This is a genomic window from Shimwellia blattae DSM 4481 = NBRC 105725 (genome assembly GCF_000262305.1).
Classification (GTDB): Bacteria; Pseudomonadota; Gammaproteobacteria; order Enterobacterales; family Enterobacteriaceae; genus Shimwellia; species Shimwellia blattae.
Window position 1 is genome coordinate 1095761 of the sequence record NC_017910.1, and the last position, 57169, is coordinate 1152929.

Consider the following 57169-nt stretch of genomic DNA (forward strand, 5'->3'; position numbering starts at 1 on the left):
CGCCATCCCCGCCTGGGGGCTGGCCATCGCCAGTAAAATAGAGCCCAGCGCACCCACCCAGGTCAGGGGGGCGTTGCGCTGCTGGTCTTCCATGGCCCGGGCCAGATGGCGCTGGGTCACGTGGGAGATTTCGTGCGCCAGCACCGATGCCAGCTGGCTTTCATTGTCTGTGTAGCGAAACAGCGCCGAGTGCAGCACCACATTGCCGCCAAAAAAGGCGAAGGCGTTAATATCGTTATTGTTAATCAGATAAAAATGGAACGGGGTACGCACCGAGTTCGCGTGGGACACCAGGCGGCTGCCGAGATTATTGACATACTGCACCAGCAAGGGATCGTTGATAAGCGGTGCGCTGCCGCGTAACTGGCGGACATAAAAATCCCCCATCTGCAGCTCCTGACCAATAGACAGGGTATTGCCCGCAGAGGTGCCGATATCCGGCAGTTGATCCATGCTGGTATCCGCACGGGCGGGGAGCGCCTGGCCGGTAAATACTCCGGCAACCAGCGCGGCGATTAATGTTGTTTTTAGTTGCCTGAGCATAACTTTTGTCCTGTAAAGTCAGTTCCCGTTTTTGACCGGCCAGACAGTAAATTGTTCATTTGTTCCGATTGACTGGGAGTGTAGCCGCTCCCGGGCGGGAATGAAATGCCATTCATACGCCGATTCAGCCGCCCGGCGCGGCGGTAAAAATCTGATACTTTATTGTGACAATTCGCTACACTGCGTGGCTGATTATTATCACCTGTGGTGATCAAGGACACGATCGATGCTTGATTTGATATTGCAGTGGTACCGCCGCCGTTTCAGCGATCCGGAAGCGATAGCGTTGCTGGTTATCTTGTGTGCGGGTTTTCTGATTTTATTCTTCTTTTCCGGCATTCTGGCCCCGCTGCTGGTGGCCCTTGTTCTGGCCTATCTGCTGGAGTGGCCCACGGTACGCCTGGAGCGGCTGGGCTGTTCCCGGCGCCTGGCAACCTCCCTGGTGCTGGTGGTCTTTGTGGGCATTTTGCTGCTCCAGGTGCTGGTGGTGGCGCCGATTGCCTGGCAGCAGGGCATTTATCTGATTCGCGATATGCCCGGCATGCTGACAAAATTATCCGATTTTGCCTCCACCCTGCCTGAGCGCTACCCGGCGCTGGTGGATGCCGGGATCATTGATGCCATTGCTGAAAATATGCGCACCCGGCTGGCGGCCATGGGCGACTCGGTGGTGAAGCTGTCCCTGGCGTCGCTGGTCGGGCTGCTGACACTCTCTATTTATCTGGTGCTTGTGCCGCTGATGGTGTTCTTTCTGGTGAAAGACAAAACCCAGATGCTCAACGCGGTGCGCCGGGTGCTGCCGCGTAATCACGGTCTGGCCGGGCAAGTGTGGCAGGAGATGAACCAGCAGATCAGTAACTATATCCGCGGCAAAGTGGTGGAAATGGTGGTGGTCGGGGTGAGCACCTGGATTGCCTTTATCTTGTTTGGTCTCAACTATTCGCTGTTGCTGGCGGTGCTGGTGGGCTTCTCGGTGCTGATCCCGTATATCGGGGCGGTGGCGGTGACTATCCCGGTGGTGTGTGTGGCGCTGTTCCAGTTCGGGCTGACCACCGAGTTCTGGAGCCTGTTTGCGGTCTATCTGGTTATTCAGGCGCTGGACGGTAACCTGCTGGTGCCGGTGCTGTTTTCCGAAGCGGTAAACCTGCACCCGCTGGTGATTATATTGTCGGTGGTGATTTTCGGCGGGCTGTGGGGGTTCTGGGGGGTATTTTTCGCCATTCCGCTGGCCACGCTTATCAAGGCCGTATGGCATGTACTGCCGGACAACCCGGTGCGGGATACGCCAGATACGCAATAAAGCCGGTGCTCGCCGGCTCTATTGCGGGCGGGCTCAGGCGTGCTCGGCTAACCAGTTCAGCACGATGTCGTGATGGTTGGTGGTTTTAAAGTCATCAAAAACCTTTTCAACCACGCCGTTGCCATCCAGCAGGAAACTGATGCGGTGAATGCCGTCGTAGGTTTTGCCCATAAATGATTTCTCACCCCAGACACCAAACTGCTCGCACACTTTGTGATCCTCATCGGACAACAGGGTGAAGTTGAGCAGCTCTTTTTCGGCAAAGCGCGACAGTTTTTCGGGTTTATCGGTACTGATCCCCAGCACTTCAACACCGGCTTTTTTGAGTGCGTCCATGTTATCACGCAGGCCACAGGCCTGAACGGTACAACCAGGGGTCATAGCTTTAGGGTAGAAATAAACCAGAACGCGCTGCCCCTGGAAGTCGGTTAAATTCACTTGTTCGCCATCCTGGTCGGGCAAGCTAAATTTCGGTGCGCTGTCACCGGCTTTCAGTGGATTCATTACAACTCTCCGTCTTTGTTTTATTCATCTGACTGTCTGTTTACGACGATAAGTTAACGACGCTAATAGTGCCCTGTGCATTGAGCTCTGTACAGAGGGCATTAAAGGCTTGTTCGAGATTTAACGTGTCGTGTGATACCGGGCTGTGGGCCGTGATCTGAATATACAGCCGTGGCGTGGCGCTGCCGTTATCGTTTTGAGTGCGCGAAACCAGTTCCGCAATATTCATCTGCCAGGTGTCGAAAAGATCGGTGAAGCGCTCAATCAGGTGGGGGGAGTCGTCTACCTCAACCTGAACCCAGACCGTGCCGGGCATGGGCGGGCGCTCCTGGGCGGTGGTGCGCTTCATCACTATCAGTAAATCCAGCTCGGCGCCTTTCAGGGGCAGGGTGGATTCAATCAGCGTAATGGCGTTCCAGCTGCCGGAAAGTAACATAATAAAAGTGAACTCTTCCCCCAGCATGGCCAGGCGGCTGTCTTCGATATTGCAGCCGCAACTGCTGACATGGCGGGTGATGGTATTGACGATCCCCGGGCGGTCCGCCCCCAGGGCGGTAATAACCAAATAGTGTTGTGATGAGGCAGTCAAACGTGCGATTCCTGTGACGCGAAGAGATAATTATAAGGAAAGCATAAAAAAAACCGCCATACAACCGCCGGAGTCCCCCACGCCGCTTGCTTTTAAGGCTATACCAAAAGTACCATTACGAGACTTGTTTGCGTAGAGGATCGCCAATGTTCACGGGAAGTATTGTCGCGCTTGTTACACCGATGGATGACCAGGGCAACGTTTGCCGGTCTGGCCTGAAAAAACTGATCGATTATCATATCGCCGCCGGGACTTCGGCGATTGTTTCTGTAGGGACAACCGGGGAGTCTGCTACCCTGAGCCACGACGAGCACGTTGATGTTGTAAAACTCACCGTAGAGCTGGCGGACGGGCGGATTCCGGTCATTGCCGGGGCGGGCTCTAATGCCACTGCCGAGGCTGTAGCGCTGACGAAGAGTTTCGCTGATGTGGGTGTGGTGGGCTGCCTGACGGTGACCCCATACTATAACCGCCCGACCCAGGAAGGGCTGTTCCAGCATTTCAGCACCATTGCCGCGAACACCGATTTGCCGCAAATACTGTATAATGTGCCGTCCCGTACCGGTTGCGATATGCTGCCGGAGACGGTTGGCCGTTTGTCTAAAGTTAAAAATATTATCGCGATTAAAGAAGCCACCGGGAACTTATCCCGCGTTCAGCAGATCAAAGCGCTGACCGGGAATGATTTTATCCTGCTCAGTGGCGACGATGCCAGCGCGCTGGATTTTATGCGCCTGGGTGGTCACGGGGTCATCTCCGTGACGGCGAACGTTGCCGCAGCCGATATGGCGACCATGTGCCGTCTGGCGCAGGAAGGCAAATTTGACGAGGCGCAGGCCATCAACCTGCGTTTGATGCCGCTGCATCATGACTTATTTATTGAACCCAACCCCATCCCGGTAAAATGGGCGTGCAGAGAGTTGGGACTTGTGGCGACCGATACCATGCGTCTGCCGCTGACCCCGCTGAGCGAGCAGTACAGCCCGGTGGTCGTCAACGCGCTCAGGCATGCCGGTTTGCTGTAAAGTTTAGGGAGATTTGATGGCTTACTCAGTACAGAAGTCGACGGTTGCAACCGTGGTGGGCCTTGCGCTCACCATGATGCTGACAGCGTGCAGCAGTGATTCGCGCTATAAACGCCAGGTCAGCGGTGACGAGTCCTACCTCGAAGCGGCGCCGTTAGCTGAATTGCATGCCCCGGCAGGCATGATCCTGCCTGTCACCTCCGGGGATTACGCTATCCCGGTTACCAACGGCAGTGGTCTTACCGGCAAGCAACTGGACATCCGGCCCCCGGCTCAGGCACTGGCGCTGGTGACTGGCGCACGTACTCAGTTTACCGGTGATACTGCCACGCTGATGGTGGAAAACGGGCGTAGCGGCGGACTGTGGCCACAGGTTGTCAACGTGGTGCAGGGGCAGAATTACACCATCACCAAACGTGATGATGCCGCCCAGACCCTGTCAACCGACTGGGTACAGTGGAACCGCGCCGATGAAGACCAGCAGTATCGCGGTCGCTATCAAATTACCGTGCGCCCTCAGGGGTATCAGCAGGCGGTTGTTGTGAAGCTGGTTAACCTTGAACAGGACGGTAAACCGGTGGCTGATCCTTCTGCACTGCAGCGCTACAGCGCCCAGATGCTGAATGTCATCTCTGCGGGTCTTGATAAAACCCAGACCGCACGCCAGAACGCGCTGGATAACCGCAACGTTAACCAGATAAGCGTTCAGAGCGGTGCTGATGATACCGGTCTGCCGCTGCTGGTTGCCCGGGCGCCGTTCAGCGTTGTCTGGAGCCGGTTGCCTGCCACACTGCAAAAAGTGGGCATGAAGGTGACCGACAGCACCCGTTCAACCGGGAATATGACCGTGGAATATAAACCGGGCAGTGCGGACTGGAGCGAGTTAGGGGTCAGTGAGCCTGATCTTGCCTCCGGCGAATATAAAGTTCAGGTCGGCGATCTGGATAACCGCAGCAGCATTCAGTTTATTGATCCGAAAGGTCATACGCTTAGCCAGTCCCGCAATGATGCGCTGGTCGCAGTATTGCAGGCGGCGTTTAACAAATAATAAAAAGGCCGGTGCGATCCGGCCTTTTTTCATCGTGGCTACGCAAACGTGTGCGTGGCCCGATGAGCAGGGATCCATATGTTAAATCCTCATACCACGCGAGTGGTCATTTATCCGGAGTAAGAAAGATGCAAAAGCAAGCTGAGTTGTATCGTGGCAAAGCGAAAACCGTCTACAGCACCGAAAATCCCGACTTGTTAGTGCTCGAATTTCGCAACGATACTTCAGCAGGAGACGGGGCCCGCATTGAACAGTTCGACCGCAAAGGCATGGTGAATAATAAATTTAACCATTTTATTATGACCCGGCTGGAAGAGGCAGGCATTCCGACCCAGATGGAAGCGCTGCTGTCGGATACCGAATCCCTGGTCAAAAAGCTGGAGATGGTGCCGGTTGAATGCGTTATCCGTAACCGGGCGGCCGGTTCCCTGGTTAAACGTCTGGGCATCGAAGAAGGGATCGAGCTCAACCCGCCTCTGTTCGATATGTTCCTGAAGAACGACGCCATGCACGATCCGATGGTCAACGAATCCTACTGTGAAACGTTCGGCTGGGTGAGCAAGGAAAACCTGGCGCGCATGAAGGAGCTGACCTTCAAAGCCAACGACGTGCTGAAAAAACTGTTCGATGACGCCGGTCTTATCCTGGTGGACTTCAAACTGGAGTTCGGCCTGTTTAACGGCCAGGTAGTGCTGGGGGACGAGTTCTCACCAGACGGCAGCCGTCTGTGGGATAAAAAAACCATGGATAAAATGGATAAAGACCGCTTCCGCCAGAGCCTGGGCGGCCTGATTGAGGCCTATGAAGAGGTTGCTCACCGTCTGGGCGTGAAGCTGGACTGATCACGCAATCGTTTTCTTGTTCAGGCGGGGATACCGGTGCGGTATCCCCGTTTTTTATCCGCTTTTTATCTGCTTTCTTATGGTAATTCTTGCGAGAATCACCCAGGATCAATAGGTCGCGGTCCTGGTTTTTCCGGTTTGATGTTTTACCGACACCAGAGGCCGTTATTCTTTGGGATGGTTATCTGGAGTATGCAGTATGGATTTGAAAGACAGGCGTGAAAGCCAAAATGTTGAAGACAGACGTAACGACACTCAGGGGCCTTCGCTGGGTGGCGGCGGTGGTTTTCGCATTCCCCGCGGCAAGGGTGGCCTGATTCTGCTGGTGGTCGTGGTGGTGGCCGGTTACTACGGGGTGGATCTCAGCCCGCTGCTGACGGGCGATATGTCCGGCTCCGGGCAGCAGTCGGTACAGCGCCAGACCATCAGCCCGGATGATGAGAAAGCCGCTAAGTTTACCTCGGTTATCCTTGGCACCACGGAAGATACCTGGGGCGAAATCTTTACCAATATGGGCAAAACCTACCAGCAGCCGAAACTGGTTATGTATCGCGGCGCAACCCGCACCGGCTGCGGTACTGGCCAGTCTGTGATGGGGCCGTTCTACTGCCCGGCAGACAGCACAGTCTATATTGACCTCTCGTTCTACGACGATATGAAAAACAAACTGGGCGCCGGTGGTGACTTTGCCCAGGGGTATGTGGTCGCCCATGAAGTGGGCCACCACGTGCAGCACCTGCTGGGCATTGAACCGAAAGTTCGCCAGCTCCAGCAGAACGCCTCCGAAAAAGAGGTGAACCAGCTCTCTGTGCGCCTGGAACTGCAGGCAGACTGCTTTGCCGGGATCTGGGGGCAGAAAATGCAGCAGCAGAATGTGCTGGAAGAGGGCGACCTGAAAGAAGCCCTGAACGCGGCCCAGTCCATCGGGGATGACCGTCTGCAACAGCAAAGCCAGGGCCGCGTGGTGCCGGACAGCTTCACCCACGGCACCTCAGAGCAGCGTTACACCTGGTTTAAACGCGGCTTTGATACCGGCGATATCAAGCAGTGCGACACCTTTGGAGGCCAGCTGTAATTTGTGACTATCATGGATGATCGGACCATTGTGTCCACCCTGTGCGCCATGGCGCAAAACATGGCGCACAGCGGGTATCGCCGCTTACTGGTCATCAGCGGCGATGCTGAGTGGAGCCTCGCCCGTGCCGGGCAACTGTCCACAGCCCTTGGCACGGAGTGCTTATGGGTCGGGCCACAGCCCCTGGTGGGCACCGGTTGCCCGCCACGCCAGCTGCGCAACCTGCTCGGGCGCGAGTTCCACCACGGCGTCTTTGACGCCCGCAGCAGCGTTGATGCCGAAGCCCTGGCGGCCATGAGCGGCACGCTCACCGCCGGAAGCTGGCTTATCTTACTGGTGCCACCGTTATCCCGGTGGCCACTCACCCCCGATACGGATTCACCGCGCTGGAGCGATACGCCGGCGCCCATCGCCACCCCCCGTTTTATTCACCATCTGATACGCACGCTGCAAAGCGACAGTGAGGTGGTCTTCTGGTCCCGTGAGGAGGGGCTGCGCTGCCATGAAGCCCCCCCGCGCCCGCGCTGGCAGGCCGCTGCGGGCGCACCGGAGGCCGGGCAGCGCGCCATTCTTGAACAACTGTGCCATATGCCCCCGGGTGTGGCGGTGCTTACCGCTGAGCGCGGGCGGGGCAAATCGGCCCTGGCCGGGATGCTGCTCCGGCGCGGGCCTGGCCCGGTGCTTGTCAGCGCCCCGGCCCGGGTATCAACCGATGTACTGGCCCGCCACGGGGGCGAAAAATTTCAGTTTATCGCCCCGGATGCGCTACTGGCGGCCCTGGAGGCGGGCAGTGCGCCGCCTGCGGACTGGCTTATTATTGATGAGGCGGCCGCCATTCCCGGCCCCTTGCTGGCCCGGCTGGCCCGCGCCTTTCCCCGCACCCTGCTGACCACAACCGTCCAGGGGTATGAAGGCACCGGCAGGGGCTTTTTACTGAAATTCTGCGCAGCACTTCCCGGGGCGAGCTATTTCACCCTCACCACGCCAATGCGCTGGTGTGCCGGTGATCCGCTGGAGCGGGTCATCAGCCAGATGCTGCTGTTTAACGATCTCAGCGGGGAGACACAGGTCGCCGATCCGGTTGTTATCGCCCCTGTATCGCGCCAGTGCTGGCAGGAAGAGAGCCGCGAACCGGCTGAGCTGTACGGGCTGTTGAGCAGTGCGCACTACCGCACCTCGCCGCTCGATTTACGCCGGATGATGGATGCCCCGGGGCAGTCTTTTATGGTGGCCCGGGGGGGCGGGAAAATGTGCGCGGCCCTCTGGCTGGTCAGGGAAGGGGGGCTGTCTGCGCCCCTGAGCCAGGCCGTCTGGGCCGGTTACCGCCGCCCCCGGGGTAACCTGGTAGCCCAGTCGCTGGCGGCCCACGGGGGCAGCCCGCTGGCGGCCACCCTGCACGGGTTGCGGGTCTCGCGTATTGCGGTGATCCCCTCCCGCCAGGGGCAGGGCACCGGCCAGCGGCTGATTGCCGCCGCGCGCCAGGCGGCAGGCGAGCAGCTGGATTACCTGTCGGTCAGTTTTGGTTATACCCCGCAGCTCTGGCGCTTCTGGGCCCGTTGCGGCTTTGTGCTGGTGCGGGTGGGCTCCCGCCGGGAGGCGAGTAGCGGCTGCTACAACGCCATGGCGCTGCTGCCGCTCTCGCCCCGGGGCCAGGCCATGGTGGAGCACGAACACCGGCGCCTGTGTGAAGACTGGCACTGGATGCAGCCGTGGATTGACGAGGTTATTCCCCTGCCGGTGGCGGCACGCACTATGCTTACAGAAGAAGACTGGCAGGAGCTGGCCGGGTTTGCCTTCGCCCACCGGCCAGTGGAGGCCTGCACCGGCGCCCTGAGCCGCCTGCTGGCGTACCGGTCTGACGGTCTGGCAGCTCTGCGCTGTCGCCTGGTGGCGCAGATTTCCGATGCGCAGATCTGCCGGCAGTTTCAGTTATCCGGGCGAAAAGCCCTGCTGGCCCACTGGCGTAGCGAAGTGGCCACTGCGCTGGCGGCCTGCCTCCCTGACGGGGCACAGAGCCTGAAACGCCAGATATTGCAATTGCAATTTTTGCAATAAGACGTTCAGTGGCTGTGGCTGGTCATCTGCGCCACCGGGCATAGAATGGTGACATCAGTGACGAGCCCTGCCCGCTAAGGGGCGGGCCAAAAGGAGAGCACCATGAGAGACGACCATTTTGTTGTTCAGAGCCCCGCCGCCCCGGCACGGCAGTTGATCCTGCTGTTTCACGGTGTCGGGGATAATCCGGTTGCCATGGGGGAAATTGGTCGCTGGTTTGCTCCGCTGTTTCCTGAAGCCCTGGTGGTGAGTGTGGGCGGGCCCAGTCCCAGCGGCCCGGGTGCCGGGCGGGAGTGGTTTTCCGTGCGCGATATTACGGAAGAAAACCGCCAGCAACGGGTCGATGCGATAATGCCTGAGTTTATCCGGCAGATACAGGCCTGGCAGCAACACAGTGGGGTGGGCCCGGCGGCCACGGCACTGGTGGGGTTTTCCCAGGGGGCCATTATGGCGCTGGAAAGCCTGAAAGCCGCACCGGGGCTGGTTTCCCGGGTGGTTGCGTTTAACGGGCGCTTTGCATCACTGCCTGCGGCTGTACACGCGGCGACCACGGTGCATCTGATCCACGGTGAGGATGACCCGGTTATCCCGCTGGTATACGCGGTAAATGCTCAGGAAGCCCTGGCCGCAGTGGGCGGGGATGTGACACTGGATATTGTCGACGATCTGGGCCACGCCATTGATCAGCGCAGTATGCAGTTTGCCCTGGATCACTTACGTTATACGGTGCCGAAGCACTACTTTGATGAGGCACTGGGAGGCGGGGCCAAACCGGGCGATGATATTATCTCGCTGATGTAACCGGAAATAACACGGGCCGCACAACAGGCGGCCCGCATTGCTCTGGCCGGGTTATTTCTTTTTCGGCCAGTCGTCTTCATCGTCCCATTTATCGTTAAAGTCACGATGGGGCGGCAGATCGGGTTTGTTATCCAGATACTTCTTCGGATCGATCCGCTTCAAATCTTTGATCACGTTAATAAACATTCCCAGCAGGACGATCAGAATGATCACCCACCAGTATTTTGACAGCCAGTCCATGGGCGGCTCCTGTGTATATCAGGTCAGGCGACGAGTTGTTCCATTATACGCTGGTACATACGTGCCAGTAGCTGAAGATCCGCCGCGTTCACGCATTCATTGATTTTATGAATGGTCGCATTTACCGGCCCCAGCTCCACCACCTGTGCCCCCATGCGGGCAATAAAGCGCCCGTCTGAAGTGCCGCCGGTGGTCAGCAGCTGCGGCTTAATTTCATTATAGTGCTCAACCGCGTTAACCACGGCATCGACCAGTTTCCCCCGGGATGTCAGGAACGGCTGGCCGGAGAGGGACCACTCCAGGGTATAGCGCAGCTGGTGTTTGTCCAGCAATGCGGCAACGCGCTGTTTGAGGATCTCGTCGGTCACTTCGGTACTGAAGCGGAAGTTAAACTGAACAAACAGCTCCCCCGGGATCACGTTGTTACTGCCGGTCCCGGCCTGAATATTGGCGATCTGCATACTGGTGGGCGGGAAAAATTCGTTGCCTTCGTCCCAGACAATATTAACCAGCTCATCAAGCATCGGGGCTGCCCGGTGTACCGGGTTATCCGCCAGGTGCGGGTAGGCCACATGCCCCTGAACCCCGTGAATCGTCAGGTTGCAGGTCAGTGAGCCCCGGCGGCCATTTTTCACCACATCACCGACGATTTCGGTGCTGGAGGGCTCGCCCACCAGGCAGTAGTCCAGGCGCTCCTGGCGCGCCATCAGCGCTTCCACCACTTTGACGGTGCCGTTATGGGCGCAGGCTTCTTCGTCGGAGGTTATCAGAAATGCCAGGCGGCCCCGGTGATCCGGGAACTGGGCCACAAAACGCTCGGCGGCAACCACCATGGCCGCCAGTGAGCCTTTCATGTCTGCCGCGCCGCGGCCAAACAGCATCCCGTCGCGGATGGTCGGCTCAAAAGGCGGGTTCAGCCAGCGGGATTCATCCCCCGGGGGGACCACATCCGTATGACCGGCAAAGGCGAGGGTCTCGCCGGTGCCGCGCCAGGCCCAGAAGTTTCGGGTATCGGCAATGTTAATCTCTTCGATGGTAAAACCGATGGCGCGCAGGCGTTCTGTCAGCAGTGCCTGACACCCGGCGTCATCCGGGCTGAGAGAGGGGAGACGAATAAGCTGCTGAGTCAGCTCAATAACCGGGCATGACATAACACTACACCTCACTGAAAAATTGCTGATAACGGGACGCATCAAATCCCAGCAGCATAGGCTTACCGGGCGAGCAGAGCAACGGGCGTTTAATGATAGCGGGCATCTCCAGCATCAGTGCGATGGCGCTTGCGTCATCGGTAATGGCGGCTTTGCGCTCAGCATCCAGCGTGCGCCAGGTGGTGCCCCGGGTGTTCAGCAGCGCATCCCGGCCCAGTTCGGCGACAAACGTTTCCAGCAGGGCGCTATCCAGCCCGTCTGTGCGGTAGTCATGAAAGCGATAATCTATCTGGTGCTCTTCCAGCCAGCGGCGGGCCTTTTTGATAGTGTCGCAATTTTTAATGCCATAAAGGAGGGTCATTGTCAGGCAGTCCTCAGGGTTGCGAATGTTGATGTGTGCATTTTTAGCGAATTTTTGTTCACCAGCAGGTGGCGGCCACCACTATACCTGATGTTCCCGGCAGAGGTTAAATGTGGCCGGGTACTCTGTTTACGGCATATTTCCCCGGCAGCGGAACGCTCCCCCCCGCCAGGGGTGAAATAGCAGGAAAGCACCGGTTTATAGCTATTTTCTCCATAGCATAAATGTTGTTTAAATATATTTGAATTGTTATTTGAAAATTGATTGCCTGATTACCACGTGAAAAAGATAACTTACTGACAGTTAGTGCTATTTGTGTGTCATGCGGGAAGGATATGTCGCAAAATGTTGCGCGTGATCACACTTTGCTTACATTGCGGCAGGCATAGTGAATTCATGAATTGATAGCCGATTTAAAGAAAACCGATTTCACTAATAGGATAAAGATTATTCAATCCCTGGTGTGGTTATCGTACAATCTCTGTCAATGAAAGAGAGGTAATTATGATTGAACACGAATTGGGAAACTGGAAAGACTTTATTGAAGGCATGCTGCGTAAATAATCTGGTCATGGTTTCTCGTAAGTAATGTGCTGTTCCCTCTCAAGGATGATTAGTGGCAATAGCCCGAACAAAAAAGGCGACCTCCGGGGCCGCCTTTTTGTTTGTCTGCGATTTACGGCTCAGTCGTCGGTTTTCTCCGCCAGGGGAAAGCGGCGGCGTATCAGCACAAAAAACAGCGGCACGAAGAAGACCGCCAGCACCGTGGCTGAGATCATGCCGCCTATCACCCCGGTGCCTACCGCATGCTGGCTGCCGGAGCCCGCACCGTTACTGGTGGCCATTGGCAGTACCCCGAAGATAAACGCCAGCGAGGTCATCAGAATCGGGCGCAGACGCTGGTGGCAGGCATGAAGGATAGCTTCGGTTAGCTCCGCTCCTCTGGCGTTCATATCATTGGCAAACTCCACGATCAGTATGGCGTTTTTGGCGGCCAGGCCGATAACCGTCAGCAGCCCCACCTGGAAGTAGACATCGTTTTCCAGCCCCCGGGCCCAGGTGGCAACCAGTGCCCCCAGCACCCCAAGGGGAACGACCAGCATCACCGAGAACGGCACAGACCAGCTCTCATACAGGGCCGCCAGGCACAAAAAGACCACCAGCAGGGAGATGGCGTACAGGGCCGGGGCCTGAGCACCGGACAGCCGCTCCTGGTAAGACATGGCCGTCCACTCCAGGCCAAAGCCGCCGGGCAACTGGTGGACAATGTTTTCCATAATGGTCATGGCAGTACCGGTACTGACCCCGGGGGCCGCCTCCCCGACAATCTCCAGCGCCGCATAGCCGTTGTAGCGCTCCAGGCGCGGCGAGCCGGTCACCCAGCGTGAGCTGGCGAACGCGGAGAAGGGCACCATACCGCCGCTGTTATTGCGGACATACCATTTATTAATATCTTCCGGCAGCATCCGGAATTTGGCCGCCGCCTGCACGTAGACCTTCTTCACCCTGCCGCGGTCAATAAAATCATTCACATAGTTGGCCCCCCAGGCGGTTTGCAGGGTGTTGTTGATATCATCAACCTGCACACCCAGCGCCTGCGCTTTGCGCTGGTCTACGTCTATCTGCAACTGGGGGCTGTCATCCAGGCCGTTGTGGCGCACCCGGGTCAGGGAGTGATCGGCGGCGGCCAGCGCCAGCAGGGTATCCCTGGCTTTCATCAGCGCGCTGTGCCCGGCACCGGCGTGATCCTGTAATTCCATATCAAAACCGGCAGAGCTGCCAAGGCCACTGATGGCGGGCGGGTTAGAGGCAATCACCCGGGCCTCTTTTACCTTGCTGAAAGCGCGGGTCGCCCGCTCGATAATGGCAAATGAGCTGGCGGTTTCCGGGTCCCGCTCGCTCCAGTCTTTCAGGCGCACAAACATCCGCGCCACGTTCTGCCCGTTACCGCCCGGGCCTGAGCCCACGGTCGAGAAGACCGACGCCACATTCTGTTTTTCCTGCGTCAGGTAATAGTGCTCAATCTTCTCTACCACTTTTAAGGTCTGCTGTTGGGTGGAGCCGCTGGGCAACTGGACCGAGGTGGAAAACATGCCCCTGTCCTCCTGGGGCAGGAACGAGGTGGGCAGGCGCATAAAGATAATGACCATCCCCGCAAGCAGCAGCAGGTAGACCAGCATTGTGCGCATACTGCGGCGCAGGATCACCGCCACGCCGCGCTCATAGCGGGTGGTCCAGTGATCAAACTGGCGGTTAAACCAGCCAAAGAAGCCCTTTTTCTGGTGGGATTCACCGGCCGCCAGCGGTTTGAGCAGGGTGGCACAAAGGGCCGGGGTCAGGATCATCGCCACCAGCACCGACAGGGCCATCGAGGCGACAATCGTTACCGAAAACTGCCGGTAAATCGCCCCGGTCGTGCCGCCGAAAAAGGCCATCGGGATAAACACCGCCGAGAGCACCATGGCAATCCCTACCAGCGCCCCCTGGATCTGGGACATGGATTTACGGGTGGCCTGGCGGGGGGAGAGCCCCTCGCTGGACATGATGCGTTCAACGTTTTCCACCACCACGATGGCGTCATCCACCAGCAGGCCGATGGCCAGCACCATGGCGAACATGGTCAGCGTGTTAATACTGTACCCGCACAGATACAGCACGGTGAAGGTGCCAAGCAGCACCACCGGCACGGCGATAGTCGGAATAAGGGTGGCGCGAAATTTCTGCAGGAACAGATACATCACCAGGAAGACCAGCAGGATGGCCTCGAACAGGGTTTTCACCACATCTTCAATGGAGGCCTTCACAAAGGAGGTGGTCTCATAAGCGACCCGGTACTCCAGCCCGCGGGGGAAATAGCGGGACAGCTCATCCAGCCGCTGCAGCACCAGTTCTGAGGTCTCCATTTCGTTAGCGCCAGAGGCCAGCTTCACCCCAAGGCCCGAAGCCTGCATACCGTTAAAGCGGCTGAGGTAGTCGTATTTCTCCGCCCCCAGCTCCACTTTCGCCACATCCCCCAGCAGCACCTGGGAGCCGTCCTGGTTAATTTTTAGCGAGATATTGCGAAACTGCTCCGGGGTTTCCAGCATCGCCTGGGCGTTGATGGTGGCGTTGAGCGCCTGCTTATCAATGGCCGGGGTGCCCCCCAGCTGGCCCACGGCAATCTGGCTGTTCTGGGACTCAATCGCCTCGACCACATCCTGGGTGGTGAGCTGGAAACTGGTCAGCTTGATGGGATCAAGCCAGATGCGCATCGAATAGGGGGAGCCGTAGGCGTCAATATCGCCCACACCGTTAATCCGGCTTAAGGGGTCCTGCAGGTTACTGGCCACATAGTCGGCAATATCCTGCTTATCCATACTGCCGTCCGTGGAGATAAACGCCAGGGTCAGAATATTGGTGTCCCCGGTTTTACGTACCGTCACCCCCTGGTTCTGTACCGACTGGGGCAGTTTTTTCATTGCTGTCTGGAGCTGGTTTTGCACCTGCTGCACGGCTTCATCAGGATCTGTACCGGCGGTAAATGTCAGCGTGACGGTGGCCTGGCCGGTATTACTGCTCTGGGAGGACATATACATCAGATTGTCCAGGCCGGTCATATTTTGTTCTATGACCTGGGTCACCGTGTTCTCAAGGGTCTGGGCTGACGCACCGGTGTACGTTGCGGAGATCCTGACATTAGGCGGTGCCAGATCAGGGTACTGTTCAACTGGCAGGGAGAGAATCGACATGATCCCCGCCAGGCACAAAATAATGGCTATTACCCAGGCAAATATCGGGCGGTTAATGAAAAAATTAGCCATTCAATCGCAGCCTCATAAACATTTTTTTAAAACCGGTTCGCAAGCAGGCCATCACTTTAGTCCGCCTGGTTTAGATAAACGTGAAGAAATAAAGGAGATAGTGTAAATCATGTCGTAGAACAAACTAATCGGAACAACGGATAAACCACCCCCCACGACACTCCCCGGGGCCGGTGAACAAAATAGCAACACTCATCCTGCGCTGATCCCGGTGATTTGCCACCAGATTACTACGTGAAATGTGCCTCTTGTGCGGTCAAGCCCCACAACGGTGGGTTTTATTGATATATCTCAGGTAAAGCGCATATTCCAGGGTGTCTGGTGCAGATGCACATTGCCAGCCTGCAATGCTGTCAGGTAATAAAATAGTCTTGATAAAAACCATAATATGACCCTTGCCAGGCAATAAAGTAATGAATCAGTTTGTAATCGCTAATGCACAGCAATGTCTTGGCTGCCATGCGTGCGAAATCGCGTGCGTGATGGCCCATAACGACGGGCAACATGTTCTGACCAGTGACGCTTACCACCCCCGTATCCGGGTGGTGAAATCCGCTACGCTGCGTAACGCCGTCACCTGCCGCCACTGTGAAGATGCCCCGTGCCTGAAAAGCTGCCCTAACGGCGCTATCAGCAAACAGAATAACAGTATCCAGGTGCAGCAGTCCCGCTGCATTGGGTGTAAAAGCTGTGAAGTGGCCTGCCCGTTTGGCGCCATGCAGATTGTCAACGAAGCGCTGGATGACATCCGGGTGAAATCTACCGCCCTGAAATGCGATCTCTGCCGCGGGCGCGACGGTGGCCCGGCCTGTGTGGAAAACTGCCCCAGCGGTGCCCTGCGCCTGATGGCACCTGACTCCCTGCGTGAGCTTTCCGCCAGCCGCCGCCTGCGTGCGGCACAGCAGGAGGCGCTGCCCTGGAATACCAGCGCGCAGGACTACCGGGCGCGCCAGCCGGTCAGTGGTGATCTCAGCAAAGTGCGGCAGATGGCGGCAACCGCCCAGCGCGAGGAGCCGCAGAAGATCCCCCTGGCGCGACGAAAAACCGGTTTTGACGAGTTATACATCACCTTTACGCCGGAGCAGGCGCACAGCCAGAGCGAGCGCTGCCTGAAATGCGGCGAGCACAGTATTTGCGAATGGAAATGCCCGCTGCATAACCATATCCCCCAGTGGGTGGAGCTGGTGAAAGCCGGTAAAGTGCTGGAGGCGGTCGAGCTCTCCCACCAGACCAACTGCCTGCCGGAAGTGACCGGGCGGGTCTGCCCACAGGACCGTTTATGTGAAGGCAACTGCACCCTGCGCGACAGCGCCGGGGCGGTGAATGTGGGCAATATTGAGCGCTTTATTACCGAGCAGGCGCTGGCCAGCGGCTGGCGGCCGGATTTATCCGCGGTAGTCCCATCCGGGCGCCGGGTGGCAATTATTGGTGCCGGGCCTGCAGGGCTGGCCTGCGCCGATGTGCTGGCCCGCAACGGGGTTGAGGCCACCGTTTATGATCGCCACCCGGAAATCGGCGGGCTGCTGACCTTCGGGATCCCGGCCTTTAAGCTGGATAAATCCGTGCTGGCCCGGCGGCGGGAGATCTTCAGCGCCATGGGGATTTCGTTCCGGCTGAACTGTGAAATTGGCCGCGATATTACCCTCGAACAGCTCCAGAGCGAGTATGACGCGGTCTTCGTTGGGGTGGGCACATACCGCTCCATGAAAGCCGGGCTGCCTGGCGAAGAGGCACCGGGGGTTTATGACGCGCTGCCGTTCCTGATTGCCAACACCAAGCAGGTCATGCATCTGCCCCAGATCCCTGAGCAGCCCTACATTAATCTGGCGGGTAAAAAAGTGGTGGTTCTGGGGGGCGGGGATACGGCAATGGACTGTGTGCGCACCTCGATTCGCCAGGGGGCAGAGCAGGTGACCTGCGCCTACCGCCGTGATGAAGCCAACATGCCCGGCTCCCGCAAAGAGGTCAAAAACGCCCGTGAAGAAGGGGTGGAATTTGAGTTTAACGTGCAGCCGCTGGAGATTGTGCTTAACCAGCAGGGGGCGGTCAGCGGAATTCGCCTTCTGCGTACCCGCATGGGGGCACCGGATGCCCAGGGGCGCCAGCGCCCGGAACCGGTCCCGGGATCAGAATTTGTGATGCCTGCGGATGCGGTTATTGTCGCGTTTGGTTTCCATCCCCACGCGCTGCCCTGGCTGGAAGAACAAGGGGTGAAGCTGGATGACAAAGGCCGGATTGTGGCCAGCGTGAACAGCGCCATCCGCTACCAGACCAGTAACCCGAAAATCTTCGCCGGGGGGGATGCGGTACGCGGGGCCGATCTGGTGGTGACCGCCATGGCCGAAGGGCGCCATGCGGCGGAAGGGATCATCCGCTGGCTGGGGGTGCCACCCCAGACGGCTCAGGCCTGAAGACAGACCGGCGGGGCTGCCCGCCGGTCGGTTTCCTGCGCGACAGCCCCGGCAGAACATCGTAATATAGCGAGGTTTTCTTTTCTTCAGCGCGGAATGAACATGGCCGTTAATATTACGATAATCAAAGATAAATTCCTCTCTGATAACTATTTTATCCTGCGAAATATCACCTACGATCTGACCCGCCGCAACGGGGAGGTTGTGCGCCAGCGCCGGGAGGTTTACGACCGGGGCAATGGTGCAGCCATCCTGTTATATAACCGCGCCCGTAACAGCGTGGTGCTGACCCGGCAATTCCGGATAGCCACCTGGCAAAACGGCAACCCGGACGGCATGCTGATCGAAGCCTGCGCCGGGCTGCTGGATGACGACGCCCCGGAAGTGTGTGTCCGCCGCGAAGCCATGGAAGAGACCGGCTACCAGGTTGATGACGTACAGCGTGTCTACGGGCTGTTTATGTCCCCCGGTGGGGTGACTGAAAGAGTCCACCTGTTTACCGGCGAATATCAGACCTCCGGCCAGGTCGGGCAGGGGGGCGGTATTGATGATGAAGATATCGATGTGCTGGAGCTGCCCTTTCCCCGGGCCCTGGCGATGATCCGCAGCGGTGAAATTTGTGACGCCAAAACGGTGATTCTGTTACAGCATATGGCGCTGGAAGGGATCCTCTCGCCCCGCTAATAGTCGCATCCGGGCAAGATAGCTATCCGATAAATCTGATTGAGTCCCCCGGGTTCTGGCGTGATATTAGCCAGCGGGCTGTCTGTTTTTGACTCAGGAAATCGCCGGGAATGGGGCATCGGATTCTACGTACTGTATTGTGGCTGCTGCTGGCAGGGGCCGGTTGCGCCGTGGCCGATCCGGTGCAGCACTCTTTTAGTGACTGGCAGGTGACCTGCAATAACCAGAACTTCTGCCAGGCGCGCAATATCAATGCCTATAACGGACTGGTCATGACGCTGGGGCGCGGCCCGGGGGCCAGAAATGACCTGGAGGTGCGCATTGATCTCGGGCGTATTGACCGGCCCATCACCAGCCCGGATGTGCTCTCAAGCGATCTGCGCCTGGACGATGCGCCCCTGGCGCTGTCCGGGAAATGGCAGTCCACTCCCCACCATCTTTACAGCGACGATACCGCAACCGTAAATACGCTACTGGCAACGCTCCAGACTGCCGGTAGTTTATCGCTTTCCGGCGGCGGGCAGGCTATCTCTCTGGCAGGGCTCGGGCGCGCGCTGAGTTTTATTGATAATCAGCAGCGGCGCACGGGCAGTGAAAGCGCCTGGGTTCAGAAGGGGGATAAACCCCCCGGGGCAGTGCCCCCGGCACCGGCGCTCAGGCAGGTCTCCCCGCCTGAACAGGTCGCCAGCCCTTTAAGCGCCAGAGAGCGCCAGGGGCTGGTGAGTTACGGCACCTGGCGCATGAACCACAGCGACTGCTCGCTGGATCCCCGGCGGCGGCAACTGTATATCGCCCCCCTGAGCGGGAGCAAAGCGCTGATGATGATCGACTGCGAGGCAGGCGCCTACAATGTGGTAAAGCGGCTGTGGATAGTGACCCGGCAGCCGCCGTATACCCCGCGCCCGCTGCACCTGGTGCTGCCCTTTTCCCCGCCGGACCAGTCCCGGGAGCTGGAACTGATGAATGCCCGCTATGATGAAGGGCGCAGCGAGCTGACCACCCTGGCAAAATGGCGCGGGATCGGGGATTGCGGTATCGCCACCCGCTGGCGTTTTGACGGCCAGCGTTTCCGGCTGGTGCGTTATGCCCAGGAGAGCCACTGCGACGGCTGGCACAGTGCCGACAGCTGGCCGACACTGTGGGTGACCCAGTAAGCACAGCGCCTCAGGCGAGCAATTTCCGGGCGTGGTTGACAATATTTTCCGTGGTAAAGCCAAAAAACGGGAACAGTTTTGCGGCCGGGGCGGATTCACCAAACGTGGTCATACCGATAACCGCCCCTTTACGACCGGTGTATTTGTACCAGTAGTCGGCTATCCCCGCTTCTACCGCGATAACCCGCTCCACCTCCGGCGGGAGCACCTGATCCTTCCAGGCCTGATCCTGCCTGTCAAAGGTGTCCGTGGAGGGCATCGACACCACCTGAACCGCAACCCCCTCGCGACTGAGCTGCTCTGCGGCCTGCATGGTGATTTCCACCTCGGAGCCGGTGGCAATCAGCAGCAGGTCAGGGCGGGTAGCACAGGGGCGCAAAATATAGCCCCCGCGGGAGATGGCCTCCAGCTGCTCCGGGGTGCGCGGCATCTGGGTCAGATTCTGGCGCGACAGGATCAGCGCCGTAGGGCCATCCTGGCGCTCCAGCGCCCGGGACCAGGCCACGGCAGTTTCCACCTGATCACAGGGCCGCCAGGTACTGAACCCGGGGGTCAGGCGCAGGCTGGCCAGCTGCTCTACGGCCTGGTGGGTGGGGCCATCTTCACCCAGCCCGATGGAGTCATGGGTATAGACCATTATCTGGCGGGCTTTCATCAGCGCCGCCATGCGCGCTGCGTTACGGGCATATTCCACAAACATCAGGAAGGTTGCGCTGTAGGGAATAAATCCGCCGTGCAGGGCAATACCGTTGGCGATAGCGGTCATGCCGAACTCCCGCACCCCGTAGTGAATATAGTTGCCGTCCTGGTGGGTGAGCAGCTCCCGGGAGCCAGACCAGATAGTCAGGTTACTGGGGGCCAGATCGGCAGAGCCACCCAGCAGCTCCGGCAGGTGGGGGCCAAAGGCATTCAGCGTATTTTGTGAGGCCTTACGGGAGGCGATACTGGCCGGTGTGGCCTGCAACTGGGCTATGTAGCGCTGGCTGAGCTGCGGCCACTCTGGCGGGAGCTGGCCTGCCATGCGCCGCCCAAAGTCAGCGGCCAGATCCGGGTGAGCCTGCTGCCAGCTGGCGTACAGGGCGTTCCACTGGCGCTCGGCCTGGGCACCGCGCTCCCGGGCATCCCAGGCGTGGTAAATCTCCTCCGGAATGGTGAACGGCGGGAACTCCCAGCCCAGCTGTTTACGGGCCAGGGCCACTTCCTCTTCCCCCAGGGGCGCGCCGTGCGCCTCTTCTTTACCGGCTTTGTTAGGGGAGCCGAAGCCAATCACGGTGCGGCAGATAAGCAGGCTGGGTTTATCGGTCACGGCTTTGGCCTGGTTTATCGCTTTCTTGATGGCGAGCGGATCATGGCCGTCAATGTCGCGGATCACATGCCAGTGGTACGCCTCGAAGCGCAGGGCCGTGTCATCGGTAAACCAGCCGTCAGTGTGGCCGTCAATGGAGATGCCGTTACTGTCATAAAAGCCTATCAGCTTACCCAGCCCCAGCGTTCCGGCCAGCGAACAGGCCTCGTGGGAGATGCCCTCCATCAGGCAGCCATCCCCCATAAAGACCCAGGTATGGTGATCGACAATATCGTAGCCGGGGCGGTTAAACTGGGCTGCGAGGGTGCGCTCAGCAATGGCCATGCCCACGGCGTTAGCCAGCCCCTGGCCCAGGGGGCCGGTGGTGGTCTCCACCCCCGGGGTGAGCCCGTATTCCGGGTGGCCCGGGGTGCGGGAGTGGAGCTGGCGAAACTGTCTGAGCTCCTCCATGGGCAGCTCATAGCCGCTCAGGTGTAGCAGGCTGTAGAGCAGCATAGAGGCGTGGCCGTTCGACAGCACAAACCGGTCCCGGTTGTACCAGTGGGGGTTTGCCGGGTTATGCCGGTGAAAGTCGTTCCACAGCACTTCGGCGATATCGGCCATCCCCATGGGGGCGCCCGGGTGGCCGCTGTTGGCTTTTTGTACTGCATCCATACTCAGGGCGCGAATGGCATTCGCGATGCGTTGACGAGATGACATGTTGCACTCCGTGGTAAACGCCGTTAGTGTCGAAAAGGGTTCTCCTGCCCGGGGAGTGGTGCCTGGTCACAGAGAAAACTGTAAGCGTTGATATCATCACGCCGATGACTTCCGGCGTGAACCCTCACGGGTTGTTGATGAATTACAACAGGTTAAAGTGTGCGTTTTTTCATTGCGGGCCGGGAAAATCGCCCTCCTGCCAAAAAAGCATAGCAGAGAGGCATAGCAATGCGCGCCGGGATAGGTAACATAGTGTTTATAAATAACTAACAATATTGCGTGGAATGTTAAAGCGAACTCTGCCGCTTTGGGTATCACGCGTTGCTCCTCTATACCCTTATGTGAAGGAAAGTAAAATGGACGACCAGTTAAAACAGAGCGCCCTCGATTTTCATGAATTCCCGGTCCCGGGGAAAATCCAGGTATCCCCCACCAAACCACTGGCTACCCAGCGCGATCTGGCGCTGGCCTATTCCCCCGGGGTTGCGGCACCTTGTCTGGAGATTGCCGCAGATCCGCTGGCGGCCTATAAATACACGGCGCGCGGCAACCTGGTGGCCGTGGTCTCTAACGGTACGGCGGTACTGGGGCTCGGGAATATCGGCGCTCTGGCGGGCAAACCGGTAATGGAAGGGAAAGGGGTGCTGTTTAAGAAGTTCGCCGGTATTGACGTGTTTGATATCGAAGTGGACGAACTGAACCCGGACAAACTGATTGATGTCGTTGCGGCCCTGGAGCCCACCTTCGGCGGCATTAACCTTGAAGATATCAAAGCGCCGGAGTGCTTCTATATTGAGCAGAAACTGCGCGAGCGCATGAAGATCCCGGTATTCCACGACGATCAGCACGGTACGGCAATTATCTGTACTGCCGCGGTACTCAATGGTCTGCGGGTCGTGCAAAAGAACATCAGCGATGTGCGCCTGGTGGTTTCCGGCGCCGGGGCATCGGCCATTGCCTGTATGAACCTGCTGGTGGCGCTGGGGATGCAAAAACACAATATCGTGGTGTGTGACTCTAAAGGGGTCATCTACAAAGGCCGCGAAGAGAATATGGCCGAAACCAAAGCCGCCTACGCGGTGGATGACGACGGCAAACGCACCCTTGATGACGTTATCGGCGGGGCGGATATCTTCCTGGGTTGCTCCGGCCCACGGGTGCTGAGCCAGGAGATGGTGAAAAAAATGGGCAAGTCGCCGCTTATCCTGGCGCTGGCGAACCCGGAGCCGGAAATCCTGCCTCCGCTGGCCAAAGAGGTGCGCCCGGACGCTATCATCTGTACCGGCCGTTCAGACTTCCCCAACCAGGTGAACAACGTACTGTGCTTCCCGTTTATCTTCCGTGGCGCGCTGGATGTAGGGGCCACCACCATTAATGAAGAGATGAAACTGGCGGCGGTACACGCGATTGCCGAGCTGGCCCTGGCAGAGCAGAGCGAGGTTGTGGCCTCTGCTTATGATGAGCAGGAGCTGACATTCGGCCCGGAATATCTGATCCCGAAACCGTTCGATCCCCGGCTGATTGTCAAGATTGCCCCGGCCGTTGCCCGGGCGGCGATGGAGTCCGGCGTGGCCACGCGCCCGATTGAGGACTTCGATGCCTATACGGAAAAACTGACCGAGTTTGTCTACAAAACCAACCTGTTTATGAAGCCGGTATTCTCCCAGGCGCGGAAAGATCCCAAGCGGGTGATCCTCGCCGAAGGGGAAGAAAACCGCGTGCTGCACGCCACCCAGGAGCTGGTCACTCTGGGCATGGCGCGGCCTATCCTGGTCGGGCGTCCGGGGGTCATTGAAATGCGCATCAGGAAACTGGGGCTGCAGATCGAAGCCGGTAAAGATTTCGATATCGTGAATAACGAATCGGATCCGCGCTTTAAAACCTACTGGACCGAATACTACAACATGATGAAGCGTCGTGGGGTAAGCCAGGAGCAGGCCCAGCGTGCGGTGATCAGTAACCCGACGGTGATTGGCGCCATTATGCTGCACCGTGGCGAGGCCGACGCCATGATTTGCGGAACCGTGGGGGATTACCACGAGCATTTCTCCGTGGTGGAGAAGATCTTCGGCTACCGGGACGGGGTTAAAACAGCCGGGGCGATTAACGCGCTGTTACTGCCCAGCGGTAACACCTTTATTGCCGATACCTACGTAAACGACGATCCGACACCGGAACAGCTTACCGAAATCACCCTGATGGCGGCAGAAACCGTACGCCGGTTTGGTATTGAGCCGAAAGTGGCGCTGCTGTCCCACTCTAACTATGGCTCTTCCGACTCCCCGGCGGCGCGTAAAATGCGCGACACCCTTGAGCAGATCCGCGCCCGCGCGCCGGAGCTGAATATCGACGGGGAGATGCACGGGGACGCCGCGCTGGTGGAAAGTATCCGCAACGAGCGGATGCCGGACAGCCCGCTGAAAGGGGCGGCGAATATCCTGATCATGCCCAATATGGAAGCCGCGCGGATAAGCTACAACCTGCTGCGGGTGTCCAGCTCTGAAGGGGTGACCGTGGGGCCGGTACTGATGGGGATCGCCAAACCGGTTCATATTCTGACGCCGATAGCCTCAGTACGCCGGATTGTGAATATGGTGGCGCTGGCGGTGGTTGAAGCGCAGACCGCACCGCTGTAAGGCCGCATCCCGCCGGGCCTCCGGCGGGGTGTGTCATACCCAGTCGCGAATTTTAATAAAGTCGCTCAGGGCGGCCTCCGGGCTGCCCGCTTCGGGCTGATAGTCATACTCCCAGCGTGCCAGTGGCGGCATGGACATCAGTATCGACTCTGTACGCCCGCCGCTCTGTAACCCGAACAGGGTGCCCCGATCCCACACCAGGTTGAACTCCACATAACGCCCCCGGCGATAGAGCTGGAACTGGCGCTCCCGCTCCCCCCAGGGCATATCCTTACGCCGCGCCACAATCGGCAGGTAGGCATCCAGATACCCGTTGCCGACAGCCCGGGTAAAGTCAAAACAGTGGCGGAAATCCGGCGCGTTAAGATCGTCAAAAAACAGGCCGCCAATGCCGCGCGCCTCCTGGCGGTGCTTCAGCCAGAAGTAGTCGTCGCACCATTTTTTATAGCGCGGGTACACCTCCGGCCCGAAGGGCTGGCACAGCTGCCGGGCGGTGTGGTGCCAGTGGCGGGCGTCTTCTTCAAAACCGTAGAACGGGGTCAGATCAAAGCCGCCGCCAAACCACCAGACGGGCTCTTCACCGGGTTTTTCCGCCATAAAGAAACGCACGTTGGCGTGGCTGGTAGGAACGTAAGGGTTGCGCGGGTGAACCACCAGGGAGACGCCCAGCGCTTCAAAACTGCGCCCGGCCAGGGCCGGGCGGTGTGCCGTGGCCGAGCCCGGCATGGCATCCCCGTGTACGTGGGAGAAGTTCACCCCGGCCTGTTCAAATACCTGCCCCTCTCGCAGTACCCGGCTGCGCCCCCCGCCACCGGCGCTGCGTTGCCAGGCATCTTCGTGGAAGGTGGCACCCCCATCGGCAGCGCTGAGCTGCTGGCACAGGGTGTCCTGGAGCTGTAACAGATACTGTCTGACCTGGTGGATATCGGGTTGGCTGCTCATGGTTAGCGTCTGGAGTGGGCTTTGTGGTTATCAAACCAGCTAAAATAGCTGATAACGCCGGAGGCAATCGCGCTGGCTATCTTCTGGCGGAACGCCGTTGTGCCCAGCAGGCGCTCTTCTTCCGGGTTGGTAATAAATGAGGTTTCAACCAGTACCGAAGGGATAGACGGTGATTTCAGCACCACGAAAGCGGCCTGTTCTGTGCTGTGGCTGTGCAGCCGGTGGACTGATTTTATCTGGCGCAGCACGTGGGAGCCCAGGGTCAGGCTGTTTTTGATGGTGTCGGTCTGGACCAGATCAAACAGCACCTGCTGCAGGTAGTGGTCCCGGTCTTTTACTTTGCTTCCGGCAACATCATCGGCGGCGTTTTCTTTGTCGGAGAGGTATTTTGCCATGGCGCTACTGGCCCCCCGGTTAGAGAGCGCAAACACCGACGCCCCCGCCGCAGAGGGGTTGGTAAAGCCATCGGCGTGAATCGACATAAACAGGTCGGCCCCGTGCTTCTGGGCAATTTCGACCCGATCATAAAGCGGAATAAACTCGTCTGCGTTGCGGGTCAGGCGGGCGTCGATCCCTTTGCTGCGCAGAATCGCGCGCACATTTTTGGCAATGGCCAGCACCACGTGTTTTTCTTTGGCGCCGTTACGCCCGATGGCGCCGGTATCAATACCGCCGTGGCCGGGATCCAGCATCACCACGCGCTTTGCGCCTGCTTTTTTGGTGGTGGCTTTGCTGTGGCTATTGGTCAGTTTTAGCGGTTTACTCTCCTGAGCCTGTACACCGTGGAAGGCTGAGAGGGTCAGTGCAGCCAGGCCAGTCTTGATAAGCTGACGGCGCGATGTGAGTGTGAGTGATTTAATTTTGCTCATGCGGCCCGAATTTAATCTTATAAATAGACAAGAATAACCAGCAGTTATAGCGTATTGATCATCATGACACGATGCATATTACTGCGAAATGTTTAACGATTCATTTCAGATAATGACGGGCGGCATTATGACACTTTTCTGGCGTCGCTTCCGCAGATATTGGCTAATTGACCAGATAACGCCATAATCTGCAGTTTACTCTTACATACACGAGAATATCGATGGAGATACGCGTTTTTCGCCAGGCAGACTTCGATGAGGTGATCACCTTATGGGAGCGGTGCGAGCTGCTGCGCCCGTGGAACGATCCGGAAATGGATATCGAGCGCAAAATGCAGTGTGGGGCGGATCTTTTCCTGGTGGCAGAAGTGGGTGGCGAAGTTATCGGCACTGTGATGGGCGGCTATGACGGGCATCGCGGCGCGGCCTACTATCTGGGGGTGCACCCGGATTATCGCGGGCGCGGTATTGCGAATGCGCTCCTCAACCGGCTGGAGAAAAAACTGATCGCCCGGGGCTGCCCCAAACTGAACATTATGGTGCGTGAAGAGAACGATCTGGTTATTGGCCTGTATGAGAAGATTGGCTACGACCACCAGGACAGCATTATGCTTGGCAAACGCCTGATTGAAGACGACGAATACTGAACCGGCCCGCGCGCCGGTGTATTTATCCTTCCCTGTGTGATGTCACCGCCATGAACTACCTGCCTTCTGATTTTGACCGCCACGGCCTGTTGCGCCTGCCGCTGTTGTTCTGGGTCATTGTTGTGCTTCAGGCCAGAAACTGGGTATTGCTGCTGCTTGCCGGGGCATCCCGGGAGCAGGGCGAAACGCTGCTGGCGCTGTTCTACCCGGAGCGGAACCTGTTTTTGCTGGGGTTAGTACCGGGGATCCCGGCGGTGCTGGCGTTTGTGCTGAGCGGGCGCCGCCTGGCGTTTCCGCGCCTGTGGTATTACTGGCGCCGGGTGCTGATTGTCACCCAACTGGTGATTACCCTCCTGCAGGTGCTGGCGCTGTATGGCCAGGCGGAGGTCACCCCGGCGGGGATTTGCCTGCTGGCGATGGATCTGTTCTCCCTGTGGTGGCTGCTGTTCCAGCGGCGTCTGCGGGACTGTTTTTCCCCTGGTCTGGTATAGGATGGCACTTTTGTTGCCATCAGAACTCAAACCATGGATTGTCACTGACTACTAAGGATATCCGGATGAAAAGCCTGCGTCTTATGATGCTTATCGCGCCGCTGGCGTTAAGTGGGTGTTCCACGCTCTCAAATGCGCACTGGGCTCCCTGGAACTGGTTCGGCTCATCGCTGACGGTGAGCGAGCAGGGGGTAGGGGCGTTAACCGCATCCACCCCGCTGACACAGGACGGCATCGCCGGGGCGATTGGCAGCGACTACCATCTGCGTAGTGGCATGAAAATGGCGGACGGCAGCGTCGTGCGCTATTTCGAGGCGCTGAAAAATAACCAGCTGGCGCTGGTGATTGAAGGTGACAAGGGGCAGCTTTCCCGGGTGGTGGTACTGGATAAAACCATCCCCACCGAGAGCGGCGTGACCCTGGGAACACCGTTTCACGAACTTTACAGCAAAGCCTTTGGCGCCTGTGAAAAAGCCAGCGGCGATGACGAGGCGCTGGTGGCCTGTAAAGCCCCGGACAGCCAGCATATTACCTATCTGTTTGGCGGACAGTGGCGCGGGCCTCAGGGGTTAATGCCCTCGGACGATACGCTAAAAAACTGGACGCTTAATAAAATCGTCTGGCGGCGGTAATATATCCACATAAAGCGTGGTCACAGACTTTTTTTACGCCATTGGAGGCGTACATGACCACGCTACGGGCGGTTTTTTTGGAGGCATTATGTCTGAAGTACAAAGCGGTATTTTACCAGAGCATTGTCGCGCGGCTATCTGGCTGGAAGCCAACCTGGCGGGCAGCCTGGATGAGTTGCGTCAGGGGTGTCGGACGCTCTGCCAGCAGGTGGCTGAGTTCCAGGGGAAATTCCCGGACGCCCACCTCGGGGTGGTTGTGGCCTTTGGTCACGATGTCTGGCGTGAACTGGGTGCAGCCGGTAGTGCCGCTGATCTGAAAAATTTTACGCCGCTGGGCAAAGGGCTGGCACCGGCGACCCAGCAGGATGTGCTGATCCATATTATGTCTCTGCGCCATGACGTGAACTTCTCCGTGGCTCAGGCGACCCTGGCCGCCTTCGGCAAGACACTGAGCATTGTTGAAGAGATCCACGGTTTTCGCTGGGTGGAAGAGCGCGATCTCAGCGGGTTTGTTGACGGCACCGAAAACCCGGCAGGCGACGGCCCGCGCCGCGATGCCGCAGTTATTAACGGCGGTATCGATGACGGCGGCAGCTATGTCCTGGCCCAGCGCTGGGAGCATAACTTGCCGCAGTTTGAGCGCATGAGCACCCATGAGCAGGAGATGGTTATCGGCCGCACCAAAGCAGACAGCGTGGAAATTGACCCGGACGAGCGCCCGGTGACCTCTCACGTGACCCGCGTTGATCTGAAAGAGAACGGCAAAGGGCTGAAAATTGTCCGCCAGAGCCTGCCTTACGGCACCGCCAGCGGTGTGCACGGGCTCTATTTCTGCTCTTATGCTGCGCGCCTGCACAGTATTGAGCAGCAGCTGCTGAGCATGTTCGGCGAGCTGGACGGCAAGCGTGATGCCCTGCTGCGCTTCACCAAACCAGTGACCGGCGGCTACTATTTCGCCCCCTCACTGGATGTGCTCAAAGCTCTGTAATCCCCCCTTTACGGCGCGCGCTGGCGCGCCGTTTTCCCCCGGATATCCCTTTCCCCACGGGCCTTATACTGTTTCGAACTTGCAAATCGCCAAACGGTATATAAAAGCGTTACAGCTTTGCCACCTGTTATAAATAAACTGGACAGCAATTAAGCATGATGTTGACCGTTTTTATTAAGGGGATTGTATGGCCGTTAAGTCAGTTAAAAAAATTTGGCATATTGCTGCTGTATCACTGCTGCTGGCAGGCCAGGCCCAGGCAACAGAACTGCTCAACAGCTCCTATGACGTTTCACGGGAGCTGTTTGCCGCGCTGAACCCGCCGTTTGAACAACAGTGGGCGAAAGAAAATGGCGGCGATAAGCTGACTATCAAACAGTCCCACGCCGGATCCTCCAAGCAGGCGCTGGCCATTTTGCAGGGCTTAAAAGCAGACGTTGTGACTTATAACCAGGTGACGGATGTTCAGATCCTGCACGACAAAGGCAAACTGATCCCGGCCAACTGGCAAAGCCGCCTGCCGAACAACAGTTCGCCGTTCTATTCCACCATGGCGTTTTTGGTGCGCAAGGGGAACCCGAAAAATATCCACGACTGGTCTGACTTAGTGCGCCCGGACGTTCAGCTGGTGTTCCCGAACCCGAAAACATCCGGCAATGCCCGCTATACCTATCTGGCGGCCTGGGGCGCTGCGGCAAAAGCCGATGGCAACGACAAGGCCAAAACTGAGCAGTTTATGACGCAGTTTTTGAAAAACGTGGCGGTATTTGATACCGGTGGCCGCGGCGCGACCACCACCTTTGTGGAGCGTGGCCTGGGCGATGTGCTGATCACGTTTGAATCAGAAGTGAACAATATCCGTAACCAGTACGCCAAAGAAGGCTTTGAAGTGGTGGTGCCAAAGGTCAATATCCTGGCGGAGTTTCCGGTCGCCTGGGTGGATAAGAACGTGAAAGCGAACGGCACTGAAAAAGCGGCCCGGGACTACCTGAAGTACCTCTACAGCCCGCAGGCACAAGAGATCATCACCAGCTATTACTACCGGGTTAACAACCCGCAGGTGATGGCGAAGCTGAAAGATAAATTCCCGCAGACGGAGCTGTTCCGGGTAGAAGATCAGTTCGGCTCCTGGCCGGAGGTGATGAAAACCCACTTTGCCAGCGGCGGTGAGCTGGACAAGTTACTGGCGGCGGGGCGTAAGTAATGTTTGCTGTTGCATCAAAGCGGGTGCTGCCGGGCTTTACCCTGAGTCTGGGGACCAGTCTGCTTTTTGTGTGCCTGATTTTGTTGCTGCCGCTCAGTGCGCTGGTTATGCAGCTGGCGCAAATGAGCTGGTCAGAATACTGGACGGTGATAACCAACCCGCAAATCGTGGCGGCCTATAAAGTTACCCTGATCTCAGCGGCGGTCGCCTCGTTATTTAACGGTGTGTTTGGCATGCTGATGGCCTGGATCCTGACCCGCTATACCTTCCCCGGGCGCAGCCTGCTGGATGCACTGATGGACTTACCCTTCGCGCTGCCAACCGCCGTTGCGGGCCTGACGCTGGCCTCGCTGTTTTCGGTGAACGGCCTTTACGGCGAGTGGCTGGCGGGCTTAGGTATCAAGGTCACTTATACCTGGCTCGGGATTGCTGTTGCCATGGCTTTTACCAGCATCCCGTTTGTGGTACGTACCGTACAGCCGGTGCTGGAAGAGCTGGGGCCGGAGTATGAAGAGGCGGCACAAACCCTGGGGGCAACCCGCTGGCAGAGCTTTCGCCGGGTGGTCTTGCCGGAGCTCTCTCCGGCGCTGATTGCCGGGGTGGCGCTGTCGTTTACCCGCAGCCTGGGGGAATTTGGCGCGGTGATTTTTATCGCCGGGAATATTGCCTGGAAAACGGAAGTGACCTCGCTGATGATTTTTGTCCGCCTTCAGGAGTTTGACTACCCGGCGGCCAGTGCGGTGGCGTCGGTTATTCTCGGGGCATCTCTGCTGCTGTTATTCAGCATTAATACACTGCAAAGCCGCTTTGGCCGGCGGGTGGTAGGTCACTAATGGCGAATGTTACTCCACTGATAACCTCTGAGCGCACGCGCACGCCGGTTAACTGGGGCAAGTGGGCGCTGATAGGTACAGGCGTGGTTATCTCCACGCTTATCCTGCTGGTGCCGATTATTTATATCTTTTACCAGGCCCTTGCCAAAGGGCTGATGCCGGTGCTGCATAACCTGGCGGACCCGGACATGCTGCACGCCATCTGGCTGACGGTGCTGATTGCCCTTATCACCGTGCCGGTAAACCTGGTGTTCGGCACGCTGCTGGCCTGGCTGGTGACCCGTTTCACCTTCCCGGGGCGCCAGCTGTTGCTGACACTGCTGGATATTCCGTTTGCGGTATCCCCGGTGGTGGCAGGCCTGGTGTATCTGCTGTTTTATGGCTCTAACGGCCCGCTGGGTGAGTGGCTGGATGCCCATAACCTGCAAATTATGTTCTCCTGGCCGGGGATGATGCTGGTGACCATTTTCGTGACCTGCCCGTTTGTGGTGCGTGAACTGGTGCCGGTGATGCTCAGCCAGGGGAGCCAGGAAGATGAAGCCGCGATACTGCTGGGGGCTTCCGGCTGGCAGATGTTCCGCCGGGTTACACTGCCTAACATTCGCTGGGCGCTGTTATACGGTGTGGTGCTGACCAATGCCCGCGCCATCGGGGAGTTCGGGGCGGTGTCGGTGGTATCCGGCTCGATTCGCGGCGAAACCCTCTCCCTGCCGTTACAGATTGAATTACTGGAGCAGGATTACAACACCGTAGGTTCGTTTACTGCGGCAGCGCTACTGGCGCTGATGGCTATCCTGACCCTGTTTATGAAAAGTGCACTACAGTGGCGCCTGGCAAACCAGGAAAAACGCCAGCAGTCGGAGGAAAACCCATGAGTATTCAGATAGCCAACATCCGCAAGTCTTTTGGCCACACCCAGGTGCTGAATGATATTTCGCTGGATATTCCCTCCGGCCAGATGGTGGCGCTGCTCGGGCCGTCCGGCTCAGGGAAAACCACTTTGCTGCGGATTATCGCCGGGCTGGAGCACCAGACCAGCGGCCAGATTCGCTTCCAGGGGACAGATGTCAGCCGCCTGCACGCACGGGATCGTAAAGTGGGGTTTGTGTTCCAGCATTACGCCCTGTTCCGCCATATGACGGTGTTTGAGAATATCGCCTTCGGGCTGACTGTACTGCCGCGTAAATCGCGCCCGGGTGCGGCGGCCATTAAGCAGAAAGTAACCAAATTACTGGAGATGGTGCAGCTCGCCCATCTGGCGGATCGCTATCCGGCCCAGTTATCCGGCGGCCAGAAACAGCGCGTGGCCCTGGCCCGCGCCCTGGCTGTAGAGCCGCAAATCCTGCTGCTGGATGAGCCCTTCGGTGCGCTGGATGCCCAGGTGCGTAAAGAGCTGCGCCGCTGGCTGCGCGAACTGCACGAAGAGCTGAAATTTACCAGTGTGTTTGTGACCCACGATCAGGAAGAAGCCATGGAAGTGGCGGATCGGGTGGTGGTGATGAGCCAGGGGAATATTGAACAGGCAGACAGCCCGGAAACCGTGTGGCGTGAACCGGCTACCCGGTTTGTGCTGGAATTCCTCGGGGAGGTTAACCGCCTGCGGGGGACCATTCGCGGTAGCCAGTTCCATGTGGGGGCACACCGCTGGCCGCTGGGGTTCACCCCGGCATACCAGGGGGAGGTCGATCTGTTCCTGCGCCCCTGGGAGGTGGATGTCAGCAACCGCACCAGCCTGGACTCTCCGCTGCCGGTGCAGGTGGTGGAGGCCAGCCTGCGCGGCCATTTTGTTCAGCTGGTGGTCCAGCCCCAGGGCTGGTATCCGGACCCTATCACCGTAGTGCTCCAGGGGGAGAGGGCACCGCAACGCGGCGAGCGGTTATTTGTCGGGCTGAAGAACGCCCGAATCTATCACGGGAACGAGCCTGTCCAGGGAGTTGCTCTGGCGCAGTCGGCCTGATAGGTTAAACAGACGATAAGCAGGCGGCCTCCGGGGCCGCTTTTTTTACAGGCAGTGGACAGGCAACGTGAACACAACATTAGAAAATACCATCGGTAATACACCCCTGGTGCGCCTTCAGCGCATGGGGCCGGATAACGGCAGTGAAGTCTGGGTAAAACTGGAAGGCAACAACCCGGCGGGCTCCGTCAAGGACCGGGCCGCTTTATCCATGATTGTTGAGGCGGAAAAACGTGGCGATATTCGCCCCGGCGACCGGCTGATTGAAGCTACCAGCGGCAATACCGGGATTGCGCTGGCAATGATTGCGGCCCTGAAGGGCTACCGCATGACGCTGCTGATGCCGGACAACATGAGCCTGGAGCGTAAAGCGGCGATGCGCGCCTACGGGGCGGAATTACTGCTGGTGACCAAAGAGCAGGGCATGGAAGGGGCGCGGGATCTGGCCCAGGCCATGGCCAGCCGCGGTGAAGGCTATATTCTTGACCAGTTTAATAACCCGGACAATCCGCTGGCCCACTACAAAACCACCGGCCCGGAGATCTGGCGCCAGACCGGGGGGCGGATCACCCATTTTGTCTCCAGTATGGGGACCACCGGCACGGTGACCGGCACCAGCCGCTTTCTGAAAGAGCAGCGCGCAGAGGTGACGATTGTTGGCCTGCAACCCTGCGACGGCAGCAGCATTCCGGGGATCCGCCGCTGGCCGGCAGAATATATGCCGGGGATTTTTAACGCCGCCCTGGTGGATCAGGTGCTGGATGTCAGCCAGGCCGATGCAGAGCGCACCATGCGTTTGCTGGCGATGAAAGAAGGCATTTTTTGCGGTGTCAGCTCCGGCGGGGCGGTGGCCGGGGCGCTGCGCGTGGCGCAGGATACTCCGGGCTCGGTTGTGGTGGCGATTATTTGCGATCGCGGCGACCGTTACCTCTCGACCGGCGTATTCGGGGAGGAGAGCTTCCACGGAGGGGAGGGGATCTGATCAGCCGCAATAAAAATGGCGCCGGAAGGCGCCATTTTTCAATGCGGAGAGTGATTACTTCTTGATACGAATTACCGGGGTTTCGCCCACAGTCACACTACCAGACAGCTTGATCAGCTCTTTGATCTCGTCCATGTTGGAGATAACCACCGGAGTCAGGGTAGACTTGGCTTTTTCTTCCAGCAGCGGCAGATCAAACTCGATGACCACGTCACCTTTCTTAACGCGCTGGCCTTCTTCAGCGATGCGTTTGAAGCCTTCGCCTTTCAGTTCAACGGTGTCGATACCAAAGTGAACAAACAGCTCAATGCCGCTATCGGACTCGATAGAGAAAGCATGGTTAGTTTCAAAGATCTTACCAATAGTGCCGTCTACCGGGGCAACCATTTTGTCGCCAGTAGGTTTGATGGCGATACCATCACCAACGATTTTTTCGGCAAATACCACATCAGGCACATCTTCAATGTTGACGATTTCACCAGACAGTGGAGCAACGATTTCAATGATTCCGGTGTCACTGTTGCCTTTGTCACCGAAAAGTTTACTAAATAACCCCATTAGCCTTCTCTCCTAAGCAGTAATTTGGGCCGTATCTTGTGGATTAGCAGATTGTTTTTTCTTCAATGAACTTGTTAACCAGCGCCATTAACTCGTCCGTTGTCGGCTGAGCAAGAGCTTGCTCTGCTAATACCCTGGCATCTTCGAAGTTCGTATTGCGAATGATCTTCTTGATGCGCGGGATAGATATGGCACTCATACTGAATTCGTCCAGACCCATCCCCAGCAACAGTAGTGTAGCACGTTCATCGCCAGCAAGCTCACCGCACATACCGGTCCACTTACCTTCCGCGTGTGAAGCGTCAATTACCTGTTTAATCAGGGTAAGGACAGACGGAGACATCGGCTGGTAGAGGTGGGAGATCATATCATTACCACGGTCAACCGCCAGAGTGTATTGCGTCAAATCGTTGGTACCAATACTAAAGAAATCAACTTCTTTGGCTAAATGATGAGCAATTGTCGCCGCCGCCGGGGTTTCCACCATGACGCCGATTTCAATAGACTCATCGAAGGCTTTCCCTTCGGCACGCAATTCTGCTTTGTATTTCTCGATTTCGGCCCGCAGCGCACGCACTTCTTCAACCGAGATGATCATCGGGAACATGATGCGCAGCTTACCAAACGCAGAAGCCCGCAGAATGGCCCGCACCTGATCACGCAGGATTTCTTTACGGTCCATGGCGATACGAATCGCACGCCAGCCGAGGAACGGGTTCTCTTCTTTCGGGAAGTTCATATACGGCAGCTCTTTATCGCCACCGATATCCATCGTACGGACGATAACGGCCTGAGAGCCACAGGCTTCGGCCACGGCTTTATAGGCGGCGAACTGCTCTTCTTCAGTAGGCAGCGCGTCGCGATCCATAAACAGGAATTCGGTACGGTACAGGCCAACACCTTCGGCACCGTTACGTTCTGCACCGGCCACATCGCGCACAGTACCGATGTTGGCGCAGACTTCGACCTGGTGACCGTCCAGAGTGATGGCCGGCAGGTCTTTCAGTTTTGCCAGCTCGGCTTTCTCTTCCGCCACCTGGGCCTGCAGCTTACGCAGGGCGTCTATCTCGTCGTTGGTCGGGTTAACATAGATTTTGTTATTAACCGCATCGAGGATCAGATAGTCGCCGCTCACGACCTGGGTCGTTACGTTGCCGGTGCCGACAATGGCGGGCAGCTCCAGAGAGCGGGCCATGATAGAGGTGTGAGATGTACGGCCACCAATATCAGTGATAAAGCCCAGCACTTTTTTGAGGTTCAGCTGTGCGGTTTCTGACGGGGTCAGATCGGTCGCCACCAGGATAACTTCTTCCTGGATGGCGCTTAAATCGATAATCGCCAGGCCGAGGATATTGCGCAGCAGGCGTTTGCCGATGTCGCGCACGTCGGCGGCGCGCTCTTTGAGGTATTCGTCGTCCAGCTCTTCCAGTGCGGAAGCCTGGCCTTCAATAATCTGATATGCAGCTGCGTCAGCGGTGATGAGCTTGTCTTTAATCAGGGCTATGATTTCCTGCTCCAGCTCCTCATCTTCCAGCAACATAATGTGGCCTTCAAAGATGGCTTCTTTTTCTTCACCGAACGTTTCACCAGCTTTGGTTTTGATAGCTTCTAACTGGGCGGAGGCTTTGGCGCGACCGCTCAGGAAACGATCAACTTCCTGGTCAACTTTGTCAGCAGAAATTTTCTTCCGGTCGATGACAATTTCATCTTCTTTCAGCAGAAGCGCTTTGCCGAAAGCAATACCCGGGGATGCTAAAATGCCTGAAATCATAACCCTACCTTACTTGTGACTGATTTTAATGAAATCCAGTTTCCTCTGAGCGCCGCAGCTTACTCGAGTTCAGCCATCAGTTTTACCAGATGCTCAACTGCTTTCTGCTCGTCTTCGCCTTCAGCGGCGATGGTCACAACGGTGCCCTGAGTCAGACCCAGAGTCTGGAGTTTAAACAGGCTTTTCGCGCTGGCGCTTTTGCCATTGGAGGTCACGGTGATATCAGAGGTGAAGCCTTTCGCTTCTTTAACAAACTGAGCAGCAGGGCGGGTATGCAGGCCGTTCGGAGCGGTAATAGTAACTTCTTGCTGGAACATTGTATTTCCCCAACTTATAGGTTTAGTGTTGTGGAACTAAAGTCTAGCCTGGTGACTATACTTTAGCCTCTATTATTGGTGCCGCACAGATGCTGTGCTGAACACGGATGCGGAGTAAGCCAGTTAGTTGATCCACCGGGTGTCTACTCACCGTCTTTCATTATGCCGCTAAATGCTTTCGGCCACCAAACCGATAAATCGATTCAGCCGTGACGACGAGTGTCCTATTAATTTCACGCATCAAAATAATGGAAGTTAAATACCAGAGCTTTACCCGGCAGGCAATGCTACGTGGGCGCAAATTTTGACGGGCGGCACAAAAAAACACCCATTTGGGTGTTTTTTTGTGCAAGTCAGCAAGGCTGGCATTACTGTTGCAGTTCTTTCTCAGTGAACAGGTCAGCAAACAGCGCGGTACTCAGATAGCGCTCACCGGACGAAGGCAGGATGACCACAATGTTTTTATTAGCAAATGTTTCATCTTCCTGAAGTTTCAGGGCAGCCGCCACGGCCGCGCCGGAGGAGATCCCGGCCAGAATGCCTTCTTCTTCCATCAGGCGGCGGGCGGTGGAGATAGCCTCGTCGTTGGTGATGGTGACAACTTTATCAACCAGTTTTAAATCCAGGTTACCCGGGATAAAACCGGCACCGATACCCTGAATTTTGTGCGGCCCTGGTTTTATCTCTTCCCCGGCCAGGGCCTGGGTGATAACCGGAGAGTCTGTCGGCTCTACCGCCACGCTAATCAGATCTTTCTTGCCTTTGGTGTTTTTAATGTAGCGGCTGACACCAGTCAGCGTGCCGCCGGTGCCGACACCGGCGATAAAGACATCCACCTCGCCGTCGGTATCTTCCCAGATCTCCGGGCCGGTGGTTTTTTCGTGGATATCCGGGTTTGCCGGGTTACTGAATTGCTGCAGCAGGACATATTTCGCCGGATCGCTGGCGACAATCTCTTCCGCCTTCTGGATGGCGCCCTTCATGCCTTTTGCGCCTTCGGTCAGCACCAGGTTAGCCCCCAGCGCTTTGAGTAATTTACGGCGTTCCACGCTCATGGTTTCCGGCATGGTCAGCGTCAGTTTATAACCGCGCGCCGCGGCCACATAGGCCAGGGCAATACCGGTGTTACCGCTGGTGGGCTCCACCAGTTCAACACCAGGTTTCAGGATGCCACGCTTCTCTGCGTCCCAGATCATATTGGCGCCGATACGGCACTTCACGCTGAAACTGGGGTTGCGGGATTCCACTTTAGCCAGAATACGCCCGTTCCCGATGCGATTCAGTCGGACCAGCGGTGTATGACCGATGGTGAGAGAATTGTCTTCATAGATCTTGCTCATGGCCCATCCTTTAACGGTATAAAAATTTAGCGACTACCCCAGCATACCGTCTTGATTGCCGGGGGGAAGTACGGATTTAGCATATCTATATACGTAAGGGAAATAATGCACAACAAGATGGAATAAGAAACGGCATATGCCGTTTCTTACTGGTGGGGGAGGGGGTTATTTCCACATGGCGTGTTTGTCGCGGTAGCACTCGACCCACATGGCCGTCGCGCCGCACACGGCCACCGGCATAATGAACAGGTTCAGGACCGGGATCATGGTAAACAGGCTGACCAGAGTACCGAACTGCATGTTAATGACTTTGCGTTCGCGCAGGGCCGTGCGCATGGTTTTAAACGGCACTTTATGGTTATCGAACGGGTAGTCGGCATATTGCAGGTTGAGCATCCAGGCGCTGAACAGAAACCAGAGCACCGGTGCCAGGGTCTGGCCAAGGCCGGGGATAAAATAGAGGATCAGCAGCGCAATCGCCCGGGGCAGGTACCAGGTAAATTTCTGCCATTCGCGCTTCATGATCCGCGGAATGTCTTTCATGATGCCAAAGATGCCTACATCCGGCGGGGTGGTGCCGGTGAGCCTTGCTTCCAGCTGTTCGGCCAGCAGGCCATTGAAGGGGGCGGCTATCCAGTTGGCAATAGTTGAGAAGAAATAACCAAAAATCAGAAAGAGAGAGATGACGGCCAGGGGCCAGAGCAGATAGCTTAGCCACTGTAGCCAGTCAGGGATGTGTGCCAGCAGTGCCGGGATCCAGCTTTCCAGCCGGGTAAACAGCCACCAGAAGGCGGAGCCCATCAGGAGGATGTTGATCAGTAACGGCAGGATGACAAAGCGGCGGATACCGGGTTCATGGATCAGTTTCCATCCCTGAGAGAAATAGTGAAATCCGCTGTGTGGGGTGGACGACAATTGTGTAGCCATTCCGGGGGAGTGCTCCTGTAAATGCAACCAAAAAAGTTGTGCCGCACTATGATAGCGAACTGAAAAAGGATAACCAGTTAAGAAATGGTCGAAAAAACAGCAAAAAACACCCTGAGCCTCATCTTTATGGGCTGAAACTTGATAGTCCGCTTGCACTTATGGAGATGGGCAAATACTCTTAGGGAATGAATGATTGCCGCGGTGGCAAGGTGTTAGAACAACAGAGAATATAATGATGCAGGATTTGCGTCTGATATTAATCATTGTTGGCGCGATAGCCATAATAGCCTTACTGGTACATGGTCTGTGGACCAGCCGTAAGGAACGTTCGTCTATTTTTCGTGAGCGCCCGCTTAAGCGAACGCAAGGGCGGCGCGACGACCAGAATGAGATAGACGATCAGGAAGAAGGGGTTGGCGAGGTCCGGGTCCATCGGGTGAATCCGCCTCAGGATCAGGGCTCATGGGGCCAGGATGCGCAGCGTCAGCCACAACCGGCTTCGCAGCATCAGTACCAGCCGCCTTACGGGGCACCCCAGCAGCGCCAGCCACAGCCTTATCAGCAGGCCGCGCAGCCTGAGCCGGTGCAGCAGCAACAGCCGCAGCCGGTCCAGCAACCGCAGCCTCAGCCTGTTCAGCAGCCGGTGATGCCGCAGCCTGCACAGCCAGCTTACAGTGCGCCGCAGCCAGCACAACAGCCGCCTGCGCCGCAACAACCGGTACAGCAGCCTGAGCCGGTCTATCAGCAGCCGGTTGCTCCTGCTGCGCCACAGCCAGCGCAAGCCCCTGCACCGCAGCCCGCTCCGGCACCACAGCAGCCTCAGGAAGCGCCGGCAGCGAAAGAGACCGTTATTGTCATGAATGTGGCCGCCCATCCGGGCGCTCAGCTGGACGGTGGCGTACTGCTTAACAGTATTCAACAGGCCGGGTTTAAATTTGGTGAGATGAACATTTTCCATCGCCACCTCAGCCCGGACGGTAGCGGGAAAGTTCTGTTCAGCCTCGCCAATATGGTGAAACCCGGCTCTTTTGATCCGGAAAATATGCGCGATTTCGTTACGCCTGGCGTCACTATCTTTATGCAGGTGCCCTCTTATGGCGATGCGCTGCAGAACTTTAAACTGATGCTGCAGTCTGCCCAGCATATTGCCGATGACGTCGGCGGTGTGGTGCTGGACGAACAGCGCCGCATGATGACACCGCAGAAACTGCGTGAGTATCAGGACCGCATCAGGGACGTTATTGGCGGATAATCTCCTCCAGACGGACGCCCATCACAGCTATCCAGAACCCCCGCCTGCCGGGGGTTTTTCTTGTTCCCGGGGTAAGTAACTATGGACACCATCGAACAACAACTGGCCCACCTGCGCGCCACGCTGCGCCACCACGAATACCTGTATCACGTTCAGGATGCACCGGAGATCCCGGATGCGGAATACGACCGGCTGATGCGTGAACTGCGGGCACTGGAAGAGGCTCACCCGCAACTGATTACGGCGGACTCCCCCACCCAGCGGGTCGGGGCCGCGCCGCTGAGTGAGTTTACCCAGGTAAGCCACGAAGTGCCGATGCTGTCGCTGGATAACGTCTTTGACGAAGAGAGCTTCCGGGCCTTTTATAAGCGGGTTCAGGACCGGCTGCGCAATACCGAAGAGATAACCTTCTGCTGTGAGCTGAAGCTCGATGGCCTGGCCGTCAGCCTGCTGTACGAAGATGGCCTGCTGGTGCGGGCCTCTACCCGCGGAGACGGGACCACCGGGGAGAATATCACCGCCAATGTGCGCACCATCCGGGCGATTCCGCTGCGCCTGCAGGGGGAGAATATCCCCGCCCGGGTAGAGGTGCGGGGCGAGGTTTTCCTCCCCCAGGCCGGGTTTGAAAAGATTAACGAAGAGGCCCGCCGCAGCGGCGGAAAAGTGTTTGCCAACCCGCGCAACGCGGCGGCAGGCTCCCTGCGCCAGCTGGATCCGCGCATTACCGCCAAACGCCCGCTGACCTTTTACTGCTACGGCTTTGGCCTGCTGGAGGGGGGAACCCTGCCGGACACCCATATGGGGTGCCTGCAGCAGTTCAAAACCTGGGGGCTGCCGGTCAGCGACCGGGTCCGGTTATGTACCGGCGCACAGGCGGTGCTGGATTTTTATCACCAGGTGGAAACGGATCGCCCGGGGCTCGGGTTTGATATCGACGGGGTGGTTATCAAGGTCAATGACCGGGCGCTACAGGAGGAGCTGGGGTTTGTGGCCCGGGCGCCCCGCTGGGCCACGGCGTTTAAATTCCCGGCCCAGGAGCAGATGACAACCGTGCGTGATGTGGAGTTCCAGGTTGGCCGCACCGGCGCAATTACGCCGGTCGCAAGGCTGGAGCCGGTACAGGTGGCCGGTGTGCTGGTCAGCAATGCTACCCTGCATAATGCCGATGAGATAGACCGGCTGGGGCTGCGGATTGGCGATACAGTAGTGGTGCGCCGGGCCGGGGATGTGATCCCCCAGGTTGTCGGGGTGGTGATGTCAGAGCGCCCGGAAGATACCCGGGAGATTGTGTTCCCCACTCACTGCCCGGTTTGCGGCTCTGATGTTGAGCGGGTAGAAGGGGAGGCGGTTGCCCGCTGCACCGGGGGGCTGATTTGCGGCGCCCAGCGTAAAGAGTCGCTGAAGCATTTTGTCTCCCGCCGGGCGCTGGATGTGGACGGCATGGGGGAGAAGATAATCGACCAGTTGGTCGACAAAGAGTATGTCCATACCCCGGCCGATCTCTTCGGGCTGACCGCCGGTGTGCTGACCGGGCTGGACAGAATGGGGCCAAAATCCGCCACCAATCTGGTCAGTGCGCTGGAAAAAGCCAGACAGACCACGTTTGCCCGCTTCTTATATGCGCTGGGGATCCGCGAAGTTGGCGAAGCCACCGCAGCGGGCCTGGCGGCCTATTTTGGCACCCTTGAGGCGCTGGCCTCTGCCAGTGTGGATGAGCTGCAAAAAGTGCCGGATGTCGGGGTCGTGGTGGCAAACCACGTGTGCCACTTCTTCCGGGAAGAGAGCAACCGCGAGGTGATCCGCCAGCTGGTAGAAGATCGCGGTATTCACTGGGAGGCCCCGGTGGTTATCCGGGCAGAGGAGATAGACAGCCCCTTTGCCGGTAAGACCGTGGTGCTGACCGGCTCCCTGAGTATCATGTCCCGGGATGATGCCAAAGCCCGCCTGGTTGCCCTGGGGGCGAAGGTGAGCGGTAGCGTATCGAAAAAAACCGACCTGGTGATTGCCGGGGAGGCCGCAGGCTCTAAACTTGCCAAAGCGCAGGAGCTGGGCATCGCGGTGATTGATGAAGCGGAAATGATCCGCTTACTGGGCGAATAAATGGATAAACAGCAACTGGTGGCGATTGCCAATACGGTGATGCCGTTTGGTAAATATCAGGGGCGGGTGCTTATCGATCTGCCGGAAGAGTACCTGCTGTGGTTTTCCCGGAAAGGGGAGTTCCCCCGGGGGCAACTGGGGGAGCTGATGGCGCTGACCCTGGCGATTAAAATCGAGGGGCTGGACTCTCTGGTGCGCCCCTTAAAAAACCGCTAGCGTTTCGCCGCCAGCGTACTTTCCTGCTCTGCTGCGGCCATGGTCTGGCGCTTATAGCGCCGGGCCAGCACCGCGCAGACCATCAGCTGGATCTGGTGAAAGATCATCAGCGGCAGCACCAGTATGCCCACCGTCGCCGCCGGGAACAGAATGTTCGCCATGGGGATGCCGTTAGCAAGGCTCTTTTTCGAGCCGCAAAACACAATGGTAATTTCATCGGCCTTGCTGAAGCCTGCCCGCCGGGCCACCAGCGTGTTCACGGTGATAACAATAGCCAGCAGCACCAGGCTCACAACCACAATAAACAGCAGTGTCCCCGCCCCGACTTTATGCCAGATCCCGTGGGTGACCGCCTCACTGAAGGCGGTATACACCACCAGCAGAATCGATGACTGATCGGTTTTACCAATCCATTTTTTATGGCGCGCCACAAAGTTACCGGTCCAGGGGCGGGATAAATGCCCCAGCACAAAGGGCACCAGCAATTGCAGCATAATGCTGCCCACCTGTTGCAGGCTGCCGCTGGCGCCGTGGACATGCATCACCAGCCCCACCAGCAGCGGGGAGAGAAATACTCCCAGCAGGCTGGAGGCTGAGGCAGAGCAGACCGCCGCCGCCACATTCCCGCCCGCCAGCGAAGTAAACGCAATGGCGGACTGCACCGTGGCGGGCAGAATACACAGATACAGGAAACCGGCGTAAATTTCCGGGCTGACATCCACCGGCGCCCACCAGCTGAACAGCACCCCCAGCACCGGAAACAGAATAAATGTGCTGCACATCACCCACAGATGCAGGCGCCAGTGGCTGCTGCCGGCGATAATCGCCGCCCGGGAGAGCTTAGCCCCGTGCATAAAAAACAGCAGGGCGATGGCGGCGGTTGTCAGGCCGTCAAAGAATCCAACCCACATGCCCGTGGCGGGGAAGAAGGTTGCCAGCAGAACGGTGATGATGAGTGTCAGCGTAAAGGGATCGATAATTTTGAGTAAGTTCATGAACGCACCTCGGAAAATTCACGAGTGATTGTGCGTAATTTGTCTAAAAAATAAAACGAATTTATGACCTGGAACAGGTAATAACCCCGGTCAGAGCCCCGGGGTAACCGCCGGGCCCGGCTCCCGGTCCGGGGGCGGGCGTTCAATACCTGCTGACTATCGATCAGCCGGGAAAACTGTATTGGTAATCGATTGCGTACTCTCGCTATAACTTCGTTTACCTTACTTTTTGATCAGCCGACCTGAAGGACAACCCATGACCGATACCTCTCTTTCCCGGAACCCGTGGACCAGCGCCGATATTATTCGCAGTTATAAACCCGGATTTACGCCGCGGGTGGCTTTTATTCTGGGCTCCGGCTTAGGGGCACTGGCAGAACAGATAGAAGACGCGGTGGCCATTTCATATGAAAAGCTGCCCGGATTCCCGGTCAGCACGGTTCACGGCCATGCGGGGGAGCTGGTGCTGGGCCATCTTGCGGGCGTCCCGGTTGCCTGCATGAAAGGGCGCGGGCACTTCTACGAAGGGCGCGGCATGACCATCATGACCGATGCCATTCGCACCATGAAACTGCTGGGCTGCGAGCTGCTGTTCTGTACCAATGCGGCAGGATCACTGCGCCCGGAAGTGGGGCCGGGGAGCCTGGTGGCGCTGAGTGATCACATCAATACCATGCCGGGTACGCCGATGGTCGGGCCTAACGACGACCAGTTTGGCGAGCGTTTCTTCTCGCTGGCGAATGCCTACGACGCGGATTACCGCGCGCTGTTGCAAAGCGTGGCCACAGAGGAGGGCTTTGCGCTCAGGGAGGGGGTCTTTGTCTCCTATCCCGGGCCGAATTTTGAAACGGCAGCCGAGATCCGCATGATGCAGATTATCGGCGGGGATGTCGTCGGGATGTCGGTCGTGCCTGAGGTGATCAGCGCACGCCATTGCGGGCTGAAGGTGGCTGCCGTCTCCGCTATTACAAACCTGGCGGAAGGGCTGGGGGATATCACACTCTCCCACGCGCAAACCCTGGCCGCCGCTGAGCTTTCCCGCCAGAACTTCATCAGCCTGATTTGCGGGTTCCTGCGCAAGCTGGCCTGACACAGGATCATCATCACCCCGCGTCCCGGCGGGGTGATACGCTACGACAAGGAACAGAAAAATGGGTATTGTCTCCCGGTTAAAGCTCATGTCGTTTATGCAATATTTTATCTGGGGAAGCTGGCTGGTTACCCTGGGATCCTACATGATCAACACGCTCGATTTCAGCGGTGCGAACGTGGGCATGGTGTACAGCTCTAAAGGGCTGGCGGCGATTGTGATGCCAGGTATTATGGGGATCATCGCCGACAAGTGGTTGCGCGCCGAGCGGGCCTACATGTTATGCCACCTGGTGTGTGCCGGGGCACTGCTCTGGGCGACCACGGTGACGGACCCGGACACCATGTTCTGGGTGATGTTGATCAATGCGATGGCCTATATGCCGACCATCTCCCTGTCTAACAGTGTCTCCTACGCGTGTCTGGCACAGGCCGGTCAGGATCCGGCCACGGCATTTCCACCGATTCGCGTGTTCGGCACCCTCGGTTTTATCTGCGCCATGTGGGCCGTCAGCCTGACGGGGCTGGAGCTCAGCCGTGCCCAGCTCTATATTGCGTCTGGCGCCTCGCTGCTGCTGGCGGTGTATGCGCTCACCCTGCCTCACATTCCGGTCGCCGGGAAGAGAACCGCCACATCCTTCGCCAGTAAGCTGGGGCTGGATGCCTTTGTGCTGTTTAAAAATGGGCGCATGGCGGTGTTCTTCCTGTTTGCCATGATGCTGGGGGCAGTGCTGCAGATAACCAACGTTTTCGGCAATCCTTTCCTGCATGATTTTGCCAGTCACCCGGAGTTTGCCGACAGCTTTGTGGTGACATACCCTTCGATTTTGCTGTCTGTCTCCCAGATGGCGGAAGTGGGCTTTATTCTGACGATTCCGTTCTTTCTTAAGCGTTTTGGCATCAAAACCGTGATGCTGATGAGTATGCTGGCCTGGACATTGCGCTTTGGCTTTTTTGCCTTCGGCGACCCGTCGCCGCTGGGGTTTATCCTGTTGCTGATGTCGATGCTCGCTTATGGCTGCGCCTTCGATTTCTTTAATATTTCCGGCTCGGTCTTTGTGGAGCAGGAGGTGGATCCGGCAATTCGCGCCAGCGCCCAGGGGCTGTTTATGACGATGGTCAACGGTGTTGGCGCATGGGTGGGCTCCATTCTGAGCGGTATGGCGGTGGATTACTTCTCAGTGGATGGCGTAAAAGACTGGCAGACCATCTGGTTAGTTTTTGCGGCATACGCACTGGCGCTGGCGGTGATTTTTGCCCTGTGTTTTAAATATCAACATGAGCCTGAAAAGCTGGCGCAGCACTCCCTTGCCGGTTAACGCTCATCTGCGGCGGGCGGCATCTGCTGCCTGCCGTTTACAGTCGGGCGATGCAATGTGGTAATTTGGCGCATTATCCTTCCCGCCTGGAGCGCATAACACATGGAACGCACGCACCGTATCGATCTGAAGCTACTGCGTTATTTTCTTGCCGTTGCCGAAGAGCTGCATTTTGGACGTGCTGCTGCCCGCCTGAATATGTCGCAACCCCCCTTAAGCCTGCATATCAAAGAGCTTGAACAGGAGCTCGGTACGCTGTTGTTTATCCGCCATTCGCGCAGTGTGGCGCTGACCCACGCCGGGAAAATCCTGATGGAGGAGTCCCGGCGTCTGCTGTCCAGCGCCAGCCAGGTGCTGGCGAGAGTCGAACAGATTGGCCGTGGTGAGGCAGGCAGGATTGAGCTGGGGGTTATTGGTACCGCGATGTGGGGGAAAATGCGCCCGGTGATGCACCGCTTCCTCAGGGAAAACCCTAATGTCGAAGTGCTGTTTCGCGAAAATATGCCCGCCATGCAGATGGCGATGCTCGAAAGGCGCGAGCTGGATGCCGGTGTCTGGCGTATGGCGACGGAGCCCGCGCCGGGGTTTTCCAGCCTGCGCCTGCATGAGTCCTCTTTTCTGGTGGCGGTGGCGGAGGGGCATCCCCTGGTGCTCCGCGAGACGGTGCCGCTGAAGGCCCTGCGTAACGAATACTTTGTCACTATGCCTTCTGTGCATACGGACTGGGCTTTTTTGCAGCGGGTTTGCCAGATGGCCGGGTTCTCTCCGATGATTATTCGTGAAGTGATGGAGCCGCAAACCGTGCTGGCGATGGTCAGTATGGGGATTGGCATTACGCTGATTGCCGATAGCTATGCGCAGATGAACTGGCCCGGGGTGGTGTTCCGGCCATTAGAAGAGCGCATACCGGCTGATTTGTATATTGTTTATGACCAGCAGCAGGCCACACCGGCACTGGAGAAGCTGATAGCATCGCTGACTGCGTGAGGGTCTGGTTGTCGGGGGGAATCTGGTGGGTCGTGCAGGATATGCCTCGGCCCGTCCGGGGCCTCGCCCTGCGGGTGATGCTGCGCATCAGCCTGAATCGCTCCCGGCGATTCAGTCGAACCTGCTGCAGGTTCTCATCCTGCACGTCAGGCCAGGGAGAGCACAAAACGAAAAAAGCGCCTGAAAGGCGCTTTTTTCTGAATTTGGTGGGTCGTGCAGGATTCGAACCTGCGACCAATTGATTAAAAGTCAACTGCTCTACCAACTGAGCTAACGACCCGAAGTGGTGGGTGATGACGGGATCGAACCGCCGACCCTCTCCTTGTAAGGGAGATGCTCTCCCAGCTGAGCTAATCACCCACTTCGGTACTGCATAATGTCTGATAAGAAATCCAGCTGGCGAGAAAGTGGTGGGTGATGACGGGATCGAACCGCCGACCCCCTCCTTGTAAGGGAGGTGCTCTCCCAGCTGAGCTAATCACCCACTTCTCAATTTCTTATCTACACGGCGGAGCCACAAAAATCGTGGTGGGTGATGACGGGATCGAACCGCCGACCCTCTCCTTGTAAGGGAGATGCTCTCCCAGCTGAGCTAATCACCCCCGCTGTGTGGAGTCGCATTATAGGGAGAGTTGAAAATGAGTCAACGCATTTTCTGCAGAATTTGTCTGTTCGCCGTAAAATTAGGCGCAATGTGCGATTAACACCCATGTGAGTATGATTTTTATCCGTTTTTGGGCCCGGGACGCGGGGATTCGGTATCAACATTGAGGATTCCCGGCACGGTGGTAGAATATCCGCCACTGAATTGTCTTTGGCATTCGCCAATCCTGGCATTGTTACGTTATGAAGGCCGCTTAATGAAAATCAAAACCCGCTTCGCACCCAGCCCGACAGGCTATCTGCATGTCGGTGGTGCCCGTACAGCTCTCTACTCCTGGCTCTATGCCCGCAAAACCGGCGGCGAATTCGTTCTGCGTATTGAAGATACCGATCTGGAGCGCTCAACTCAGGCGGCCATTGATGCCATCATGGACAGCATGAACTGGCTGGGGCTCGACTGGGACGAAGGTCCCTATTATCAGACTAAGCGTTTCGACCGCTATAACGCGGTTATTGATGAAATGCTGGAAGCGGGAACCGCTTATAAATGCTACTGCACCAAAGAGCGCCTGGAGGCCCTGCGTGAAGGGCAGATGGCCCGGGGTGAAAAACCGCGTTATGACGGCCACTGCCGCCATGATCACAGCCACCATGATGCCAGCGAGCCTTGCGTTGTGCGCTTCGCCAACCCGCAGGAAGGCTCCGTTGTGTTTGATGACCAGGTGCGCGGGCCAATCGAATTCAGTAACCAGGAGCTTGATGATCTGATCATCCGCCGTACCGATGGCTCCCCGACCTATAACTTCTGCGTGGTTATTGATGACTGGGATATGGAAATCACCCACGTTATCCGTGGCGAAGACCATATCAACAACACTCCGCGCCAGATCAACATTCTCAAAGCGCTCAATGCGCCGGTTCCGGTTTATGCGCACGTGTCGATGATCAACGGCGATGACGGCAAAAAACTCTCCAAGCGCCACGGCGCAGTCAGCGTGATGCAGTACCGCGACGAGGGCTACCTGCCGCAGGCGCTGCTCAACTACCTGGTGCGCCTGGGCTGGTCCCACGGTGATCAGGAGATCTTCAGCCGTGAAGAGATGATCGAATTCTTCAGCCTGGACGGTATCAGCCGTTCTGCCAGTGCGTTTAATACTGAAAAACTCCAGTGGCTGAACCACCACTATATTAATACGCTGCCGCCAGAGCAGGTTGTTCCGCATCTGCAGTGGCACATTGAGCAGGCGGGCATTGATACCCGTAATGGCCCGCAACTGGCAGAGCTGATTAAACTGCTGGGCGAGCGCTGCAAAACCCTGAAAGAAATTGCCGCCAGCTGCCGCTATTTCTATGAAGATTTTGCTGAGTTCGATGCGGACGCGGCGAAAAAACACCTGCGCCCGGTTGCCCGCCAGCCCCTGGAAGTGGTGCGTGAGAAACTGGCCGCTATCACTGCCTGGAGCGCTGAAAACGTCCATCTGGCTATTGAAGCGACCGCGACAGAGCTTGACGTGGGGATGGGGAAAGTGGGGATGCCGCTGCGTGTAGCGGTCACTGGCGCGGGGCAGTCTCCGGCGCTGGATGTAACTGTACATGCGATTGGTCAGGCCCGTTCACTGGCCCGTATCGATAAAGCGCTGGCGTTTATTGCTGCCCGGGAAAGCCAGCAGTAACAGTCCTGTGTGAATAAAAAACCGGTGTCAGCCAGACTGACACCGGTTTTTTTATGCCTTGATCCCAAGCCTGCGCAGGATACCGTTGATACCTTCCCGCATCAGCAGGGTGCTGAGCTGTTCACGCTCTGTCTCATTCATCTGGCTAAGTGCGCCCGCCAGCAACTGCTCAAGGGAGGTGGGGGTCGCAATATAGTCAGCGTCGGGTTCGGCAGCGTACATGCCAGAGAAGGTGCCGCCGCGGCGGGTGTCGAGCAAAAACTGTTTTACCCGCTCATCGACAACAATCACTCTGGCGCGCCCGCCTTTAACGCCGTACACCGGCAGTGTCTGCCAGTTGAACTGGCGGATCCACTTATTGATGGTCTGGGTTGTGTAACCGGTGGCACGTGCCAGTGCCGCCGGTGTCATCTCAGCATTGAGCTTCATTATATTGCCTGGCTGGAATCGCGAATACCGAGCCGTCTCAGCATGCCGGCTACCCCCTCGCGCAGCAGCAGAGAGGAGAACTGTTTTTGCTCTTCCGGGGCCATCTCTTTCAGGGAGGTGATCAGCAGATTATCCAGTGAGGTCTCTGCCGTGACGGTATACCCCATGCGGGGCTCAGCAATACGCTGAGAGCTGTGAATGAAATCGCGCACCCGTTCGTCAATATGGATAAGGCGGGCCTTGCCACCCTGAACACCGGGGCGTGGCGAGGTGCTCCAGCGCTCTTTGCGTACCCATTTATTGATAGTCTGACGGCTGAAACCTGTCATTGAGGCCAGTTCTTCCGGGGTCATTCGTTCCTTGAACACGGTTATTTTCCTTATCGCTATATGGTTATCATTCAGTGAAAATCCAGCTTTACCACATATCTTACTGGAATGTGTAACGTGAAAAAGTACCAGAGGTCAAGAAATTGCACAGGAATAGCGGGTTGATCACTTTTTCGGCGGTTAAACAAAATTACGGAAAATGCCATTGACAGGGTGGAGCGGAATTCATATTATGCCGCCCGTCAACACGACATGACCTTTACGAAGGGGCTATAGCTCAGCTGGGAGAGCGCTTGCATGGCATGCAAGAGGTCAGCGGTTCGATCCCGCTTAGCTCCACCAAACCACTCCAGCGTGGTTGGAAAGTAAAGAATAGGTTTGTCGAAGGGGCTATAGCTCAGCTGGGAGAGCGCTTGCATGGCATGCAAGAGGTCAGCGGTTCGATCCCGCTTAGCTCCACCAATCAGAACCCTCGCTTCGGCGGGGGTTTTTCATTTTTCGCTTTTCGTATTTCTGGCCCGTTCACGAATTCTGTACCTTCCATTACACTTAGTATTGATGCCGTTTAGCATCAAATAATAAGGTTAGCGCCTTATTGGGTGTTGCTAAAGAGGGGAATAAAAATGATCATCGGTATGAAATAAAAATAAAATGGATACTAAAAAAATAGTAATGTTTCTTAACAGTCCTGTATTTTTAAAGCGTTCAATGCTGTCATTGATACTATTAGCTGTGCTTTTCCCTGTTACCCGGCTCGTATCGCCAGCAGCTATCATTGATGACGAACATATATTCCTGGCCTGGCTGCCCATGGGAGCCATTCTTGCGGTCACATTATTATTTGGCTGGGCGGCTATTTTACCGGTTTTCCTCTCTTCGCTGTTTTCCTGCTATATGTTTGTGGGGCTCGACGGGCTGCAAAGTAGCGCGATTGCGCTCTCTCTTACGCTGCCTGTCGGGCTCACCTCTGCGCTGATGTACAGCCGCAAGGGGCGGCGCTGGCGCTACGGCATACTCTCCAGGGGGCTGGGGCAGCGTCTGTTCTGGCTGTGTTTCTTCACCCCCTGTTGTACGAAGATTTGTATGCTGATTATGGGGTACCTGATACCCTTCCCGGATGCAATGGCAGGCTACCTGGGTAAAGGAACGATGCTGGTCGGTATTACGGATATTCTCAGTCTGATAGCTTCCGCACTAATATTTACCCCGCTATTTTATTATCCGCTGCGCATGCTAATTAGCCCGGTATTCGCCCGAAGTTTCTGGCAAATGTCTATTGCCAGAAATTTCCGTAAAGAAGTTCGTATATATACTGTTTGCTGGTGTCTTTTTCTTATCTGTTTCCTGCTTTTATTCTGTATTCATTCAAAAACAATATTTATTTCCAGTTATCTTATCCCGTTTTTGTTTATATTCTTTACTCACGGAATTCAACGGCTTACCCGGGAGTTTGTCAGCCTGATGTGGGTCGCCACGTCCTGGGCGCTGCTGAGCTGGAATCAGGGCTTTCTCTATGGGGTGCAGGGCGATGATGCGCTCTCCTTTGTGCTGTCGGCCTTTATCTCATTTACGGTGTGTATGCTGTATATGATGCAGGTGTATCACCGCAATGAGCGCCTGCGGCGGGTCTATCTCTCCCTGGCGTTGACTGACCCGCTCACCCAGTTGCCCAATATGCGTGCCATGGAGCAGCATATCGCCACCTGGAAGCAGGGGGCTCTGTGCTGCCTGCGGATGAATAATCTGGATTTCCTCAGCCGCCACTACGGCATGATGATGCGGGTACACTGTAAACGCGTCGCCACCCGCACCATGGCGCCTTATCTGCAGGAAGGGGAGCTGATTTTTCAGCTTCCGGGGAACGAACTGCTGATGTTTTTGCGCGGCGGCGATATTGAAGGGCGGCTCAGCGCGAAAATGGCGCTGCTGAATAACCGTAAAATCCCCTGGAACAATACCCTGCTGGATGTGGAGTACAGCGCCTCCTGGGGTGCGGTCTCCCGGCCTGGTCCTGATGAGCTTCAGCGGTTACTGGGCCAGCTCAGTTACCTGTCGGAGCTGGCCAGCACCAGTGGCGGCGTGGTGGGGCTGGATAGCCAGCTGGAGGTTGTCGAAGGGCAAACCAGCGCCATGGTGCGCATGCTGCGAATTGTCCGGGAAACCATCGAGCAGGATAAGCTGGAGCTCTACATTCAGCCGATTGTGAACCGCAAGGGTGCCGGTTATAACGAAATCCTGACCCGGATACACTATGACGGCGACATCATTACGCCTGGCGAATTTATGCCGGTCGTGGCCGAGTTCAACCTGAGTGTGCGCTTTGATATGCAGGTTATCTCCCGGCTGGTGAGCTGGCTGAGCCAGTACGACCGGGGGGGAAGTGATGCGCTGTTTTCCGTCAACCTGATGCCGCTGACCCTGATGACCAAAGACGTGGCGGCCAATATTGTGGCGCTGTTTCGCCGCACGGGTGTGCCGGTCAGCCGGGTTATCATCGAAGTGACCGAAGCGCAGGCCTTCTCTGATGACGACATCCCGCTGGAGAACATCCGCTATCTGCGCCGCAGCGGCTTTCGTATTGCGATTGATGATTTTGGCACCGGTTATGCCAACTACGCGCGGCTTAAGAATCTGGAAGCGGATATTATCAAAATCGACGGGAGCTTTATCCGCGATATCTGCGTCAGCAATGTGGACTATCTGATTGTTAACTCCATCTGCCAGCTGGCGAAAGCCCGGGGGCTGACGGTGGTTGCCGAGTTTGTGGAGAGTGAAGAACAGCGCAATCTGCTGCTGGCCATGCGTGTTGACTACCTGCAAGGCTACCTGCTGGGTAAGCCGCGCCCGCTCAACAGCCTGTGCTGACAGCAAAAAAGCCATTCTGCACAGGGCAGAATGGCCTTTTTTACGGTAAGCGGGTGCCGGTCAGATAACCAGCGCGGCAATCGATGCCGAGAGAATACTCACCAGGGTTGAGCCATAGACCAGCTTCAGGCCAAAGCGGGAAACCACATTTCCCTGCTCCTCATTCAGCCCCTTAATCGCCCCGGCAATAATCCCGATGGACGAGAAGTTGGCAAAAGAGACCAGGAAGACGGAAACAATCCCCTCAGTGCGCGGCGCAAGCCCGGCAGAGATTTTTTGCAGATCCATCATCGCCACGAACTCGTTAGAGACCAGTTTGGTTGCCATAATACTGCCCACCTGCAACGCCTCGCTGGAGGGAACCCCCATAATCCAGGCCACCGGATAGAAGATATAGCCCAGGATCCCCTGGAAGGAGATCCCCAGTACCGCCGCGAACAGGGCGTTAAGTGCGGCGATAAGGGCGATAAAACCAATCAGCATCGCGGCAACGATAACCGCCACTTTGAAACCGGCCAGAATGTACTCACCGAGCATTTCAAAGAAACTTTGCCCTTCGTGGATATTGGACATTTGCAGGTTTTCTTCGCTGGCATCTACCCGGTAGGGGTTTATCAGCGACAGCACAATAAAGGTACTGAACATGTTCAGCACCAGTGCGGCGACCACATACTTAGGCTGCAGCATTGTCATGTAAGCGCCCACAATCGACATGGACACGGTAGACATGGCGGTGGCGGCCATGGTGTACATGCGGTTGCGCGACATCTTGCCGAGGATATCTTTATAGGCAATGAAGTTTTCTGATTGTCCCAGGATCAGTGAGCTCACTGCGTTAAAGGATTCCAGCTTACCCATCCCGTTTATTTTAGACAGCACCGTACCGATGATACGGATAACAAAAGGCAGGACGCGAATATGCTGCAGGATACCGATCAGCGCGGAGATAAAAATGATCGGGCACAGCACCTTCAGGAAGAAGAACGCCAGCCCCTCATCGTTCATTTTGCCAAAGACAAAATTGGTCCCCTCGTTTGCGAAGCCAAGCAGCTTCTCAAACATTTCGGAGAACCCTTTAACGAACCCCAGGCCTATCTCCGAGTGCAGGAAGAACCAGGCCAGCAGTACCTCAATGACCAGCAACTGAATAACAAAGCGCAGGCGTATTTTTTTCCGGTCATGGCTGACCAGTAATGCCAGTAGCGCAACAACAGCGAGCGCTAAAACAAAGTGCAGAACACGGGACATGTTTGCTCCAACTATGATGTGGGTTTAATTTCTTTGCACATTCTATGTAACAAGAAATAAGAAAACGAGATTAAATCCACAACTATCGTGATGTCCTGTGACCGGTCGCAAAGTTCACTGGCTGCCATACTTATCTGTTCAGTTAATGAAATGATATTGATGTTGTGAATGTAAAGAGATAGTAAACTATAGCCGTCAAACTCATCACCCGTATTTCCCTGCCGGGTACGCACCGAAACCGGGCTACCCTACGGGGCTGAAAGCCACCGGCTCTCAGAGCAATTACTCTTTTTTATCTTAATGCACTTGATAATCATTCTCGCTTTGTTAGCATAAAACATAGCAAAGGCTATATTTACTTTAAGTTTACATCGTGGCCCGATCGGGCTGAGGCAGCAGATGACAAATAGTCGGGTAGTGAGAGAAGAGCAAGTGGTTCCGCGTAAGCTGCGTTTTGCTTTGCTGGGCCCGGCGTTTATTGCCGCCATTGGTTATATCGACCCGGGCAACTTCGCCACCAATATTCAGGCTGGCGCCAGGTTCGGCTACCAGCTGCTGTGGGTGGTTATCTGGGCAAACCTGATGGCGATGCTCATCCAGCTCTTGTCTGCCAAGCTCGGCATCGCAACCGGTAAAAACCTGGCCGAGCAGATCCGCGACCATTACCCGCGCCCGGTGGTGTGGCTGTACTGGATCCAGGCGGAGATTATCGCCATGGCTACGGATCTGGCGGAGTTTATCGGGGCGGCCATCGGCTTTAAGCTGGTGTTCGGGGTGTCGTTATTACAGGGGGCGGTGCTGACCGGTATCGCCACTTTCCTGATCCTGATGCTCCAGCGCAGCGGGCAAAAACCGCTGGAGAAAGTCATCGGCGGGCTACTGCTGTTTGTGGCCGCCGCCTATGTGGTGGAGCTGGTCTTCTCCCGCCCGGCGCTGACACCGCTGCTGCGCGGGGTGGTAATACCGGCACTGCCGGGCTCTGAGGCGGTATTCCTGGCCGCCGGTGTCCTGGGGGCGACCATCATGCCCCACGTTATCTATCTGCACTCCTCGCTGACCCAGCACATGCATGAGGGCAGCCTGCGGGAGCGCTACCGGGCCAGCCGCTGGGATGTGGGGATCGCCATGACCATCGCCGGGTTTGTCAACCTCGCGATGATGGCAACAGCCGCGGCCGCGTTTCATTTCTCCGGCCATCAGGATGTGGCTGAGCTGGAGCAGGCGTATCTGACGCTGGCACCGTTACTGAGCCACGGGGCGGCGGTGGTCTTCGGGCTGAGCCTGGTGGCGGCGGGGCTGTCATCTTCGGTGGTGGGAACCCTGGCAGGCCAGGTGGTGATGCAGGGCTTTGTGCACTTCTATATTCCCCTCTGGATCCGCCGCACACTGACGATGCTGCCGTCATTTGTGGTGATCCTGCTGGGGCTTAACCCGACACGTATTCTGGTGATAAGCCAGGTGGTGCTGAGCTTCGGTATTGCCCTGGCCCTGGTGCCGCTGCTGAAATTTACCAGCGACCGGCTGCTGATGGGGGAGCTGGTGAACAGCAAAGGGATCCAGTGGCTTGGCTGGGGGATTGTGGTGCTGGTGGTGGCCCTGAACCTGTGGCTGGTGGTCCAGCCGTTTACGGGCTGAGCGGGCAGCTAAACAAGCGCTAAAAAAACGGGCCGGAATTATCCGGCCCGTTTTTTATCGTGGGGCGATTAATGGTGGTGACCATGCCCGTGTCCCCGGCCCCGGCCGCGGTTATCGTGCCAGCCGTCCCGGTAGCCGCGCTCATAGGCCCGGTGTTTGTCCCAGCCCCGGGCACGGCCCGGAGGCCCGCCGCGCCACCAGCGATCACCCCGCCAGTGGTAGTGATTATGCCAGTAACCCCGGTCTCGCCAGCGGCCGCCGTCCCAGTAGTTACCGTAATTATCACGATCGCCTATTTGCAGCTTAATGGACGGCAACAGGGTTATCTCGTCTGCATAAGCCGTAACCACTGGAGCAGATAGCAGAAATACTGCCAGAATCAGTGATCTCAACATTGTACTCTTCCTTACGGTCGTGACCGTTATTGACCCGTTAACGCAATATTACGAACAGGTAAAGTCACCGTTGATTGGTTCCACTCTGAAAGTGACGGTGGAGAGCATTTTTTGCTAAAGACTCCCGACCCTCCGGTAACATTACCCCCGTGAACACAGCGTAAATATCTCTTTCCAGGTGCTATTGAAGGGGCTTTCTGGACATCGATCCCAACTCTTTAATACTCAAAGAAGCGAATTCCGGAAGGAGGGCAGGGTATGAAGATGCAATATACGGTTGCAGATTATCTACTCGACAGGCTGGCAGAATGCGGTGTCGGCCATCTGTTTGGCGTGCCGGGGGACTACAACCTGCAGTTTCTGGACCATGTTATCGCAAGCGAAAATCTGCGCTGGGTCGGGTGCGCCAACGAGTTAAACGCCGCCTACGCGGCGGATGGTTACGCCCGCTGCCGGGGCATGGGGGCACTGCTGACCACCTTTGGGGTCGGGGAGCTCAGCGCAATTAACGGTATCGCGGGCAGCTTTGCGGAGTATGTTCCGGTATTGCATATTGTCGGCGCCCCCTGCCTGAGCGTGCAGCAGCGGGGAGACTGCGTACACCATACCCTGGGGGACGGGAACTTTGACCACTTCCGGCGGATGAGTGAACCGGTATGCTGCGCCAGCGCCAGCCTGACCGCCAGCAACGCCTGCCGCGAGATTGACCGGGTACTCTCCCGGATGCGCCAGTGCCGCCGCCCCGGGTATCTGGTGCTGCCCGCCGATGTCGCCGTTTTACCGGCAATCCGGGTGGCGCAGGTTTTCACCGCCCCGGCAGAGGCCCCGGCCCCACAGGCGCGGCTGGCCGAATTCCAGGCCTGTGCCCGGGAGCGCATCGCCCACAGCCAGCATATGGCGCTACTGGGGGATGTGCTGGCGCTGCGCTTCGGGCTACAGCATACCCTGCGCCAGTGGGTAATGGAGTATCCGCTCCCCCACGCCACCCTGATGATGGGCAAAGGGCTGTTTGATGAATCCCGCCCCGGGTTTGTGGGCACTTACAGCGGAGCGGCCAGCCCGGAGCCGGTGCGGGCCGCCATTGAAGAGGCGGATCTGGTGCTGTGCATTGGCACCCTGTTTACCGATACTCTCACCGCCGGGTTTACTCAGCAGCTGCTGCCTGAGCAGACCATCGACGTGCAGCCGCAGGGCACCCGTATCGGCCAGCAGTGGTTTAGCGGCATCTCCATGGCGGAATCGGTTGATATTCTCCTGCGGCTCTGCCAGCAGCACCATCAGCACACCCCGTTTGTGGCGCGGGCAGAGCGCGCTGAGGCGCAGGCCCTGTCCGGTGACAGCGGCGGTGCCCT

51 protein-coding genes, 6 tRNA genes and 1 other RNA gene (2 of these 58 cut by a window edge) are annotated in these 57169 nt (G+C 57.3%); 33 read left to right on the plus strand and 25 right to left on the minus strand.

The window, feature by feature from the left end; all coding sequences use genetic code 11:
* Nucleotides 1-543 carry the start of a beta-barrel assembly-enhancing protease gene (gene bepA, locus EBL_RS05100; RefSeq protein ID WP_002441294.1) on the minus strand. The gene continues 942 nt to the left of window position 1, outside the view, so the window shows 543 of its 1485 coding nt (coding positions 1-543); it begins with the start codon at nucleotides 541-543; its stop codon lies off the left edge, out of view.
* Between the two features lie 226 nt (nucleotides 544-769).
* Here bepA and EBL_RS05105 point away from each other — a divergent pair, with 226 nt between their 5' ends.
* The gene (locus EBL_RS05105; RefSeq protein ID WP_002441292.1) at nucleotides 770-1843 is read left to right on the plus strand and encodes an AI-2E family transporter; all 1074 of its coding nucleotides are present in this window, start codon (nucleotides 770-772) and stop codon (nucleotides 1841-1843) included.
* Between the two features lie 33 nt (nucleotides 1844-1876).
* Here EBL_RS05105 and bcp read toward each other — a convergent pair whose 3' ends face one another.
* Nucleotides 1877-2347 carry a thioredoxin-dependent thiol peroxidase gene (gene bcp / locus EBL_RS05110; protein ID WP_002441289.1) on the minus strand — a complete coding sequence of 157 codons (471 nt, stop codon included), beginning with the start codon at nucleotides 2345-2347 and terminating at the stop codon, nucleotides 1877-1879.
* 40 nt (nucleotides 2348-2387) lie between these two features.
* Nucleotides 2388-2936 (minus strand): glycine cleavage system transcriptional repressor, encoded by a 549-nt coding sequence (locus tag EBL_RS05115; RefSeq protein ID WP_002441287.1) that lies wholly within the window; start codon nucleotides 2934-2936, stop codon nucleotides 2388-2390.
* Between the two features lie 146 nt (nucleotides 2937-3082).
* On the opposite strand from EBL_RS05115, the gene dapA reads away from it, so the two are divergent.
* The 6 genes from dapA (at nucleotide 3083) to ypfH (ending at nucleotide 9782) form a co-directional block, all read left to right on the plus strand.
* Nucleotides 3083-3961 carry a 4-hydroxy-tetrahydrodipicolinate synthase gene (gene dapA, locus EBL_RS05120; RefSeq protein ID WP_002441285.1) on the plus strand — a complete coding sequence of 293 codons (879 nt, stop codon included), beginning with the start codon at nucleotides 3083-3085 and terminating at the stop codon, nucleotides 3959-3961.
* Between the two features lie 16 nt (nucleotides 3962-3977).
* A complete protein-coding gene (bamC, locus tag EBL_RS05125) occupies nucleotides 3978-5009 on the plus strand; it encodes an outer membrane protein assembly factor BamC (protein ID WP_002441283.1) in 1032 nt (343 codons plus the stop codon).
* A 128-nt stretch (nucleotides 5010-5137) separates the two neighbouring features.
* A complete protein-coding gene (purC, locus tag EBL_RS05130; RefSeq protein WP_002441281.1) occupies nucleotides 5138-5851 on the plus strand; it encodes a phosphoribosylaminoimidazolesuccinocarboxamide synthase in 714 nt (237 codons plus the stop codon).
* A gap of 199 nt (nucleotides 5852-6050) precedes the next feature.
* Nucleotides 6051-6926: a KPN_02809 family neutral zinc metallopeptidase gene (gene ypfJ / locus EBL_RS05135; RefSeq protein ID WP_002441279.1), complete on the plus strand. Its 876-nt coding sequence runs from the start codon at nucleotides 6051-6053 to the stop codon at nucleotides 6924-6926.
* Between the two features lie 12 nt (nucleotides 6927-6938).
* Complete coding sequence (locus tag EBL_RS05140) at nucleotides 6939-8981, plus strand: tRNA(Met) cytidine acetyltransferase TmcA (RefSeq protein ID WP_014715886.1); 2043 nt, start codon at nucleotides 6939-6941, stop codon at nucleotides 8979-8981.
* Between the two features lie 102 nt (nucleotides 8982-9083).
* Nucleotides 9084-9782, plus strand: a complete 699-nt coding sequence (gene ypfH, locus EBL_RS05145) for an esterase (protein ID WP_002441274.1) — start codon at nucleotides 9084-9086, stop codon at nucleotides 9780-9782.
* Between the two features lie 51 nt (nucleotides 9783-9833).
* Here the strand turns inward: ypfH and EBL_RS05150 are convergent, their stop codons facing one another.
* Genes EBL_RS05150 through EBL_RS05160 form a run of 3 tightly spaced genes read right to left on the minus strand, consistent with a single transcriptional unit; the run spans nucleotide 9834 to nucleotide 11534 of the window.
* Nucleotides 9834-10022, minus strand: coding sequence for a YpfN family protein (locus EBL_RS05150; protein WP_002441272.1), 189 nt, complete (start codon nucleotides 10020-10022; stop codon nucleotides 9834-9836).
* A gap of 23 nt (nucleotides 10023-10045) precedes the next feature.
* Nucleotides 10046-11173: a succinyl-diaminopimelate desuccinylase gene (dapE, locus tag EBL_RS05155; RefSeq protein ID WP_002441270.1), complete on the minus strand. Its 1128-nt coding sequence runs from the start codon at nucleotides 11171-11173 to the stop codon at nucleotides 10046-10048.
* A gap of 4 nt (nucleotides 11174-11177) precedes the next feature.
* Nucleotides 11178-11534 (minus strand): ArsC family reductase, encoded by a 357-nt coding sequence (locus EBL_RS05160; RefSeq protein ID WP_002441268.1) that lies wholly within the window; start codon nucleotides 11532-11534, stop codon nucleotides 11178-11180.
* A 504-nt stretch (nucleotides 11535-12038) separates the two neighbouring features.
* Between EBL_RS05160 and ypfM the strand changes: the two genes are divergently transcribed.
* Entirely contained in the window at nucleotides 12039-12098 is a 60-nt protein-coding gene (gene ypfM, locus EBL_RS20470; RefSeq protein ID WP_100181659.1) for a protein YpfM, read from the plus strand.
* Nucleotides 12099-12217: 119 nt separating this feature from the next.
* Here ypfM and acrD read toward each other — a convergent pair whose 3' ends face one another.
* Nucleotides 12218-15334, minus strand: a complete 3117-nt coding sequence (acrD, locus tag EBL_RS05165; RefSeq protein ID WP_002441266.1) for a multidrug efflux RND transporter permease AcrD — start codon at nucleotides 15332-15334, stop codon at nucleotides 12218-12220.
* Nucleotides 15335-15747: 413 nt separating this feature from the next.
* On the opposite strand from acrD, the gene aegA reads away from it, so the two are divergent.
* The 3 genes from aegA to EBL_RS05180 all read left to right on the plus strand — a co-directional run bounded on the left by aegA (nucleotide 15748) and on the right by EBL_RS05180 (nucleotide 19583).
* Nucleotides 15748-17745 carry a formate-dependent uric acid utilization protein AegA gene (gene aegA / locus EBL_RS05170; RefSeq protein WP_002441264.1) on the plus strand — a complete coding sequence of 666 codons (1998 nt, stop codon included), beginning with the start codon at nucleotides 15748-15750 and terminating at the stop codon, nucleotides 17743-17745.
* A gap of 102 nt (nucleotides 17746-17847) precedes the next feature.
* A complete protein-coding gene (gene nudK / locus EBL_RS05175; RefSeq protein ID WP_014715888.1) occupies nucleotides 17848-18429 on the plus strand; it encodes a GDP-mannose pyrophosphatase NudK in 582 nt (193 codons plus the stop codon).
* A 110-nt stretch (nucleotides 18430-18539) separates the two neighbouring features.
* Nucleotides 18540-19583 (plus strand): DUF1176 domain-containing protein, encoded by a 1044-nt coding sequence (locus tag EBL_RS05180; protein ID WP_002441260.1) that lies wholly within the window; start codon nucleotides 18540-18542, stop codon nucleotides 19581-19583.
* 10 nt (nucleotides 19584-19593) lie between these two features.
* On the opposite strand, the gene tkt is transcribed toward EBL_RS05180, so the two are convergent.
* Nucleotides 19594-21588: a transketolase gene (gene tkt, locus EBL_RS05185; protein ID WP_002441258.1), complete on the minus strand. Its 1995-nt coding sequence runs from the start codon at nucleotides 21586-21588 to the stop codon at nucleotides 19594-19596.
* A gap of 356 nt (nucleotides 21589-21944) precedes the next feature.
* Here tkt and maeB point away from each other — a divergent pair, with 356 nt between their 5' ends.
* A complete protein-coding gene (gene maeB / locus EBL_RS05190) occupies nucleotides 21945-24224 on the plus strand; it encodes an NADP-dependent oxaloacetate-decarboxylating malate dehydrogenase (RefSeq protein WP_002441256.1) in 2280 nt (759 codons plus the stop codon).
* 33 nt (nucleotides 24225-24257) lie between these two features.
* On the opposite strand, the gene hemF is transcribed toward maeB, so the two are convergent.
* Together hemF and amiA are read right to left on the minus strand one after the other, a co-directional pair.
* Entirely contained in the window at nucleotides 24258-25166 is a 909-nt protein-coding gene (gene hemF, locus EBL_RS05195; protein ID WP_002441253.1) for an oxygen-dependent coproporphyrinogen oxidase, read from the minus strand.
* 2 nt (nucleotides 25167-25168) lie between these two features.
* On the minus strand, nucleotides 25169-26035 hold the full coding sequence (gene amiA / locus EBL_RS05200) for an N-acetylmuramoyl-L-alanine amidase AmiA (RefSeq protein ID WP_002441251.1): 867 nt from the start codon (nucleotides 26033-26035) through the stop codon (nucleotides 25169-25171).
* A 221-nt stretch (nucleotides 26036-26256) separates the two neighbouring features.
* On the opposite strand from amiA, the gene EBL_RS05205 reads away from it, so the two are divergent.
* From EBL_RS05205 to cysM, 9 genes are all read left to right on the plus strand, one after another.
* Nucleotides 26257-26682 (plus strand): GNAT family acetyltransferase, encoded by a 426-nt coding sequence (locus EBL_RS05205; RefSeq protein ID WP_002441249.1) that lies wholly within the window; start codon nucleotides 26257-26259, stop codon nucleotides 26680-26682.
* A gap of 50 nt (nucleotides 26683-26732) precedes the next feature.
* A complete protein-coding gene (locus tag EBL_RS05210) occupies nucleotides 26733-27173 on the plus strand; it encodes a DUF2919 domain-containing protein (protein WP_002441247.1) in 441 nt (146 codons plus the stop codon).
* A 65-nt stretch (nucleotides 27174-27238) separates the two neighbouring features.
* Nucleotides 27239-27805, plus strand: coding sequence for an RpoE-regulated lipoprotein (locus EBL_RS05215; protein ID WP_002441245.1), 567 nt, complete (start codon nucleotides 27239-27241; stop codon nucleotides 27803-27805).
* Between the two features lie 88 nt (nucleotides 27806-27893).
* Nucleotides 27894-28793, plus strand: coding sequence for a Dyp-type peroxidase (locus EBL_RS05220; RefSeq protein ID WP_002441243.1), 900 nt, complete (start codon nucleotides 27894-27896; stop codon nucleotides 28791-28793).
* Nucleotides 28794-28980: 187 nt separating this feature from the next.
* Nucleotides 28981-29997, plus strand: coding sequence for a sulfate ABC transporter substrate-binding protein (locus EBL_RS05225; RefSeq protein WP_002441241.1), 1017 nt, complete (start codon nucleotides 28981-28983; stop codon nucleotides 29995-29997).
* Complete coding sequence (gene cysT, locus EBL_RS05230) at nucleotides 29997-30830, plus strand: sulfate/thiosulfate ABC transporter permease CysT (RefSeq protein ID WP_002441239.1); 834 nt, start codon at nucleotides 29997-29999, stop codon at nucleotides 30828-30830. Before EBL_RS05225 ends, cysT begins: the two co-directional genes overlap by 1 nt.
* Entirely contained in the window at nucleotides 30830-31705 is an 876-nt protein-coding gene (gene cysW / locus EBL_RS05235; RefSeq protein ID WP_002441237.1) for a sulfate/thiosulfate ABC transporter permease CysW, read from the plus strand. Before cysT ends, cysW begins: the two co-directional genes overlap by 1 nt.
* Entirely contained in the window at nucleotides 31702-32787 is a 1086-nt protein-coding gene (cysA, locus tag EBL_RS05240) for a sulfate/thiosulfate ABC transporter ATP-binding protein CysA (RefSeq protein ID WP_002441236.1), read from the plus strand. The genes cysW and cysA overlap by 4 nt, the downstream gene beginning before the upstream one ends.
* A gap of 67 nt (nucleotides 32788-32854) precedes the next feature.
* Nucleotides 32855-33769: a cysteine synthase CysM gene (gene cysM, locus EBL_RS05245; protein ID WP_002441234.1), complete on the plus strand. Its 915-nt coding sequence runs from the start codon at nucleotides 32855-32857 to the stop codon at nucleotides 33767-33769.
* 54 nt (nucleotides 33770-33823) lie between these two features.
* On the opposite strand, the gene crr is transcribed toward cysM, so the two are convergent.
* The 5 genes from crr to cysZ form a co-directional block, all read right to left on the minus strand.
* A complete protein-coding gene (gene crr / locus EBL_RS05250; RefSeq protein WP_002441232.1) occupies nucleotides 33824-34327 on the minus strand; it encodes a PTS glucose transporter subunit IIA in 504 nt (167 codons plus the stop codon).
* A 43-nt stretch (nucleotides 34328-34370) separates the two neighbouring features.
* On the minus strand, nucleotides 34371-36098 hold the full coding sequence (ptsI, locus tag EBL_RS05255; RefSeq protein WP_002441230.1) for a phosphoenolpyruvate-protein phosphotransferase PtsI: 1728 nt from the start codon (nucleotides 36096-36098) through the stop codon (nucleotides 34371-34373).
* A 59-nt stretch (nucleotides 36099-36157) separates the two neighbouring features.
* Nucleotides 36158-36415, minus strand: a complete 258-nt coding sequence (gene ptsH, locus EBL_RS05260) for a phosphocarrier protein Hpr (RefSeq protein ID WP_002441228.1) — start codon at nucleotides 36413-36415, stop codon at nucleotides 36158-36160.
* Between the two features lie 368 nt (nucleotides 36416-36783).
* Nucleotides 36784-37755, minus strand: coding sequence for a cysteine synthase A (gene cysK / locus EBL_RS05265; protein WP_002441223.1), 972 nt, complete (start codon nucleotides 37753-37755; stop codon nucleotides 36784-36786).
* Nucleotides 37756-37920: 165 nt separating this feature from the next.
* On the minus strand, nucleotides 37921-38682 hold the full coding sequence (gene cysZ / locus EBL_RS05270; RefSeq protein ID WP_002441221.1) for a sulfate transporter CysZ: 762 nt from the start codon (nucleotides 38680-38682) through the stop codon (nucleotides 37921-37923).
* Between the two features lie 232 nt (nucleotides 38683-38914).
* On the opposite strand from cysZ, the gene zipA reads away from it, so the two are divergent.
* The 3 genes from zipA (at nucleotide 38915) to EBL_RS05285 (ending at nucleotide 42250) form a co-directional block, all read left to right on the plus strand.
* A complete protein-coding gene (gene zipA / locus EBL_RS05275) occupies nucleotides 38915-39934 on the plus strand; it encodes a cell division protein ZipA (RefSeq protein WP_014715889.1) in 1020 nt (339 codons plus the stop codon).
* 81 nt (nucleotides 39935-40015) lie between these two features.
* The gene (gene ligA / locus EBL_RS05280; protein WP_002441217.1) at nucleotides 40016-42034 is read left to right on the plus strand and encodes an NAD-dependent DNA ligase LigA; all 2019 of its coding nucleotides are present in this window, start codon (nucleotides 40016-40018) and stop codon (nucleotides 42032-42034) included.
* A complete protein-coding gene (locus EBL_RS05285) occupies nucleotides 42035-42250 on the plus strand; it encodes a DUF3820 family protein (protein WP_002441214.1) in 216 nt (71 codons plus the stop codon).
* Here EBL_RS05285 and EBL_RS05290 read toward each other — a convergent pair.
* A complete protein-coding gene (locus tag EBL_RS05290; protein ID WP_002441213.1) occupies nucleotides 42247-43245 on the minus strand; it encodes a bile acid:sodium symporter family protein in 999 nt (332 codons plus the stop codon). The two genes, EBL_RS05285 and EBL_RS05290, sit on opposite strands and share 4 nt — an antisense overlap.
* A 256-nt stretch (nucleotides 43246-43501) precedes the next feature.
* Here EBL_RS05290 and xapA point away from each other — a divergent pair, with 256 nt between their 5' ends.
* The 3 genes from xapA (at nucleotide 43502) to EBL_RS05305 (ending at nucleotide 46640) form a co-directional block, all read left to right on the plus strand.
* Complete coding sequence (gene xapA / locus EBL_RS05295) at nucleotides 43502-44335, plus strand: xanthosine phosphorylase (RefSeq protein ID WP_002441212.1); 834 nt, start codon at nucleotides 43502-43504, stop codon at nucleotides 44333-44335.
* A 61-nt stretch (nucleotides 44336-44396) separates the two neighbouring features.
* A complete protein-coding gene (locus tag EBL_RS05300; protein ID WP_002441211.1) occupies nucleotides 44397-45653 on the plus strand; it encodes a nucleoside permease in 1257 nt (418 codons plus the stop codon).
* A 102-nt stretch (nucleotides 45654-45755) separates the two neighbouring features.
* Nucleotides 45756-46640: a LysR family transcriptional regulator gene (locus EBL_RS05305; RefSeq protein ID WP_002441210.1), complete on the plus strand. Its 885-nt coding sequence runs from the start codon at nucleotides 45756-45758 to the stop codon at nucleotides 46638-46640.
* 23 nt (nucleotides 46641-46663) lie between these two features.
* Here EBL_RS05305 and EBL_RS19680 read toward each other — a convergent pair.
* The 5 genes from EBL_RS19680 to EBL_RS05325 form a co-directional block, all read right to left on the minus strand.
* Nucleotides 46664-46799: non-coding RNA, RtT sRNA (locus EBL_RS19680), on the minus strand.
* 45 nt (nucleotides 46800-46844) lie between these two features.
* Nucleotides 46845-46920, minus strand: a tRNA-Lys gene (locus tag EBL_RS05310).
* A 4-nt stretch (nucleotides 46921-46924) separates the two neighbouring features.
* Nucleotides 46925-47000 (minus strand) — tRNA-Val (locus tag EBL_RS05315).
* Between the two features lie 48 nt (nucleotides 47001-47048).
* Nucleotides 47049-47124 (minus strand) — tRNA-Val (locus EBL_RS05320).
* A 42-nt stretch (nucleotides 47125-47166) separates the two neighbouring features.
* Nucleotides 47167-47242, minus strand: a tRNA-Val gene (locus tag EBL_RS05325).
* 258 nt (nucleotides 47243-47500) lie between these two features.
* Here EBL_RS05325 and gltX point away from each other — a divergent pair.
* Nucleotides 47501-48916: a glutamate--tRNA ligase gene (gltX, locus tag EBL_RS05330; protein ID WP_002441209.1), complete on the plus strand. Its 1416-nt coding sequence runs from the start codon at nucleotides 47501-47503 to the stop codon at nucleotides 48914-48916.
* Nucleotides 48917-48967: 51 nt separating this feature from the next.
* Here gltX and EBL_RS05335 read toward each other — a convergent pair whose 3' ends face one another.
* Both EBL_RS05335 and EBL_RS05340 read right to left on the minus strand, forming a co-directional pair.
* Entirely contained in the window at nucleotides 48968-49345 is a 378-nt protein-coding gene (locus tag EBL_RS05335; RefSeq protein WP_002441203.1) for a YfeC-like transcriptional regulator, read from the minus strand.
* The gene (locus EBL_RS05340; protein WP_014715890.1) at nucleotides 49345-49713 is read right to left on the minus strand and encodes a YfeC-like transcriptional regulator; all 369 of its coding nucleotides are present in this window, start codon (nucleotides 49711-49713) and stop codon (nucleotides 49345-49347) included. Before EBL_RS05340 ends, EBL_RS05335 begins: the two co-directional genes overlap by 1 nt.
* 227 nt (nucleotides 49714-49940) lie before the next feature.
* Between EBL_RS05340 and EBL_RS05345 the strand changes: the two genes are divergently transcribed.
* From EBL_RS05345 to EBL_RS05355, 3 genes are all read left to right on the plus strand, one after another.
* A tRNA-Ala gene (locus tag EBL_RS05345) sits at nucleotides 49941-50016 on the plus strand.
* A 44-nt stretch (nucleotides 50017-50060) separates the two neighbouring features.
* Nucleotides 50061-50136 (plus strand) — tRNA-Ala (locus EBL_RS05350).
* 246 nt (nucleotides 50137-50382) lie between these two features.
* Nucleotides 50383-52539, plus strand: a complete 2157-nt coding sequence (locus EBL_RS05355) for an EAL domain-containing protein (protein ID WP_232001916.1) — start codon at nucleotides 50383-50385, stop codon at nucleotides 52537-52539.
* Nucleotides 52540-52599: 60 nt separating this feature from the next.
* Here the strand turns inward: EBL_RS05355 and EBL_RS05360 are convergent, their stop codons facing one another.
* Entirely contained in the window at nucleotides 52600-53787 is a 1188-nt protein-coding gene (locus EBL_RS05360; RefSeq protein WP_002441197.1) for a NupC/NupG family nucleoside CNT transporter, read from the minus strand.
* A 399-nt stretch (nucleotides 53788-54186) separates the two neighbouring features.
* On the opposite strand from EBL_RS05360, the gene EBL_RS05365 reads away from it, so the two are divergent.
* Entirely contained in the window at nucleotides 54187-55422 is a 1236-nt protein-coding gene (locus tag EBL_RS05365) for an Nramp family divalent metal transporter (protein ID WP_002441195.1), read from the plus strand.
* Between the two features lie 68 nt (nucleotides 55423-55490).
* Here the strand turns inward: EBL_RS05365 and EBL_RS05370 are convergent, their stop codons facing one another.
* Nucleotides 55491-55817 (minus strand): DUF2502 domain-containing protein, encoded by a 327-nt coding sequence (locus tag EBL_RS05370; RefSeq protein ID WP_002441193.1) that lies wholly within the window; start codon nucleotides 55815-55817, stop codon nucleotides 55491-55493.
* Between the two features lie 258 nt (nucleotides 55818-56075).
* Between EBL_RS05370 and EBL_RS05375 the strand changes: the two genes are divergently transcribed.
* Nucleotides 56076-57169, plus strand: the 5' portion of a protein-coding gene (locus EBL_RS05375) for an alpha-keto acid decarboxylase family protein (protein WP_002441190.1). 589 nt of this gene lie beyond the right edge of the window; 1094 of the gene's 1683 nt are visible here — the first part of the coding sequence; its start codon is at nucleotides 56076-56078; its stop codon lies off the right edge, out of view.

Coding starts and splice junctions, on each gene's coding strand:
- EBL_RS05105 (WP_002441292.1), top strand. CDS start 770: ATGCTTGATTTGATATTGCAGTGGTACCGCCGCCGTTTCAGCGATCCG.
- bcp (WP_002441289.1), bottom strand. CDS start 2,347: ATGAATCCACTGAAAGCCGGTGACAGCGCACCGAAATTTAGCTTGCCC.
- dapA (WP_002441285.1), top strand. CDS start 3,083: ATGTTCACGGGAAGTATTGTCGCGCTTGTTACACCGATGGATGACCAG.
- bamC (WP_002441283.1), top strand. CDS start 3,978: ATGGCTTACTCAGTACAGAAGTCGACGGTTGCAACCGTGGTGGGCCTT.
- purC (WP_002441281.1), top strand. CDS start 5,138: ATGCAAAAGCAAGCTGAGTTGTATCGTGGCAAAGCGAAAACCGTCTAC.
- ypfJ (WP_002441279.1), top strand. CDS start 6,051: ATGGATTTGAAAGACAGGCGTGAAAGCCAAAATGTTGAAGACAGACGT.
- EBL_RS05140 (WP_014715886.1), top strand. CDS start 6,939: ATGGATGATCGGACCATTGTGTCCACCCTGTGCGCCATGGCGCAAAAC.
- ypfH (WP_002441274.1), top strand. CDS start 9,084: ATGAGAGACGACCATTTTGTTGTTCAGAGCCCCGCCGCCCCGGCACGG.
- EBL_RS05150 (WP_002441272.1), bottom strand. CDS start 10,022: ATGGACTGGCTGTCAAAATACTGGTGGGTGATCATTCTGATCGTCCTG.
- dapE (WP_002441270.1), bottom strand. CDS start 11,173: ATGTCATGCCCGGTTATTGAGCTGACTCAGCAGCTTATTCGTCTCCCC.
- EBL_RS05160 (WP_002441268.1), bottom strand. CDS start 11,534: ATGACCCTCCTTTATGGCATTAAAAATTGCGACACTATCAAAAAGGCC.
- acrD (WP_002441266.1), bottom strand. CDS start 15,334: ATGGCTAATTTTTTCATTAACCGCCCGATATTTGCCTGGGTAATAGCC.
- aegA (WP_002441264.1), top strand. CDS start 15,748: ATGAATCAGTTTGTAATCGCTAATGCACAGCAATGTCTTGGCTGCCAT.
- nudK (WP_014715888.1), top strand. CDS start 17,848: ATGGCCGTTAATATTACGATAATCAAAGATAAATTCCTCTCTGATAAC.
- EBL_RS05180 (WP_002441260.1), top strand. CDS start 18,540: ATGGGGCATCGGATTCTACGTACTGTATTGTGGCTGCTGCTGGCAGGG.
- tkt (WP_002441258.1), bottom strand. CDS start 21,588: ATGTCATCTCGTCAACGCATCGCGAATGCCATTCGCGCCCTGAGTATG.
- maeB (WP_002441256.1), top strand. CDS start 21,945: ATGGACGACCAGTTAAAACAGAGCGCCCTCGATTTTCATGAATTCCCG.
- hemF (WP_002441253.1), bottom strand. CDS start 25,166: ATGAGCAGCCAACCCGATATCCACCAGGTCAGACAGTATCTGTTACAG.
- amiA (WP_002441251.1), bottom strand. CDS start 26,035: ATGAGCAAAATTAAATCACTCACACTCACATCGCGCCGTCAGCTTATC.
- EBL_RS05205 (WP_002441249.1), top strand. CDS start 26,257: ATGGAGATACGCGTTTTTCGCCAGGCAGACTTCGATGAGGTGATCACC.
- EBL_RS05210 (WP_002441247.1), top strand. CDS start 26,733: ATGAACTACCTGCCTTCTGATTTTGACCGCCACGGCCTGTTGCGCCTG.
- EBL_RS05215 (WP_002441245.1), top strand. CDS start 27,239: ATGAAAAGCCTGCGTCTTATGATGCTTATCGCGCCGCTGGCGTTAAGT.
- EBL_RS05220 (WP_002441243.1), top strand. CDS start 27,894: ATGTCTGAAGTACAAAGCGGTATTTTACCAGAGCATTGTCGCGCGGCT.
- EBL_RS05225 (WP_002441241.1), top strand. CDS start 28,981: ATGGCCGTTAAGTCAGTTAAAAAAATTTGGCATATTGCTGCTGTATCA.
- cysT (WP_002441239.1), top strand. CDS start 29,997: ATGTTTGCTGTTGCATCAAAGCGGGTGCTGCCGGGCTTTACCCTGAGT.
- cysW (WP_002441237.1), top strand. CDS start 30,830: ATGGCGAATGTTACTCCACTGATAACCTCTGAGCGCACGCGCACGCCG.
- cysA (WP_002441236.1), top strand. CDS start 31,702: ATGAGTATTCAGATAGCCAACATCCGCAAGTCTTTTGGCCACACCCAG.
- crr (WP_002441232.1), bottom strand. CDS start 34,327: ATGGGGTTATTTAGTAAACTTTTCGGTGACAAAGGCAACAGTGACACC.
- ptsI (WP_002441230.1), bottom strand. CDS start 36,098: ATGATTTCAGGCATTTTAGCATCCCCGGGTATTGCTTTCGGCAAAGCG.
- ptsH (WP_002441228.1), bottom strand. CDS start 36,415: ATGTTCCAGCAAGAAGTTACTATTACCGCTCCGAACGGCCTGCATACC.
- cysK (WP_002441223.1), bottom strand. CDS start 37,755: ATGAGCAAGATCTATGAAGACAATTCTCTCACCATCGGTCATACACCG.
- cysZ (WP_002441221.1), bottom strand. CDS start 38,682: ATGGCTACACAATTGTCGTCCACCCCACACAGCGGATTTCACTATTTC.
- zipA (WP_014715889.1), top strand. CDS start 38,915: ATGATGCAGGATTTGCGTCTGATATTAATCATTGTTGGCGCGATAGCC.
- ligA (WP_002441217.1), top strand. CDS start 40,016: ATGGACACCATCGAACAACAACTGGCCCACCTGCGCGCCACGCTGCGC.
- EBL_RS05285 (WP_002441214.1), top strand. CDS start 42,035: ATGGATAAACAGCAACTGGTGGCGATTGCCAATACGGTGATGCCGTTT.
- EBL_RS05290 (WP_002441213.1), bottom strand. CDS start 43,245: ATGAACTTACTCAAAATTATCGATCCCTTTACGCTGACACTCATCATC.
- xapA (WP_002441212.1), top strand. CDS start 43,502: ATGACCGATACCTCTCTTTCCCGGAACCCGTGGACCAGCGCCGATATT.
- EBL_RS05300 (WP_002441211.1), top strand. CDS start 44,397: ATGGGTATTGTCTCCCGGTTAAAGCTCATGTCGTTTATGCAATATTTT.
- EBL_RS05305 (WP_002441210.1), top strand. CDS start 45,756: ATGGAACGCACGCACCGTATCGATCTGAAGCTACTGCGTTATTTTCTT.
- gltX (WP_002441209.1), top strand. CDS start 47,501: ATGAAAATCAAAACCCGCTTCGCACCCAGCCCGACAGGCTATCTGCAT.
- EBL_RS05335 (WP_002441203.1), bottom strand. CDS start 49,345: ATGAAGCTCAATGCTGAGATGACACCGGCGGCACTGGCACGTGCCACC.
- EBL_RS05355 (WP_232001916.1), top strand. CDS start 50,383: ATGCTGTCATTGATACTATTAGCTGTGCTTTTCCCTGTTACCCGGCTC.
- EBL_RS05360 (WP_002441197.1), bottom strand. CDS start 53,787: ATGTCCCGTGTTCTGCACTTTGTTTTAGCGCTCGCTGTTGTTGCGCTA.
- EBL_RS05365 (WP_002441195.1), top strand. CDS start 54,187: ATGACAAATAGTCGGGTAGTGAGAGAAGAGCAAGTGGTTCCGCGTAAG.
- EBL_RS05370 (WP_002441193.1), bottom strand. CDS start 55,817: ATGTTGAGATCACTGATTCTGGCAGTATTTCTGCTATCTGCTCCAGTG.